At 61.3% G+C, this 56,291-nt stretch carries 53 protein-coding genes, 4 tRNA genes and 1 riboswitch (2 of these 58 cut by a window edge); of the genes, 37 read left to right on the top strand and 20 right to left on the bottom strand.

The genetic code is table 11. The annotated features are described in order from the left end of the window. On the bottom strand, positions 1–975 hold the 5' portion of the coding sequence (locus CO655_RS08565; protein WP_097606452.1) for a glycosyltransferase family 4 protein. 195 nt of this gene lie to the left of the window's left edge; only the first 975 of its 1,170 coding nucleotides appear in the window; it begins with the start codon at positions 973–975; the stop codon falls past the left edge of the window. Between the two features lie 3 nt (positions 976–978). After that, positions 979–1,554 carry a polysaccharide biosynthesis/export family protein gene (locus CO655_RS08570; protein WP_010028428.1) on the bottom strand — a complete coding sequence of 192 codons (576 nt, stop codon included), beginning with the start codon at positions 1,552–1,554 and terminating at the stop codon, positions 979–981. A gap of 188 nt (positions 1,555–1,742) precedes the next feature. On the opposite strand from CO655_RS08570, the gene CO655_RS08575 reads away from it, so the two are divergent. Next, positions 1,743–3,911 (top strand): Wzz/FepE/Etk N-terminal domain-containing protein, encoded by a 2,169-nt coding sequence (locus CO655_RS08575; RefSeq protein WP_097664360.1) that lies wholly within the window; start codon positions 1,743–1,745, stop codon positions 3,909–3,911. A gap of 62 nt (positions 3,912–3,973) precedes the next feature. Here the strand turns inward: CO655_RS08575 and CO655_RS08580 are convergent, their stop codons facing one another. Continuing rightward, complete coding sequence (locus CO655_RS08580) at positions 3,974–5,215, bottom strand: GNAT family N-acetyltransferase (protein ID WP_097606454.1); 1,242 nt, start codon at positions 5,213–5,215, stop codon at positions 3,974–3,976. A gap of 118 nt (positions 5,216–5,333) precedes the next feature. Then, positions 5,334–5,543 carry a DUF2842 domain-containing protein gene (locus tag CO655_RS08585; RefSeq protein ID WP_010016031.1) on the bottom strand — a complete coding sequence of 70 codons (210 nt, stop codon included), beginning with the start codon at positions 5,541–5,543 and terminating at the stop codon, positions 5,334–5,336. A 113-nt stretch (positions 5,544–5,656) separates the two neighbouring features. Here CO655_RS08585 and CO655_RS08590 point away from each other — a divergent pair, with 113 nt between their 5' ends. Beyond that, positions 5,657–6,760, top strand: a complete 1,104-nt coding sequence (locus tag CO655_RS08590; protein ID WP_097664361.1) for a COX15/CtaA family protein — start codon at positions 5,657–5,659, stop codon at positions 6,758–6,760. Between the two features lie 12 nt (positions 6,761–6,772). On the opposite strand, the gene CO655_RS08595 is transcribed toward CO655_RS08590, so the two are convergent. The 4 genes from CO655_RS08595 to cml all read right to left on the bottom strand — a co-directional run bounded on the left by CO655_RS08595 (position 6,773) and on the right by cml (position 10,926). Further along, positions 6,773–7,564, bottom strand: coding sequence for a sulfite exporter TauE/SafE family protein (locus CO655_RS08595; protein ID WP_097606456.1), 792 nt, complete (start codon positions 7,562–7,564; stop codon positions 6,773–6,775). Between the two features lie 4 nt (positions 7,565–7,568). Continuing rightward, on the bottom strand, positions 7,569–8,501 hold the full coding sequence (argC, locus tag CO655_RS08600) for an N-acetyl-gamma-glutamyl-phosphate reductase (protein WP_097606457.1): 933 nt from the start codon (positions 8,499–8,501) through the stop codon (positions 7,569–7,571). Between the two features lie 58 nt (positions 8,502–8,559). Then, positions 8,560–9,522 (bottom strand): agmatinase, encoded by a 963-nt coding sequence (gene speB / locus CO655_RS08605; RefSeq protein ID WP_097606458.1) that lies wholly within the window; start codon positions 9,520–9,522, stop codon positions 8,560–8,562. A gap of 219 nt (positions 9,523–9,741) precedes the next feature. After that, positions 9,742–10,926, bottom strand: a complete 1,185-nt coding sequence (gene cml / locus CO655_RS08610) for a CmlA/FloR family chloramphenicol efflux MFS transporter (RefSeq protein WP_097664362.1) — start codon at positions 10,924–10,926, stop codon at positions 9,742–9,744. Between the two features lie 381 nt (positions 10,927–11,307). Between cml and CO655_RS08615 the strand changes: the two genes are divergently transcribed. Next, the gene (locus tag CO655_RS08615) at positions 11,308–13,278 is read left to right on the top strand and encodes an acyltransferase family protein (protein ID WP_097664363.1); all 1,971 of its coding nucleotides are present in this window, start codon (positions 11,308–11,310) and stop codon (positions 13,276–13,278) included. 267 nt (positions 13,279–13,545) lie between these two features. Here CO655_RS08615 and rpsI read toward each other — a convergent pair whose 3' ends face one another. The 3 genes from rpsI to CO655_RS08630 form a co-directional block, all read right to left on the bottom strand. Further along, the gene (gene rpsI / locus CO655_RS08620; protein ID WP_010035502.1) at positions 13,546–14,013 is read right to left on the bottom strand and encodes a 30S ribosomal protein S9; all 468 of its coding nucleotides are present in this window, start codon (positions 14,011–14,013) and stop codon (positions 13,546–13,548) included. 1 nt (position 14,014) lies between these two features. Next, complete coding sequence (gene rplM, locus CO655_RS08625; RefSeq protein WP_008521951.1) at positions 14,015–14,479, bottom strand: 50S ribosomal protein L13; 465 nt, start codon at positions 14,477–14,479, stop codon at positions 14,015–14,017. Between the two features lie 302 nt (positions 14,480–14,781). Then, positions 14,782–15,660 (bottom strand): LysR family transcriptional regulator, encoded by an 879-nt coding sequence (locus CO655_RS08630; RefSeq protein WP_010035499.1) that lies wholly within the window; start codon positions 15,658–15,660, stop codon positions 14,782–14,784. 91 nt (positions 15,661–15,751) lie between these two features. Between CO655_RS08630 and CO655_RS08635 the strand changes: the two genes are divergently transcribed. Further along, entirely contained in the window at positions 15,752–15,982 is a 231-nt protein-coding gene (locus CO655_RS08635; RefSeq protein ID WP_097606460.1) for a DUF1127 domain-containing protein, read from the top strand. Positions 15,983–16,075: 93 nt separating this feature from the next. After that, positions 16,076–16,903, top strand: coding sequence for an enoyl-CoA hydratase (locus tag CO655_RS08640; protein WP_097664364.1), 828 nt, complete (start codon positions 16,076–16,078; stop codon positions 16,901–16,903). Here CO655_RS08640 and CO655_RS08645 read toward each other — a convergent pair whose 3' ends face one another. Both CO655_RS08645 and CO655_RS08650 read right to left on the bottom strand, forming a co-directional pair. Continuing rightward, complete coding sequence (locus tag CO655_RS08645; protein WP_097606462.1) at positions 16,904–17,740, bottom strand: EamA family transporter; 837 nt, start codon at positions 17,738–17,740, stop codon at positions 16,904–16,906. Between the two features lie 469 nt (positions 17,741–18,209). After that, on the bottom strand, positions 18,210–18,533 hold the full coding sequence (locus CO655_RS08650) for a hypothetical protein (RefSeq protein WP_097664365.1): 324 nt from the start codon (positions 18,531–18,533) through the stop codon (positions 18,210–18,212). Positions 18,534–18,651: 118 nt separating this feature from the next. Between CO655_RS08650 and CO655_RS08655 the strand changes: the two genes are divergently transcribed. Beyond that, the gene (locus tag CO655_RS08655; protein WP_010035491.1) at positions 18,652–19,080 is read left to right on the top strand and encodes a CoA-binding protein; all 429 of its coding nucleotides are present in this window, start codon (positions 18,652–18,654) and stop codon (positions 19,078–19,080) included. Between the two features lie 156 nt (positions 19,081–19,236). Beyond that, positions 19,237–20,520, top strand: a complete 1,284-nt coding sequence (locus tag CO655_RS08660) for an O-acetylhomoserine aminocarboxypropyltransferase (protein WP_097664366.1) — start codon at positions 19,237–19,239, stop codon at positions 20,518–20,520. 177 nt (positions 20,521–20,697) lie between these two features. Here CO655_RS08660 and CO655_RS08665 read toward each other — a convergent pair whose 3' ends face one another. Next, positions 20,698–21,309, bottom strand: a complete 612-nt coding sequence (locus CO655_RS08665) for a L,D-transpeptidase (RefSeq protein ID WP_097664368.1) — start codon at positions 21,307–21,309, stop codon at positions 20,698–20,700. 316 nt (positions 21,310–21,625) lie between these two features. Here CO655_RS08665 and CO655_RS08670 point away from each other — a divergent pair, with 316 nt between their 5' ends. The 3 genes from CO655_RS08670 to CO655_RS08680 all read left to right on the top strand — a co-directional run bounded on the left by CO655_RS08670 (position 21,626) and on the right by CO655_RS08680 (position 25,219). Continuing rightward, positions 21,626–22,201 carry a hypothetical protein gene (locus CO655_RS08670; RefSeq protein ID WP_245423767.1) on the top strand — a complete coding sequence of 192 codons (576 nt, stop codon included), beginning with the start codon at positions 21,626–21,628 and terminating at the stop codon, positions 22,199–22,201. Between the two features lie 319 nt (positions 22,202–22,520). Next, positions 22,521–22,871, top strand: coding sequence for a cupin domain-containing protein (locus CO655_RS08675; protein ID WP_039619074.1), 351 nt, complete (start codon positions 22,521–22,523; stop codon positions 22,869–22,871). Between the two features lie 218 nt (positions 22,872–23,089). Continuing rightward, complete coding sequence (locus tag CO655_RS08680; RefSeq protein ID WP_097664369.1) at positions 23,090–25,219, top strand: bifunctional diguanylate cyclase/phosphodiesterase; 2,130 nt, start codon at positions 23,090–23,092, stop codon at positions 25,217–25,219. 85 nt (positions 25,220–25,304) lie between these two features. Here CO655_RS08680 and CO655_RS08685 read toward each other — a convergent pair whose 3' ends face one another. Together CO655_RS08685 and CO655_RS08690 are read right to left on the bottom strand one after the other, a co-directional pair. Beyond that, on the bottom strand, positions 25,305–26,549 hold the full coding sequence (locus CO655_RS08685; RefSeq protein WP_097664370.1) for a cytochrome P450: 1,245 nt from the start codon (positions 26,547–26,549) through the stop codon (positions 25,305–25,307). 249 nt (positions 26,550–26,798) lie between these two features. Then, positions 26,799–28,052, bottom strand: a complete 1,254-nt coding sequence (locus CO655_RS08690; protein WP_097664371.1) for a GGDEF domain-containing protein — start codon at positions 28,050–28,052, stop codon at positions 26,799–26,801. A 462-nt stretch (positions 28,053–28,514) separates the two neighbouring features. Here CO655_RS08690 and clpP point away from each other — a divergent pair, with 462 nt between their 5' ends. From clpP to CO655_RS08720, 6 genes are all read left to right on the top strand, one after another. Further along, entirely contained in the window at positions 28,515–29,144 is a 630-nt protein-coding gene (clpP, locus tag CO655_RS08695; protein ID WP_003573944.1) for an ATP-dependent Clp endopeptidase proteolytic subunit ClpP, read from the top strand. A 302-nt stretch (positions 29,145–29,446) separates the two neighbouring features. Then, positions 29,447–30,724, top strand: a complete 1,278-nt coding sequence (clpX, locus tag CO655_RS08700) for an ATP-dependent Clp protease ATP-binding subunit ClpX (RefSeq protein WP_004680013.1) — start codon at positions 29,447–29,449, stop codon at positions 30,722–30,724. A gap of 397 nt (positions 30,725–31,121) precedes the next feature. After that, entirely contained in the window at positions 31,122–33,539 is a 2,418-nt protein-coding gene (gene lon / locus CO655_RS08705; protein WP_097606470.1) for an endopeptidase La, read from the top strand. Between the two features lie 206 nt (positions 33,540–33,745). Then, positions 33,746–34,021, top strand: coding sequence for a DNA-binding protein HupB (gene hupB, locus CO655_RS08710; RefSeq protein WP_003547346.1), 276 nt, complete (start codon positions 33,746–33,748; stop codon positions 34,019–34,021). A 123-nt stretch (positions 34,022–34,144) separates the two neighbouring features. Further along, positions 34,145–34,296: riboswitch (FMN riboswitch) on the top strand. Between the two features lie 91 nt (positions 34,297–34,387). After that, positions 34,388–35,293, top strand: coding sequence for a DMT family transporter (locus tag CO655_RS08715; RefSeq protein WP_097664372.1), 906 nt, complete (start codon positions 34,388–34,390; stop codon positions 35,291–35,293). 81 nt (positions 35,294–35,374) lie between these two features. After that, positions 35,375–37,573, top strand: a complete 2,199-nt coding sequence (locus CO655_RS08720; RefSeq protein ID WP_097664406.1) for an esterase-like activity of phytase family protein — start codon at positions 35,375–35,377, stop codon at positions 37,571–37,573. 268 nt (positions 37,574–37,841) lie between these two features. Here the strand turns inward: CO655_RS08720 and CO655_RS08725 are convergent, their stop codons facing one another. Then, on the bottom strand, positions 37,842–38,828 hold the full coding sequence (locus CO655_RS08725; protein ID WP_097664373.1) for an aldo/keto reductase: 987 nt from the start codon (positions 38,826–38,828) through the stop codon (positions 37,842–37,844). Positions 38,829–39,076: 248 nt separating this feature from the next. Here CO655_RS08725 and CO655_RS08730 point away from each other — a divergent pair, with 248 nt between their 5' ends. Continuing rightward, positions 39,077–39,487, top strand: a complete 411-nt coding sequence (locus CO655_RS08730; RefSeq protein ID WP_097664374.1) for a cupin domain-containing protein — start codon at positions 39,077–39,079, stop codon at positions 39,485–39,487. Here CO655_RS08730 and CO655_RS08735 read toward each other — a convergent pair. Continuing rightward, positions 39,484–40,089, bottom strand: a complete 606-nt coding sequence (locus CO655_RS08735) for a class I SAM-dependent methyltransferase (RefSeq protein WP_097664375.1) — start codon at positions 40,087–40,089, stop codon at positions 39,484–39,486. The genes CO655_RS08730 and CO655_RS08735 overlap by 4 nt on opposite strands. Positions 40,090–40,253: 164 nt before the next feature. On the opposite strand from CO655_RS08735, the gene CO655_RS08740 reads away from it, so the two are divergent. Together CO655_RS08740 and CO655_RS08745 are read left to right on the top strand one after the other, a co-directional pair. Beyond that, complete coding sequence (locus CO655_RS08740; protein WP_097581608.1) at positions 40,254–40,613, top strand: hypothetical protein; 360 nt, start codon at positions 40,254–40,256, stop codon at positions 40,611–40,613. Between the two features lie 136 nt (positions 40,614–40,749). Further along, the gene (locus tag CO655_RS08745) at positions 40,750–41,298 is read left to right on the top strand and encodes a glutathione peroxidase (RefSeq protein ID WP_097606474.1); all 549 of its coding nucleotides are present in this window, start codon (positions 40,750–40,752) and stop codon (positions 41,296–41,298) included. A 60-nt stretch (positions 41,299–41,358) separates the two neighbouring features. Here the strand turns inward: CO655_RS08745 and CO655_RS08750 are convergent, their stop codons facing one another. Further along, a complete protein-coding gene (locus tag CO655_RS08750; RefSeq protein ID WP_097664376.1) occupies positions 41,359–41,571 on the bottom strand; it encodes a hypothetical protein in 213 nt (70 codons plus the stop codon). Between the two features lie 295 nt (positions 41,572–41,866). Continuing rightward, positions 41,867–41,942, bottom strand: a tRNA-Val gene (locus CO655_RS08755). Positions 41,943–42,357: 415 nt separating this feature from the next. On the opposite strand from CO655_RS08755, the gene CO655_RS08760 reads away from it, so the two are divergent. The 18 genes from CO655_RS08760 to nuoL all read left to right on the top strand — a co-directional run. Then, positions 42,358–42,434 (top strand) — tRNA-Asp (locus tag CO655_RS08760). A 51-nt stretch (positions 42,435–42,485) separates the two neighbouring features. Next, positions 42,486–42,562: transfer RNA gene (locus tag CO655_RS08765), tRNA-Asp, on the top strand. Between the two features lie 51 nt (positions 42,563–42,613). After that, positions 42,614–42,690, top strand: a tRNA-Asp gene (locus tag CO655_RS08770). Between the two features lie 247 nt (positions 42,691–42,937). Next, positions 42,938–43,303 (top strand): NADH-quinone oxidoreductase subunit A, encoded by a 366-nt coding sequence (locus tag CO655_RS08775; RefSeq protein ID WP_010055493.1) that lies wholly within the window; start codon positions 42,938–42,940, stop codon positions 43,301–43,303. Next, positions 43,294–43,878 carry an NADH-quinone oxidoreductase subunit B gene (locus CO655_RS08780; protein WP_008521904.1) on the top strand — a complete coding sequence of 195 codons (585 nt, stop codon included), beginning with the start codon at positions 43,294–43,296 and terminating at the stop codon, positions 43,876–43,878. The genes CO655_RS08775 and CO655_RS08780 overlap by 10 nt, the downstream gene beginning before the upstream one ends. A gap of 18 nt (positions 43,879–43,896) precedes the next feature. Further along, positions 43,897–44,499, top strand: a complete 603-nt coding sequence (locus tag CO655_RS08785) for an NADH-quinone oxidoreductase subunit C (RefSeq protein WP_097664377.1) — start codon at positions 43,897–43,899, stop codon at positions 44,497–44,499. Positions 44,500–44,539: 40 nt separating this feature from the next. Beyond that, positions 44,540–44,923 carry a four helix bundle protein gene (locus tag CO655_RS08790; protein ID WP_097664378.1) on the top strand — a complete coding sequence of 128 codons (384 nt, stop codon included), beginning with the start codon at positions 44,540–44,542 and terminating at the stop codon, positions 44,921–44,923. 62 nt (positions 44,924–44,985) lie between these two features. Continuing rightward, the gene (locus tag CO655_RS08795; RefSeq protein WP_097581601.1) at positions 44,986–46,176 is read left to right on the top strand and encodes an NADH-quinone oxidoreductase subunit D; all 1,191 of its coding nucleotides are present in this window, start codon (positions 44,986–44,988) and stop codon (positions 46,174–46,176) included. Continuing rightward, positions 46,176–46,448 (top strand): hypothetical protein, encoded by a 273-nt coding sequence (locus CO655_RS08800; RefSeq protein WP_097664379.1) that lies wholly within the window; start codon positions 46,176–46,178, stop codon positions 46,446–46,448. The genes CO655_RS08795 and CO655_RS08800 overlap by 1 nt, the downstream gene beginning before the upstream one ends. Positions 46,449–46,464: 16 nt before the next feature. Continuing rightward, entirely contained in the window at positions 46,465–47,622 is a 1,158-nt protein-coding gene (locus CO655_RS08805) for an NADH-quinone oxidoreductase subunit E (RefSeq protein ID WP_097664381.1), read from the top strand. A 10-nt stretch (positions 47,623–47,632) separates the two neighbouring features. Further along, complete coding sequence (nuoF, locus tag CO655_RS08810; RefSeq protein WP_097581597.1) at positions 47,633–48,937, top strand: NADH-quinone oxidoreductase subunit NuoF; 1,305 nt, start codon at positions 47,633–47,635, stop codon at positions 48,935–48,937. Positions 48,938–48,939: 2 nt separating this feature from the next. Then, the gene (locus CO655_RS08815; RefSeq protein ID WP_097664382.1) at positions 48,940–49,641 is read left to right on the top strand and encodes a 5' DNA nuclease; all 702 of its coding nucleotides are present in this window, start codon (positions 48,940–48,942) and stop codon (positions 49,639–49,641) included. A gap of 223 nt (positions 49,642–49,864) precedes the next feature. Continuing rightward, positions 49,865–51,946, top strand: coding sequence for an NADH-quinone oxidoreductase subunit NuoG (gene nuoG, locus CO655_RS08820; RefSeq protein ID WP_097606480.1), 2,082 nt, complete (start codon positions 49,865–49,867; stop codon positions 51,944–51,946). Between the two features lie 12 nt (positions 51,947–51,958). Beyond that, a complete protein-coding gene (nuoH, locus tag CO655_RS08825) occupies positions 51,959–53,002 on the top strand; it encodes an NADH-quinone oxidoreductase subunit NuoH (RefSeq protein ID WP_097664383.1) in 1,044 nt (347 codons plus the stop codon). Positions 53,003–53,042: 40 nt separating this feature from the next. Then, entirely contained in the window at positions 53,043–53,534 is a 492-nt protein-coding gene (nuoI, locus tag CO655_RS08830) for an NADH-quinone oxidoreductase subunit NuoI (RefSeq protein WP_003573902.1), read from the top strand. Positions 53,535–53,675: 141 nt separating this feature from the next. After that, complete coding sequence (locus CO655_RS08835) at positions 53,676–54,290, top strand: NADH-quinone oxidoreductase subunit J (RefSeq protein WP_097664384.1); 615 nt, start codon at positions 53,676–53,678, stop codon at positions 54,288–54,290. Positions 54,291–54,313: 23 nt separating this feature from the next. After that, complete coding sequence (gene nuoK, locus CO655_RS08840) at positions 54,314–54,622, top strand: NADH-quinone oxidoreductase subunit NuoK (RefSeq protein WP_049734055.1); 309 nt, start codon at positions 54,314–54,316, stop codon at positions 54,620–54,622. Positions 54,623–54,629: 7 nt separating this feature from the next. Next, a protein-coding gene (gene nuoL, locus CO655_RS08845) for an NADH-quinone oxidoreductase subunit L (RefSeq protein WP_097664385.1) crosses the window boundary here: on the top strand, positions 54,630–56,291 show its 5' portion. The gene runs 339 nt beyond the window's last position; 1,662 of the gene's 2,001 nt are visible here — the first part of the coding sequence; the start codon lies at positions 54,630–54,632; its stop codon lies off the right edge, out of view.

Consider the following 56,291-nt stretch of genomic DNA (forward strand, 5'->3'; position numbering starts at 1 on the left):
CTCCACCAGTGCCGCGCTATCGGCGCCGAGCACCTCGGGAATGCCGCCGACGCGGCTGGCGATGACCGTCTTGCCGGCGCCGAGGCCCTCGAGGACGATATAGGGCATGGCTTCGGCGCGCGAGGGAACGACAAGGTTCTGGGCCATCGAAAAAGCTTCGTGGACGCGCATTGCCGGCAGCATGCCGATGCGCTTGCCGAGGCCGCGTTCGACCATCATCTCGCGGTAACGGTCCCGGTCGGGCCCGTCACCGATCATCAGCGCCGACAGCGGCCGGCCGAGCAGCCGCTCGGTCTTGGCAAAGGCATCGACAAACAGATCGGGACCCTTGAGGTCCCGGAGCATTCCGACATAGATGAAATGGACGGCATCCGAGCGGGTGGGGATGGGTTCGAAATCACGCTCGCCGATGCCGTTGTAGATCAGTCTCGTCTTCGTCCGTGGCCTGCCCACCTTGTGCATATAGGTGTCGCGCTCATATTCGCAGATGAAGACCAGCGCGTCGGTGAAATATTCCTGCAGCCGCTCCATCCTGAGGACGAACTGTCCGCTGAGCGAGGAGCGCGAATAATGCAGGCTTCCGCCATGCGCGGTATAGAGGCGGGCTACGCGATACCTGTTCACCCGCAGGGCTGAGCCGGCAAGTCGCGCGAGCACGCCGCCCTTGGCGCCGTGCCCGTGCAGCACATCCGGCCGCAAACTTTTGATTTTCTTGTACGTATCCCACATCGTCGCAATGTCGGACGGGCTGACCGAGCGCCGGATCGGCACGCGTGTCAGGCCGAGCGAGAGATAGGGACGAATATCGTCGAACAGGCTGTCCTCATGCTCGCCGCCGGTCGAGCTGTCGCAGAGGATGCCGATGTCATGACCGGCCTTGGCGTGCTCCTCGACGAGATCGCGGACATGGCGGAAAATTCCGCCGACCGGCGACCTGAAGCAGTGGAGGATGCGGAGCGGCTTCTGTTTTGCCATAACTCAGAAGAGCCGTTCGCGGACGTAGATCGTGTCGCCGGCGATGATCGGCCCCGATATGTTGATGCGGCCGGTCAGCACCTCTCCGTTGATCTTGCGGGTGACGTCGACCATGCTCTGGTTGGCGCGGCTGGTGAAGCCGCCGGCAACGGCGATGGCGTTCTGCACGGTCATGCCGGGAACATAGGCATATTGGCCGGGCTGGCCGACTTCGCCCATGATGAAGATCGAACGGTAGCGGTCGACGTCGATGGTGACGTCGGGATCGCGAAGATAGCCCTGCTGCAGCTTCTGGGCGATCTGCCCCGAGAGTTGCTGCAAGGTTCGGCCGCGGGCAGGGACCTGACCGATGAGGGGGAAGGCAATGTAGCCGGCCTGATCGACAGTATAGGTGTTTGTCAGGCTCTGCTGGTCGAAGACGGTGATGCGAAGCCGGTCGCCGCTATCAAGCGTATAGGGCTGGATGGTCGCCTCGTTGAAGGCTTTCGGCGCCGGCTTGTACGTCGTGCAGCCGCCCAATGCTGCCGTCATGGCTGCAAGGCTCAGGGCCAAAAGGATTTTGGGCGGGGCGACAGACATCCGCTTGTGCTCACAGAAATGAACTCGGTGAGACCGTTATCGATCTGTTAGGGTTAATGCCCGGTAAAAAGGACATGACAATTTCCTGAGTTCTTTGCCGATCGGGCACATTTCTTGGCAAAATACCATTAACCGTTGAGTTACCACGGTCGTTTACGCTTGCGGCACCTTTGTTGTGGAGTAAGAGCATGTCCGGCGTATCGCGTGATCAGGATGTGGACATCGATCTCGGCCAGCTGGTTCGCGCCGTCTGGGCGCGCCGGCTCAGGATTTTGACGATCACGCTCGTGGGGGCGGGCATCGCCTTCGCCGGTGCCAAGATCATGTCGCCGCAATATCGCAGCGAAACCCGCATCCTCATCGAACCCCGCGCGCCGGCCTTCGCCAGCACTCAGCAGGTAAACGACGCAGGCGCCGGCCCGCTGATGGACGAGCTGAATATCGCCAGCCAGGTGCAGCTGTTGCAGTCGGCCGATCTCCTGAAGAAGGTCATCAACGATCTGAAGCTCTACAATCTGCCGGAATTCGACGATGCCGCCAACGGCTCGGCGATGAGCAGCATCCTGATAAAGCTGCATCTGAAGAAGAACCCGATGGAGAACCCGCCGGAAGAGCGGGTGATCGACGCTTTCGTCGAGCGGCTGCAGGTCTATCAGGTGCCGGGTTCGCGCGTCATCGGCATCAGTTTCACCTCCAAGGACCCGAAACTCGCCGCCGCCATTCCGAACGCCATGGCGAATGTCTATCTGTCCACCCAAAGCGGCGCCAAGCTTGATTCCAACTCCGAGGCGACGCGCTGGCTGGAGCCGGAGATCGAAAGCCTGCGCCGCAAGGTCAGCGAGGCCGAGAAGAAGGTCGCCGAATATCGCACCAGCCACGGGCTCTTGCAGACGAACGGCACGACCACGTTTCCCGCCCAGCAGCTGAACGACATCTCCGCCGAGCTCACCCGCGTGCGCGGCGACAAGGCCAATGCCGAGGCGAGGGCGCAGGCGGTGCGCAATGCGCTGTCGTCGGGCGAAGCTTCCGACACGCTGCCTGACATCATGTCCTCGCAGGCGATTCAGCGGCTGAAGGGAACGGAATCGGGCATGCAGTCGCAAGTCTCAGACCTGCAGACCAGCCTTCTCAACAGCCATCCCAGGCTGAAAAGCCTGCGTGCCCAGCTTGCCGACATCCGCGGACAGATCCGCCAGGAAACGCAGAAGATTCTGGCGAGCATCGAGAACGAGGCCAAGGTCGCCGATCTCCGGGCTCGCGAGCTCGAGCGGCAGAAGGACACGGTGCAGGCCAACAGCGCCCGCGCCGGCGAGGACGAAGTCGGCCTCAATGCGCTCGAGCGCGAGGCGACCGCCCAGCGCCAGCTGCTCGAAACCTATCTGGTGCGCTACCGCGAGGCCGCCTCCCGCGCCGACAGCAATTCGAGCCCGGCCGACGCTCGTATCGTTTCGAAAGCCGTCGAGCCGGTCGATCCCTATTTCCCCAAGGTCGTGCCGATCGTCGTCGTCGCAGCCGTCGCCATACTGATCCTCAGTGCCATCGTCACCATGCTGGCCGAACTCTTCAGCGGCAGGGCGCTTCGCCCGATCGATGCGTCGGCTGAGACAATCGAGACGGAAACAGGCCTCGAAGAGAAGATTGCGCCGCAGGCAGCTCCCGTCGCCACCGTCCGGAGTCCCGCCCGGGCGAGCATGCTCGCCGTGGTCGGCGACGAGGAGGATGCGATCGACGAGGACGTGGAGACTGCCGCTGAGGTACCGGAGGACGACAATGAATTCTCCGTCGCCTCGGTTGCCGATTACCTCACCGGCAGCCGGGCGCCGCTGGCGATCGCGATATCTCCGACCGGTGACGATGGTTCCGCAACGACGGTCTTGCTGACCCGCATTCTTGCCGATGCCGGCCGCCGCGTCATCCTGATCGATATGACCGGTTCCGGCCAGCCGACGGAACTGATGGCCGAAGACCAGGCCGCTCCTGGTGTCACCGACCTGCTGTGCGGCGAGGCCGCCTTCGGTGATACCATCCACAGCGATCGGCTTTCCGATGCCCATCTGATCCCGCAGGGCCGGAGCGACGTACGCCGCGCCATGCGCGGTGTCGATCGGCTGTCGCTGCTGCTCGATGCGCTGGCCGCTGCCTACGACCTCGTGGTCGTCGAATGCGGCGCTGCCGATGTCGCCGGCGTCTCGCGCCTGACGCGCAGCCGGGATGTCGAGATCATCCTCTCGCTGCCGCAGCTCGAGGAGACCGTTTTCGTAACACTGATGACGGAATTCCAGGCTGCGGGCTACGAGCGCGTCGTGCTGATGTCGGACGGCGAAGCGGCCGAGCAGAGGTTCGGCCAGGCGGCCTAACGCATGGCGCGTAAAAGTGTGCGACGGTTTTGCGGCAACGCCATGCGTAGGACAAAGACTACTCAGCCGATCCTTGCCCGGATCGCCTGGGCGAATTTATAGAGCTTCGGGCGCGCCTTGATATGCGCCTTGCCGCGCGTGACGATCCTGTGCGCGGCGCCGGCGGCGATGCCGATAGGCGAAACCGGCAGCACCACGTCGTAATGCGCGGTCTCAACCGGTGCCCAGGATCGTTTGTAGGTCTGATCGCCGAGGCCGAAATCGAACAGCGCGACGCCTTTGCCGTGCAATCCCGAGATGGTCTGCCAATAGAGGAATTCGCCGGGGCTCGTATCCGGCACGAGGTCTTCGTCGATCGCCCCGAATTGGCAGATGACGTGATCGCCCTTGCGCGAGATGCCCGAGATCGCAGCGATCCGGTCCTCATTCCCACCCTTCAGCCGCAGCACATGCATCTGCAGGCCGAAGAACTGCCCTGTTTCATCTTGGCTGTCGATGAGGCCATGCAGGAAGGCCTGTGTTTCCCGGTCGGCAAAGACGTCGGGCAGGCCAAGGCTGGCGAAGCGGGTACTTTTCAGACGGAAGAAGATATCGAGCAGGCGATGCTGTTCTTCCGATGTTTCGGGGATGACGTATTCGGCGCCGCCGGCGGCCTCGAGACGCCTCGATTGAACGCGGAACTTCTTACGCCGGCTCTTGGCGTTGATCTGTTTCAGCGTCTCCTCGAAACCGGCAAGGAGCGGCAGTTGATAGGCGTGGTTCTGGTTTTGCACCATAGGCAGCCCGCTGAACGGCGTCTGCCGCCCGCGCCATTCCAACGGAATGTTTTGCAGCAGCAGCAGATCGGCCCGCCCCTTCAACGCTTGCTGAAGCTGACGAGCGAATTTTGCGGCGTCGATGCTGCCGCCGCTTTCGGCGAAATTCCTCGAGAATAAACCGGTATTGATATTGCTGTGATCGGCAGCGATGAATTTCGCGACGGCAAGACCACGCGACTTGACGATCTCGACCGGCAGAATGAAGGCCGTCTCCCCGGCATAGGTGCCTTTGAGGATCGCCAGCGGCCGTCGAAAGGCGCTTACCCAGGCGGCGCACCAATCGTAGCTCTGATGGAGCGACTGGAGATTGTCGACCTCCAGCGCCCGCCAATCATCTTCCAGCGGCTGCATCGCATCGAAAACGGCGATGTCGATTTTGGCCATGGCAAGTTTCATGCTCACCTGGCGTAGGCGTGAAATCGCCGTCTCGGCCAGTGCGCCATCGTCTGACGGCTGTTCGTCGACGTCGAACTTTTGCGTCTGCACGGGAACTCTCCGGTCAAAATACTGAGCGGGAAGCTAGCTATGCAGGGCGTATATTTGGTTTAATCGTCGGCTATCAGCGAGGTTTTCCGCCGATCACGGTTATCCGGCCGTTAATGGCTTACTGCTGCCGCGGTCCGGCCATCCATTTGATGATCACCATCGCCGGCAAGATCCAAAGCAGGCCGGTGAGCAGGAAATAGAGCAGGTGCCCCCACCAGGGCGCGTTGCCGAGCGTCGCCACTGCGATCGTGTTCGCCACCAGCGCGTAGACGAGCACGAGCACGATGATGAGGATCGTGCCGATGAATTTGCGGAGGCGGACGGGCATTTTGATCTCTTGTCTGGGTGGCGCGAACCGGCGCGACGGCATGCCGCAAAGGTTCGGGGCTTGTTTTGCATGAGCCGGTGGGGCAAATCAACTGCCGGATAGAAGGAGACATCATGGCCGTCGCGAACCTCACCACGGAACAGGCGATCCTGAGCGAAGTGCGCAAGCAGAACCGCAATCGCCGCGCCTTGCGGCTGTGGCTCGGCTTCGTGCTTTTAGCGCTCTTCTGTCTCGTGCTCGTCGGCGGCGCCACGCGGCTGACCAATTCCGGCCTGTCGATCACCGAATGGAAGCCGATCCATGGCGTCATTCCGCCGCTATCGGCTGCCGAATGGGAGGAGGAGTTCCGCCTCTACCAGCGCATTCCCGAATTTCAGCAATTGAACAGCTCCATGACGGTCGACGAGTTCAAGGGCATTTTCTGGTGGGAATGGGCCCACCGGCTGATCGCCCGCGGCATCGGCGTGATCTTCGCGCTGCCGCTTATCTTTTTCTGGCTGACGGGGCGCATCGAAAGGCGCCTGCGCTGGCCGCTCGTCGGCATTCTGGCGCTCGGCGGCCTGCAGGGTTTTATCGGCTGGTGGATGGTGTCCTCGGGTCTTTCTGTCCGCACCGATGTCAGCCAATACCGGCTCGCGACTCATCTCGTCATGGCCTGCCTGATCTTTGCCGGCTGTATGTGGATCATGCGCGGGTTATCGCCGCATTCCAACGATCCGGCGCCGGCGCGCAGCTCGCGCGGTTTTGCCGCCGTCATCGCCATCTTCGCGCTGTTCCAGATCTATCTCGGCGCGCTGGTGGCCGGGCTCGACGCCGGTTTCTCCTATAATACCTGGCCGCTGATGGATGGTGCCGTCATCCCTTCGGATCTCTTGATCCAGCAGCCCTTCTGGATCAACGCCTTCGAGAACCCGAAGACCGTGCAGTTCATCCACCGCGTCGGCGCCTATGCGCTCTTCGCGTTGACTTTGATCAACATGGTCATTGCCCTGCGCGCCGCAGCCTGGACCACCCATGCCCGCCGCGCCGTGGTGCTTTTCTTGCTGGTGACGCTGCAGGCGGCGATCGGCATCGCCACGCTGCTGATGCAGGTGCCGCTTCACTGGGGCCTGCTGCATCAGGCCGGCGCTCTGGTGGTCTTCGGTTTCGCCGTCGCCAACTGGCGCGGCTTTTACGGCGAATATCCGCACGCCACGGCAATTGCGGAGCGCGATTGAAGCGCAAGCCGTTTAACGCAGCACGCCGTCGAGCAGCGGCATGCCGATGATCGCAGCGGCGGCGATCAGCACGTAGCAGGCGATGCGGAAGGTCCGTTCCTCGGCCAGCCCGAACAGTTTCGAGCCGCCGTAAAGCCCCAGCGCATAACTCGGCAAAATGACGGCCGTCAGGGCAAAGACGGCGGGGACGAACAGTCCGCCGACATAATAGCTGATGGCGCTGAAGATGGTGGAAATGGAGAAATAGAGCACGACATTGGCCCGGACGCGCGTGAAATCGCTCTTGCCGCCGAGCCAATAGGCGACGACAGGCGGTCCGCCGAGCTGTGCGGCGCCGCTGAAGAGGCCGGCAATCAGGCCGACGCCGCTGCTGAGCGGCGCCGAAGGCGCGCCGTGATAACGCCATCCGGAGACGAGAAGCGCGAGCAGTGAGATGGCGATTATCGTGATGCTCCAGCGCAACAGCGTCGGGTCGAGCAGTGCCAGCATCGCCGTGCCGGCCGGGACGCCGAGTGCCGCACCCGCGGCCATGACGAAGACCTCGGGCCGGTTGGCGTTGCGCCAAGCGGGTGGAATCATCCCCAGCGTGGCAATGCCGTCGATGACGAGCAGGATCGGCGAGGCCAGCTTCGGCCCGATGATGGCGCCACCGAGCGGAATGAAGATCAGCGCTGCCCCGAAACCGGAAAAGCCCCGGGCGAGCCCGGCGATGAAGGCAAAGGCCATCAGGGCATAGATGCCGTGATCGGGCAGGGCGGCGGCAAACCAGGCCTGCCCGTCCGTGATAAGCGCATCCAGCGTCATGACGTCAGGAAGCGAGCATCAGGTCCATGTTCTGCACGGCAGCACCCGAGGCGCCCTTGCCGAGATTGTCGAGCAGCGCCACCAGATTGACCTGGGAACCGCCCGGCGTGCCGAAGACGAAGAGCTTCATCGTGTCCTTGCCTTCGAGTTCGACGGCGTTGACACGGGGGAGCGCCTTGCTGTCGGCGAGCGGCACGACGGTGACGATGTCCTGGCCGGCATAGTGAGCGACGAGAGCCGCGTGGATGGTTTCCATCGTCGTGCCCTCGGCGAGGTCGTCGAGATGCAGCGGCACCTGCACGATCATGCCCTGCGCGAACTTGCCGACCGATGGCGAGAAGATCGGTGCGCGGTCGAGCAGGCCATGCACGGTCATTTCGGGCACATGCTTGTGGGTGAGGGGAAGACCGTAGAGGAAATGCGGCGCGGTGATCGCATCCGGGTGATCCGGATTTTCCATCTGGGCAATCATCTGCTTGCCGCCACCGGTATAGCCGGAGACCGCATTGACCGTCACCGGGTAGCCGTCCGGCAGGATGCCGGCGGCACGCAGCGGCCGGATCAGGCCGATTGCACCGGTCGGATAGCAGCCGGGGTTGGCGACGAAACGCGCGGCTTTGATCTTGTCGGCCTGCGCGCCATCCATTTCGGCAAAGCCATAGGCCCAGCCGGGGTTGACGCGGAAGGCGGTCGAGGTGTCGATGACGCGCACATTGTTGTTGGCCGAGACCATCTGAACCGCTTCCTTCGATGCCTCGTCGGGCAGGCAGAGAATGGCGATATCAGCGCTGTTCAGCATGTCCTCGCGCAGGGCGGCGTTGCGCCGCTCGGCCTCGGGAATGGACAGAAGCTCGACATCGCGGCGGCCGGCCATGCGCGTGCGGATCTGCAGACCCGTTGTGCCGTGTTCGCCGTCGATGAAGATTTTCGGTGCCATGTTAACCTGCGCTTTCAATGGGTTCAGAAGGTTTCCGGATTCATTTTGGGATAATAAGTCAGCCTTGTGACACGGCGATGGCGCGTCGCTCCGCATGAAGCCCCAGCATATACATCGCCACCGTTGCCCCGGCAATGGCGGTGATATCGGCATGGTCGTAGGGCGGCGAAACCTCGACGATATCGGCGCCGCGGATATCGAGCTGGTGCAGGCGCTGCAGCACCGAGAGGATCTTGGCGCTCGACGGTCCGCCGGCGACCGGCGTGCCGGTGCCGGGCGCAAAGGCCGGATCGAGGCAATCGATATCGAAGGTGAGATAGGCCGGCGCGCCGCGCGTGTGGGAGATGATCGCCGAAGCGATGTCGCCGGCAGTCATATCCTCGACCTGATGACCATAGAGAATATTGATGCCGCAATCCTCCGGCGCATGGGTGCGGATGCCGATCTGAATCGAGCGATCGGGGTCGATGATGCCCTCGCGGGTGGCCCGTGCGACGAAGGAGCCATGGTCGATGCGCCGCTCTTCGTCGAACCAGGTGTCCTGATGCGCGTCGAACTGCACGAGCGCCAGCGGCCCATGTTTTGCCGCGTGGGCTTTCAGCAGCGGCCAGGTGACGTAATGATCGCCGCCGAGCGTCAGCAGGAAAGCGCCGCTGTCGAGGATCACATTCGCCTGACGTTCGATGGCGCCGGGCGTATCCTGGTGATTGCCGTAATCGAGCAGGCAATCGCCGTAGTCGATCACGGCCATGTCGGCGAACAATTCGCGGTTGAAGGGATATTGCGCATCATTGTCGAAGATCGCCGAGGCACGCCGGATCGCTTGCGGGCCGAAGCGCGTGCCCGGCCGGTTCGATGTGGCGGCGTCGAAAGGAATGCCCCAGACGGCGACATCGACGCCGGTGAGTTCCTTGGTGAAGCGGCGGCGCATGAAGGACAGCGCGCCGGCAAAGGTCGGGTCGCTGGCGGCGGAGGTGAGGCTGGTCGCCGTGAAGGCGTGGTCAATCGATCTGTTCGCCAAGTCATGCTCCTTTTTTCGGTCGCAGAACCGTAGTCGCGTTCAATGCGGACGCTGCCTTGCAGGATGTTCGACGTCAGAGCGTCGGCGTTGGTCCGCGCGAAGGAATTGGCCGATCCCTTCGCGAGAAAGGGGTAGGCGAGGTGCCGACAGATTTCAAGCAATCGTTCGGATGACCGCCGCTCGTCGCTATCGAGCGGCGGTCCTTTGTCCATCTGCCTATCAGGACGGTTCTGGCAGGAACCACAATCCAGAAAGCGTCGTCAGCGCGGTCACACAGATATAGCCCACGAGCGGCCAGGCGCTGTCGCCCCCGAGCAGAAACACGAACAAGGTTCCAGCAATGCTGACGATGACGCTCTGGACGCAGGAGTAGAACGCGACCGCCGTTCCCGCCATGTCGCCAAAGGCGTCAAGCGCACCGTTGGCGGTGACCGCGGTGGCAAGGACGATGCCGATCGCGATGATCCACATGGGCGCGACGAAGCTCAGAAGCGAAGGCTGCAGAAACAACTCGCCAAAGGCAAGCAGCATGGCGCCGAGAAGCAGCATTGCCATGCCTCCGGAAAGGCTGCCTGCAATGCCGCAGCGCATGACGAAGCGTTTGGCGAACCGCGCCGTCACGATCATCACCAGCGCCACCGTGGCAAAGACCAGACTGAAGCCGGTGCTGGAGAAGCCGGCTTTATCGATCAGGATACGGGGTGCCGTCGAGAAAAAGACGAAGAAGGTGCCCATCGCCGCGCTGAAGCCGGCTGTATAAACCCAGAAAGGAAAGCTGGTGAGGATGGGGCGCAGAGCGATCTTCGCGGTAGCGGCTGGGCGGGTCTCATGCCACCGCATGCCGGCGTTAAGAAGGGCTGCGACCGATAGCAGGCCGATAGTCAGGAAAATAGCGCGCCAACCGAAGCGATCGGCGATCACGGCGCCAGCGATCGGGCCCAATGCAGGCACAAAGGAAAGGATGGAGCCGAGAAGGCTATAGATCGTGCTGCTTTCGGGACGCCCGGCGTAAACGTCACGCACGGTTGCGAAAGTCGCGACCATAGCCGCGGACGCGCCAATGGCCTGCAGCAACCTCAAGGCCACGAACAGCGGTGCCGAGGAGGAGGCGGCAAGCAGCAACGACGAAGCGGCAAAGAGTGCCGTCCCTGCGATGACGACGGGCCGCCGTCCGACAAGATCGGAAATCGGGCCGAAGACGATCTGCCCGGCGCCGAGTACAAGCATGTAGAGGCTGAGGGTCAATTGAATGACCGCAGGCGAAGTGCCGAGCGCTTCCGGCATGACCGGCACGATCGGCAGATAGATATCCATGGCGAGGGAGGCCAGGATGTCGAAAGGCGCCATGAGCAGCAAGGCTGCCGGCACGGAATAGGTCCAGCGCTGGATTTTGGGATAAGACATGGGAAAGAACCCGCTCAAATGATTTCATTCGGCGGCGATCTGTCTTTTCATCAGTATCGAATTTGGCCGGACAGACGCCGCAACAACAGGGCAGAGTTGTTGCGGCCTATTTGTCTGCGGACTTGATTGTTCCCATCATGCGCCCCTGACTGCGGCTCCGCTCATTTCGAAGCCCTTTGCCCCTTGTCTAGCAGCGTAGCCGGGGCTCGGCAACAGAACGCTCTTCCTCCTGCGCCGACGATATCCATAAAAGCAGTGGTTTAGTCGATTTTTTTATAAAAGTCATACTTGCAGGAAAATTGATGATCGCCTATGCAAGGCCGGGTTGCAGATTCGGCCCTCATAATTGGGTACGAACATCATATTTCAGGTATATTTTCAGTGATTTATCGACGAGAGATTGACGGCCTGCGGGCGGCCGCGGTGATGCCCGTTATTCTGTTTCATGCGGGTTTTAGTTTCTTTAGCGGCGGCTTCATCGGCGTCGATGTTTTCTTCGTGATCAGCGGATTTCTGATCACCTCGATCATCCTTGAAGAGATGCGCGACGGCACCTTCTCGCTGGCGGCATTCTACGAGCGCCGCGCCCGCCGGATCCTGCCGGCCCTGTTTCTCGTCGTCCTGTGCTGTCTGCCCTTTGCCTGGCTCTGGGTCATGCCGGAGGAATTTCGCGCCTTCTCCGACAGCCTGATTGCCACCAGCCTCTCCGGCGCCAATTTCCTGTTCTGGTTCAAGAGCGGCTATTTTGCGCCGGAGGCCGCAGAGGTGCCGCTGCTCCACATCTGGAGCCTGGCCGTCGAAGAACAGTATTACATGTTCTTTCCGCTGCTCGCCATGTTCATGTGGAAGCGCAAGCGGAACTGGCTCTTTGCCACCCTGGTTGCGCTCGCCCTTGCCAGCCTTGCCTATAGCGAGTGGGCGTCACGGGTCTATCCTTCCGCCAATTTCTATTTCCTGCCGTCGCGGGCCTGGGAATTTCTGGCCGGATCGATCTGCAGCTTCATACCGTTGACGGGGCAAAAGCGCGGCAGCGATCCGCTGTCGTTCCTCGGTTTCGGCATGATCGCCTTCTCCATTTTCTATTTCGACGAAACCTCGCCAATTCCCTCGACGCTCGCCCTGGTGCCCGTGGTCGGCGCGATGCTCGTGCTGCTCTATGCGCGACAGGGAACCTGGGTGGCGGCACTGCTTTCAACCCGCGTCTTCATCATGGTCGGGCAGATCAGCTACAGCGCCTATCTCTGGCACCAACCGCTTTTTGCCTTTGCGCGGATCCGCAGCATCGATCCGCCCCCATTGACCGTGATGGGCGTTCTTACCTGCCTTTCGCTTGTGCTTGCCTATGTCTCGTGGCGTTTCGTCGAGCAGCCGTTCCGCAGGCGCGAGCGCCGATTGCTGCCGTCGACCCGCAGCCTGGTCGCATCGGTATCCGTGGTTCTGGCCGCCTTTATCGCCTTCGGCATTTACGGCCACGATACGCGCGGCATTCCATGGCGTCTGCCGGCGCCGATCAAGGAATTCATGGCGAACAATGGTTGGAGCAAGACCTGCCTTCTCGAGGGTTCGTCGGGCTGGGACACGATGCCGATCAAGGGCTGCGTATTCAACGGCAGCCACGAACAGACATACGCCATCCTCGGAGATTCCCTGGCGTCGTCGCTGACGCCGGCGCTGGCCAAGCGTCTGGACGGCATGAATATCGGCCTGCAGCAGATCACGCACAGCTTCTGCGCGCCGGTCGCCGACGTCTCGATGGTCCCCCACCAGGCGCGCGATTGCGGTGCCTTCAACGCTGCGGCAATCGACTATCTCGTCAAGAGCAAGGTGAAAACGGTCGTTCTCGCTGCCTCCTGGAAGATCTTTTTCGAGCAGTCACGCTACAGGTTCAGGGGCGAGGAAGTCGCGACATCAGACGTAGGGCAGCGGTTGAGGGATGCCTTCGACAAAACCGTCGCCGAGCTGACATCGGCCGGCATCCGCGTCGTCATCATCTATCCACATCCGCGCGGCGACACGGAGATCGCCGCCAAGGTTGCGAAGCTGATGCACAAAGGCACGCCGGCGCCGACGATCACGATCGCCCAGGATGAATTTCTCCAGCAATCGGCGCCTTCCTATGCCTATCTCGACGATCCCAAGCACACGCAGGTCCTGCGCGTCGATCCGGCCAGGATTTTCTGCGGGATGGAGACGGGCCGATGCGATCTGGCGCGGGAAGGCAAGACCTTCATTTCCGACAAGGTGCATTTCACCCCGGCAGGCGCGGAAGCCGTCGCCGACGAAATCATGGTCACTCTCGGGCAAGACCATATGGCGGATCCGAACGGTATGGCAGCGCTCTCTTCCGATTAATGCATGTCGCCGGGAGGTGTGCAGCGGTTCCGGGATAAACGACATGCATCAAACAAAGATGCATGTCGCCGGAGCGTGCAGCGGTTCGGGGATAACGACCTTCATAAAACCAAGGACTGAAGCGCGTCGGATATTTCGGAAGCGCTGCATGGTTTTGCGCGGCATGCTTTCAGGTCCTGAAGAGCGCGCAGCGCCGCAGCGCCGCAGCGACCACAGCAAAAAGGCCGGGTTTCCCCGGCCTTCGTAAAATCCATTTGTTCGAAACGATTAGCGCTTCGAGAACTGGAAGGAGCGGCGGGCCTTTGCCTTGCCGTACTTCTTGCGTTCGACGACGCGGCTGTCGCGGGTCAGGAAGCCGCCCTTCTTCAGCACCGAGCGCAGGCCCGGTTCGAAGTAGGTGAGCGCCTTGGACAGGCCGTGGCGAACGGCACCGGCCTGGCCGGAGAGGCCGCCGCCGGCAACGGTTGCGACGATGTCGAACTGGCCGTCACGGGCAGCCGCGACGATCGGCTGGCGCAGGATCATCTGCAGCACCGGGCGGGCGAAATATTCCGCGAATTCCTTGCCGTTGACGATGATCTTGCCGGAGCCCGGCTTGACCCAGACGCGGGCGACGGCGTTCTTGCGCTTGCCGGTCGCGTAGGAGCGGCCGAGCGAATCGACCTTGCGGACGTGCGCCGGAGCAGCAGCTTCGGAAGCCGTGCCGAGTTCCTTCAGGGAGGAGAGGTCAGCCATATCAGGCGCTCCTTACGTTCTTTTTGTTGAGCGCGGCAACGTCGAGGGCGACCGGCTGCTGGGCTTCATGGGGATGGTTGGCGCCGGCGTAGACGCGCAGGTTCTTCATCTGGCGACGGCCGAGCGGGCCGCGCGGAACCATGCGTTCGACGGCCTTTTCGAGGACGCGCTCCGGGAAGCGGCCTTCGATGATCTGGCGCGCGGTGCGTTCCTTGATGCCGCCGGCGTAACCGGTGTGCCAGTAGTAGACCTTGTCGGAATACTTCTTGCCGGTGAAAACGACCTTGTCGGCATTGATGACGATGACGTTGTCGCCGTCGTCAACGTGGGGCGTGAAGGTTGCCTTGTGCTTGCCACGCAGGCGCATAGCGATGATGGAAGCGAGACGGCCAACGACCAGCCCTTCGGCGTCGATGATCACCCACTTCTTCTCCACCTCTGCAGGCTTCTGGGAGAAGGTAGCCATAGTGAATACTCTCTTTTGGGACCCTTGCCCGAAGGCTGGAAGGGCGTTTCTTGTTGCTTGGATTGGCAGGCGCGAGACATGCCAAAAAGAAAGCAGCCGGGAAGGCTGCGTTCTGGCGCGGTGTATAAAGGGAATGTGTCATCGGGTCAATATCGACACGTCCGGCAATCTCAAAAGAAACATAAGCAAAAACAGTCGTTTAGCAATGTGGTATTGTGTTGCCTCAAATTAGTTGGAGCGGGAAGCTGCCATATTGAAGGTTTTTCCCCCGTCGCGTCCGGACTTGTGGGGCGCAAGCGATGTCAATCCTTGCACTCGCGCAGACATTTCATCATTTCGCGAAGGCCGCGTGTCAGATGTTTGTCCCGGCGCAGAACCATGCCGAGCCGGCGCATGAGCTTCGGCTTCAGCGACGACGTTGTCACAAGGCCGCCACGGTCGCGCTTGAGCGCCAGCCCCGGCAGGATCGACCAGCCGAGCCCGACGGACACCAGCTCCTTGATCGCCTCGACGCTGCCGAATTCCATCGCAGGACGGGTCCTGCCATCGGGGACGGCGAGCCACGCGTCGATTGCCCGTCTGGTATTGCCGCCCTCGTAAAGCAGCAGCGTCCTGTCGCGCATGAAGGCGGCGTCCGGTCCGCCTTCGGGCAGCAGGCTGCCTGCGGGCGCGACAGCCAGCAATTCCTCCTCGTAAAACGGTTCGATCTCGAAGTTTCGTCCCGATGCCGGCAAGGCCACGACGGCGATGTCTAGGCTGTTGGCCTCCAGATCGCGCAGAATATCGTCGGCATTGCCGATATGGACGGTGATTTCGAGGCCGGGCATGGATTTCCTCGCGGCGGCGATGGCGCGTGGCAGCAGATGGATCGAGGCCGTGCCGCCGCTGCCGATGCGCACCCGGCCGCTGGCGCCGTCCCTATGGGGCATCATTGCTTCTTCCGCCGCGGCTGCTTCCTGCAGCAGACGCCTCGCGTGCGAAAGCAGGTCGAGGCCCGCCGCCGTCGGTTGCGCCCGCCGCCCGACGCGCTCGATCAGCCTGACGCCGAGCCGCTGTTCAAGGCCTTTGATCTGCAGGCTGACGGCCGGTTGCGTCACGCCTTCCTTGTCGGCAGCGGCCGTAAAGCTTCCAAGATCGGCGACGTTGACGAAGGACGCGAGCTGATCGAGATTGAGTGGCATCCAAAGAATTCCTTATGCATATCATAATATTCATAAGCTTCTTTCGGAGTGTCTTCCAGCGCATCTTTTCTCCGTTGAGAAAGGACAAAAGATGACCCTGGAATTCGGCGAGCTATTAGCGACACCGCGCAACGCCCTTCGGTTGAAACTTCGCGAGACGGCGCGCCGGGGCCGGCTGCTGCTGGCGGCCATCGAGTGTCGGCTCGAAAAGCGACGCAGCCGCCGTAAGCTTTCGGACCTCACCGATGATGAGCTTCGCGATATCGGTCTGACCCGTGCGCAGGCGACGGCCGAGACATCGAAATCGTGGTTCTGGTTTTGACCACGCCGCAGCGGGGAGGGCGGATCCTGCTCGAAATTGCCGGCGCCTTGTGGCAGAACAGGTGTGTGGAAATTGAGCGCAGGGAGCAGCATCATGGCCGAAATCGTATCCTTCCGAAAGGACGCGGACAGGGTGGACGGATTGTTGCTCCGCTCGCTGCGCGACGGCGTGCTGCGGCTCGTGCTCAACGACCCGCCGGCCAATGCGCTTTCGATTGCGCTTCTCGAGGCGCTGATGGCCGAGCTCGAAAAGGCGGAGGCGGATTTGGATGTGCGCGTCGTCGTCATCGCCTCGACCGGCTCCGTCTTTTCCGCCGGCCATGACCTCAAGGAACTCACGGCCCATCGCGTCGACGAAGACCGGGGCGCTGCGTTCTTCGAGAAAAGCTTCCGGCTCTGCGCCGATCTGATGCTGAAGATCGCGCATCTGCCAAAACCTGTTATCGCCGAAGTCGACGGGCTTGCAACGGCTGCCGGCTGTCAGCTCGTTGCCTCCTGTGATCTGGCGATCTGCACGGACACGTCGACGTTCTGCACGCCGGGCGTCAATATCGGCCTGTTCTGTTCGACGCCGATGGTGGCGGTTACCCGTGCCGCCCATCGCAAACAGGCGATGGAAATGCTGCTGACCGGCGAGACGATCGACGCTTCGACCGCCAAGGATTTCGGCCTCGTCAACCGCATCGTGCCGAAGCAGTATCTGGCGCAGGTCGTTTCCAAATATGCGGCCGTGATCGCCGGCAAATCGCCATTGATCCTGAAAATCGGCAAGCAGGCATTTTATCGACAGCTCGAACTGCCGGCGGAGGCAGCCTATGACTATGCCGCTAAGGTCATGGTGGAGACCATGCTGACGCAGGATGCGCAGGAGGGCATCGGCGCCTTTCTCGGCAAGCGCAAGCCGGAATGGAAGGGCGAATGATCATCCCAGCTTCAGAACCAGCACGCCGGCCGCGATGACGACGCCGGCGACGTAGCGCCAGATTCCGGCTTTTTCCTTGAACACGGCGACCGAGATCACCAGTGCGAAGACGATCGCGGTTTCCCGCAACGCGGCGACGGTCGCGACCGGGGCCTTCGTCATCGCCCAGAGCGCCAGTCCGTAAGATGCAATCGAACCCGCGCCGCCGATAAGGCCGCGCCACCAGTTGCGGCGAACGTGGCGCACCACTGTCAGGCTGCCGCGCCGGGAGGCCGCCCAGGCAAACAGCAATATGGGCGGCAGCAGCGACATCCACAACGTATAGGAAACCGCGTTGCCTGAAAGGCGGGCGCCGATGCCGTCGACATAAGTGTAGCTGGCGATAACGAAGGCATTGGCAATGGAGAGGACGACGGCGCTGCCGCTGCCGCGACGTGCCTCCAGAGCGAGCGTCAGGACGCCGGCTGAGATCGTCATGATGCCGGCGAGCGCGGCGCCGGAAAGGTCTTCCCTAAGGACGACACCGCTTGTCGCGGCGATCAGCAACGGCGCGCAACCACGCATCAGCGGATAGACCAGGCCGATATCGCCGGCCCGGTAGGCGGCGGCAACCAGCTGGAAATAGGCGAACTGCAGGATGGCCGACGCGCCGATAAACGGCCAGGCAGCACTTTGCGGCAATGGCAGAAATGCCAGAAACGGCAAGGCCGATACCGCGCCGCCGGCCGAAATCAGCGCCGCATCAAGGGATTTATCGCTCCCCGCTTTGACGATCGCGTTCCATGTCGCATGCAGCAGTGCACCGAACAGAACGAGCAGGATGACGTCGAGGGGCAAGGATAAATCCTGGACTACGGGGAAAGACAAGCGCTTCGCCCCGACGGGGCAAACTTCTGGTAAGACAACCGCGATTTGCACGAAAATGCGTTGCCGCGCTCGCGGATGTCTTCCTGTCTGCAATATCACCCTTCCAATATCCCAACAATGGCGGGCTCAGCCGGCAATTTTTACGTGCGCTCGATATGCGTTCAATCCAGACGATCTTCTCAACTATGAGATGCCGCTAATGGACACCAGAACATAGGGTGATTTTAAAAGGAACAAAAGAAGAAATCGCTGGGAGGAATTCCGGCGCGGATCTTTCTATGTTGCTGAAATACAGATATTATTCTATAACTTTGACATACGCGAAAAATAAAGCTGGTGATTGCATATTCTCAGGAAAATCGCATCGCGGGATTGAGGCGGTGGACATTCCCAAACGCGAAGGGCGTAGGGCGTTGCGGCAGTCACGGCAGCAAAAACCTCAGAGCTGATAATGCGGAACGAACAGCATCCCGTCAAGGTTGTCTATGTTCTGGCAGTTCAGAACGGGACACCGGGGGTTGTCTTTCGAGGGAATGTGCGTCCACTCCGCATAGTCGGTCGCGTCGCAATAATTGCTGTTGCGGACGTAGCGATCATAGAGGGGCAGACCGCGGCGTGACTGATAGCGGAAAATGACAGCGCCCTGATTGTGGATGGCGGTGCGCACGCTGTCGCAGCTCATGGTGAGCGGATTGTAGCGCGAGATTGCCAGCGCCGGCGATGCGGCGAGCACGAGCATGAGGGCAAGAGCGATTTTTTTCATCGAATCATCCTCAGAAAGTGTCCAATTCATATATACGGGAAAGGCGCGCAACTGGTTTCACGCAAACGCAAAATTACGCGCGCCGTGGCGAAAGACTTTCGCAAGTGGAGAAGCGGACATGAATCACGACAGCTACACGGATGATTTCCTCGCCGGCATTCTGCATTCGGTGAAGACCATCGCCCTGACCGGCGCTTCGCCCAATCCGGCGCGGCCGAGCAACGGCGTCATGGGCTATCTGCTGTCGCGCGGCTATGAGGTCATTCCAGTCAACCCGGGGCAGGCGGGTAAACAGATCCACGGCCGCACCGTCTTTGCCCGGCTCGCCGACATTCCGGTGCCGATCGACATGGTCGACGTCTTTCGCGCTGCCGAATATCTGGACGGCGTCGTCGAGGAGGCCTTAGCGCTGAAACCTTTGCCGAAGATCATCTGGGCGCAGCTCGGCGTCCGCGACGATGCGGCTGCGGCAAAGGCGGAGGCCGCCGGCGTCAAGATGGTGATGAACCGCTGCCCGGCGATCGAGTACCCCCGGCTCATTGCCTGATCTCATTGCCCGATCTCATTACCAGATCTCATTGCTTGAGCTGCGCTCTGCAGAGACGGATTTTCCACCGAACGCCCGCGGGTTGAAACGGATCGCGATTAACTTTCGTCCGGGAGAGGCTATGATCCCGGCCGTCAGCAACAGCGGGAGGACGACATGGCCAAGAATGATCCGGGATTCAACACGTTGGCGATCCATGCCGGTGCGCAGCCCGACCCGGCGACCGGCGCGCGGGTGACGCCGATCTACCAGACGACCGCCTACGTCTTCAACGATTCCGATCATGCCGCCGCGCTCTTCGGCCTGCAGGCTTTTGGCAATATCTACACCCGCATCATGAACCCGACGCAGGCCGTGCTGGAGGAGCGCGTCGCAGCGCTCGAGGGCGGCACGGCGGCCCTTGCCGTCGCCTCCGGCCATGCCGCACAGATGATCGTCTTCCACACCATCATGCGCCCCGGCGAGAATTTCATCGCGGCTCGCAAGCTCTACGGCGGCTCGATCAACCAGTTCGGCCATGCCTTCGAGAATTTCGGCTGGCAGGTGCGCTGGGCCGATTGCGCCGATCCGGCAAGCTTCGAAAGCCAGATCGACGCAAAGACGCGCGGCATCTTCATCGAGAGCCTCGCCAATCCCGGCGGCACCTTCGTCGATATCGCCGCGATCGCCGACGTTGCGCATCGCCATGGCCTGCCGCTCATCGTCGACAATACGATGGCAACCCCCTATCTCATCCGTCCGATCGAACACGGCGCCGATATCGTCGTGCATTCGCTGACCAAGTTTCTCGGCGGCCACGGCAATTCCATGGGTGGCCTCATCGTCGACGGCGGCACCTTCGACTGGTCGAAATCCGGAAACTACCCGATGCTGTCGAGCCCGCGGCCGGAATATAACGGCATTGTCCTGCACGCGACCTTCGGCAATTTCGCCTTTGCGATCGCCGCCCGCGTTCTCGGCCTGCGCGACCTCGGGCCGGCGATCTCGCCCTTCAACGCTTTCCTGATCCTGACCGGAATCGAAACGCTGCCGCTGAGGATGCAGCGCCACAGCGACAATGCGATCGCGGTGGCGCGGTGGCTGAAGGCGCACAGCAAGATCGCCTGGGTGAATTATGCCGGCCTCGAAGACGATCCGAACCACGCCCTGCAGCAGCGCTATTCGCAAAAGGGTGCCGGCTCCGTCTTCACCTTCGGCGTCAAGGGCGGTTACGAGGCGGGCAAGACGCTGGTCGAGGGCCTTGAGCTCTTCTCCCATCTTGCCAATATCGGCGATACCCGCTCGCTCGTCATCCATCCCGCCTCGACGACGCACCGGCAGCTGAGCGACGAACAGAAGACCGCCGCCGGCGCCGGCCCCGACGTCGTGCGCCTTTCGATCGGCATCGAGGACGTCAAGGACATCATCGCCGATCTCGAGCAGGCGCTCTCGAGGATCTGAAACACCGTGTAATCAAAACGCCGTAGCCCCGTCGACGCGTGGCCATATTGTGCAGCAGCTTGCTGCACAATATGGGTCGTTGCCTCGGACATCCCGGATATTGGTTCTGGAAGGCTCGCTCCAAAACGCTCAACCTCGGCCGGCGAACTATCTCTCGGGCTGCGACCGCACCCCCGATTACCGCTGGACGATCACTCGGGTCCCCGGCTGGACCATTTCGTAAAGTTCCTCGACATCTTCGCGGTACATCCGAAAGCAACCGCTCGAAGCATTGGTTCCGATTGAGGAAGGGTCATTGGTTCCGTGTATGCGCAGCAGCCCGTCGGCCAGGTAAATTGCGCGGGTTCCAAGCGGATTGGCAGGGCCAGCCTTTACGACCGCCGGAAGCCTTGGGTTCTTCTGCCGCATGCTCGCCGTTGGCCGCCATTCGGGATGCATTCGCTTGGATACCACCCGGGTTGATCCGTACCATTGTTTGCCTTCGCGACCGACGGCAATGGGGTAAGCGAACTGCTCTCCGCTTGCTGTCGTGTAAATAAGAGTGTGCTCACGTGTGGCGATCACGATGTTTCCCCTAACGCTTCGCGTCGAGGGTTCCCTGCGATCATACAGGGGTTCCTGATAGCGGGGGGCGGGGTCGTAATAAGGCGGAGGTGGGTACGGGCTGTAGGGGTCATCATAGTCGTAGCTCCCGTATTCGTCGTATCCATCATACGGTTCATAAACTTGGGCATTGGCTTGAACCACCGTTAGCAAAACGGCCACAGCAAGAAGAGCCAGCAATCTCATTTTTCGCCATCCGCTTGTTTATACAAGCGGTATTGGTCCCAACTCTATGGCGTCACTATGGCGAACCTTTGATCCATACAAGGTGCCCGGGGCGGGATCGCCCCAGACACTTTGCAGATTCAGCCTTCACCGAAGAAATCCAAATAGATTCCCCCGGCTTCCGAGCCAGTGCTCGTGTGGACTGGATGATGTCCTGTATCAAGCAGACCGGCTTCGATTCTTGCTGCTAACGATCGTAGCGTTTCAGCTGTGGTGGCTGCAACTTCCCTTGGTGTCAGGCCACCCAAGATTTGCATTTCGATGTGGCAAGTCAAGCATGCAGTGGCCCACGGGTCGAATTCATCGCATCAGCGGCCCGTTCGGCCCTGAATGGGGAACGCCAATTTCAAGCGAAAAAGCTGATGATGTGAAATTGACCACGAGCGCTTGCTGGTTCTATGCGTGGTGCATGACGAACGTTCTCAGCTTCAAGTTTGAAAATACGGACGAAGACACGGTGGCCGTTCTTCCGTGCGTGGATGGCGTGGGATTAGATCGGCTTGTGGCTGCTTTCGAAGAAGCCGCTGGCTACCGTGACCCCGCTGGTGGCTATGGTGGGCTCATACCCTCATTCTACTTCTTCGGTCCCCTGGCGAGCTATTTCCTTGGTCAGGAAGCACCTGTGACGGGCGATGAGCAGGGGGAAATTTATCTCTTGTCGTGTGAATGTGGTGAGGTTGGATGTTGGCCCCTGATCGCCCACGTTCGCCTGCACCAGGACAAGGTGATATGGGATGGGTTCAGCCAGCCGCATCGGCTAAGCCGGAATTATGCGAGCTTTGGCCCGTTTGAGTTCGAGCGCAAGCAGTACGAACAGGCTGTCGAGGTTTTGGTTCGATATGACGATCTATGACTGAAACGTAAGCGCTGTTGCTCCGACAGCCTCGCAAGAGGGCAAGCCGATCCTTAGCCAACGTAGCGCTTGGCACGCCCTTTTGATTTCATTTTACGATTGCAATGATGCTAAACGTTTGCGCATCGGCATGCACCCTGACGAGGCTTCCGGCGCCGCGGATGCGCCCACGACTTTGACGTGATACTCTCCCCTCCAGCTGCGAAAGCCTTGGAGCGGAGCAAGGGTATGCTGCGAAAGCGCATGGAAAAACCAATGATTAAAAGCATGCCTCATACAAACGTATGCTGCGAAGAACGCTGAAATCGAAGAGATCAGGATGACTGTGAGCAATTTCATCACCTTCGGCATCGATGGCGTCGAGCCGGAGTTCGGCGCGCCCGAACCCGGCCGGATCATCTCCGGCGATCCGCAGTTCCGGACCTGGAATCTGGAGGAGGCCGAAGGCGGCCTCTATTGTGGCATCTGGGAGGCGACGCCCGGCAAGTGGCGGATCGTTTACGAGGAATGGGAATATTTCAGCCTGCTGTCCGGCCATTCGATCGTGACCGAGGACGGCGGCGAGCCGATCCATCTGAAGGCGGGTGACCGGATGATCTTGAGACCCGGCTTCAAGGGAACGTGGGAAGTCGTTGAAACGACTCGCAAGGATTATGTGATCAGGCTTTGATGCATGTCGCGTGGAAGCGTGCAGCGGTTCCGAGATAACGACATGCATATAGACAAGAGTGAAAGCGTGCCATTTTCCAAGATAGAACGCTTTTGATCAATCTCATTAATCGTGCCTACATCGTCAAATGCTAAACCATAGCTGCAGCGCATTGCGGACATGATGTCTCCTGCGGTCCCACAGACATGGTCTTGCAATCGATCACTCCCGGAATTTGCATGTCGTCGACTCTTGCAGGTAGGCACGTTCGCACCCAAACCTCTTCCATCATCGCGACAACGATCTGTTTCCTTGTTGTAGCGCTCCTGTTGACTGGCCTCATGGCGCATGTCGTCACCACCATGACCCGCTCGGCGAACGGGATCGACGATGCCCGCGCCACTCGCGCCGCTCGCGCCGCAATCGCCGCCTTTGTCGCCCGTCTCGGCGCGACAACGACGGATAATGCCATCTGGGATGATGCCTATCGTGCGGTCGCGGCTCCGGGCGGCGCCGATTGGGCCTATGAGAACTGGGGAAAGACCAGCGAGGATTATGCGCTCTATGACGGCGCCGTCGTGATCGGCCCGGACCGGACTTCGATCGTTTCCGCCTATGCCAAAGGCAAGCCCTTCCAGCCGGGCGTATTCTTCGGCGAAGCCTTTTATCGGCAGGCCAAAGTGGCGGCCGATCCGGCGCGCGCGCCCTTGGTAAATTTCGTCAAGACCGAAAACGGCATCGCGCTGCTCTCATCGCAGGCAATCCAACCTTTCGACGACGCCGCCGACACGACGGAATTCAGCACGCTGAGCTTTTACAAGGAATTCACCTCGGAAGTGCTGGACACGCTGTCGAACGAACATGAACTCGAGGGCCTGCGGCTCGAGGCGACACCCAAGCCGGAGCTCCTGAACACACCGATCACCGACATGAAGGGCGCGGTCATCGGCTATCTCGTCTGGCCGAGCAAAGCACCGGGAAGCACCGTGTTTCATCAGGTGGCGCCCTATATCGCGGCTGCCATCGTCATTCTTGCGCTGTTCCTTGCCGCTGTTCTGATGGTCGGCGCGTCAGAGGCGCGGCGCCTGCGTCAACTGGCGCAGGCCGCGCTTTACGAAGCCGGCCACGATAGTCTGAGCGGCCTGTTGAACAGACAGGGGCTTCTCAGCCTGCTCGAAGAGCTGGATGATACAGCCGCTTCGCCGCCCCGGCTCTATCTGGTCGACCTTGATGGCTTCAAGGCCGTCAACGATGCCTGGGGGCATGCTGTCGGGGACGATCTGATCCGGCTGGTTTCGAACGCGCTGACGGCCTGCCATCCCGAAGTCGTCGCGGCGGCCCGGCTGGGGGGCGACGAATTTGCGCTTGTGCAGGTAGGCCCTGCCACATGCGACGATATGGAAAGGGCTATTCTGGCGCTGTTTGCCGAGCCCTTTAAAATCGGCGGGCGGACAATCGAAGTCGGAGCAAGCATCGGAGCTGCCGCGCGCGACGGCGACATCGAGCCCCTGGAGCTGCTGCGCAGAGCGGACATGGCGCTTTATCGCGCCAAGGCAAATGGCAGAGGTCAGGCGATCGAATACGACCCCGAACTGGACCAGGAGCGCCAGCGGGTCGCCGAGTTGGAGGCTCTGCTGAAGAGCGCCATCGGCTCCGGCGCCATCGAAGCTGTCTTCCAGCCTCTCGTCTCTGCCTCGACCGGCACGGTGACCGGTCTTGAAGCCCTGGCGCGTTGGCGAACGGCCGCGGGTAACGTCAGTCCGGAGGTCTTCATCCCCCTTGCCGAAAGATGCGGTCTCATCGATGCGCTCGGCGCTCACATGCTCAGAACATCGATCGCGCATGCCAAGACCTGGCCCGATCTGGCATTGTCGGTGAATGTCTCGCCGGTCCAGCTGTGCAATCCGGAATTTGCCACCGAAGTGATCTCGGTCCTGCAGGAGCTCGATTTCGACCCGAAGCGCCTGACATTGGAGATCACCGAAGGCGTCCTGATGACAAATCCGGATCAGGCCCGGCGCTCGATCGACCAGCTCAAGCGCGTCGGCATCAAGTTCGCGCTCGACGACTTCGGCTGCGGTTACGCCAGCATCGGCGCATTGCGGCAATTCGGATTCGATCGCATGAAGATCGACCGCTCGCTGGTCTCGGCGCTCGACGACGGCGCAAAGGGCGCCGATGTTCTTCGGGCGACCATCTCTCTGGCGACTGCCCTGCAGATCCCCGTTACCGCCGAAGGCATCGAGAATTCGCGCCAGGCGGCGATCCTGCGGGACGCCGGCTGTGATCAGCTTCAAGGTTATCTGATGGGAAAACCCATGTCGGCCCGCGACATCACCGGCAAGCTGCAGGAAGAGGCCGCCGCCTAAACATGTCTTACAAAAGCGTTTAGCGCGTTGGATTCAGCCGGTACGCCGCACGGATCCTCCAGCCGCCGAGGGTCAAGCCGCGGGATCACCACTGCAGATCCAGCCGCTCCAGTCCGTGGAAATGGTAGACGTCCTTGACCACGGGCGTCTTCGCGAGCCTTAGGCCCGCAAGCCGCTCGAACAGGATCGGCAGCACGACGTTGAGCTCCAGCCGCGCCAGCGGCGCGCCGATGCAGAAATGGATGCCGGCGCCGAAGGAGAGGTTGGGCGCCTCGCTGCGGTCGGGCCGGAAGGCGAGGGGATCGGTGAATTTCGCCGGGTCGAGATTGGCGGCGGCGAGGATGAGGCTGACCTTGTCGCCGCGCTTGAACGAGACGCCGTCGATTTCAGCGGGTTCGAGCGCCCAGCGCTGGAAGATGTGAACGGGCGCGCAGATGCGTAGCGTCTCCTCGACCGTGCGTTCCGTCGTCGCCTCGTCGCGGAAGAGCGTCGCCGGATCCGAGCCGCTGTCGAGGATCGTGCGCACGGAATTGCCGATCTGGTGCACGGTCGCCTCATGGCCGGCGTTGAGCAGCACGATCGTCGTCGAGATCAGCTCCTCCTCAGTGAGATACTGGCCCTTGTGCTCGGTATGGATCATGTGGGTGAGCAGGTCGTCGCGCGGCTCGGCGCGGCGCTCGGCGATGACGGTCCTGACATAGTCGGAAAATTCCTTCGCCGCCCGCTCGGCCTCGTCTTCCTGGGCACGCGTGCGGCCGAACATGTACATGCGGACATAGGCGTGTGACCAGGCGAGCAGCTGCGGCCCCATCTCCTCGGGAATGCCGATCATGCGGGCGATCATCGTCACCGGGATGATATCGGCAAAGGCCGAGAGCAGTTCGACCTCGCGCTTGTCGGCGAAGCCGTCGATCAGCCGATTGGCGAGTTCGGCAAGCTCCGGCTTCATTTTCTCGACATGGCGGGAGACGAAGGCGCGGTTGACGAGGGTGCGCAGCCGCGCGTGCTCCGGCGGTTCGAGTTCGAGCAGGGAATACCGCTCGGACAGATCGAAACTTTCAAGATGCGGCATCGGCTCGGCAAGGCCGAGCTCCTCGCGGCTGGCGATATGCAGGATCTGCCGGCCGAAGCGGCGGTCGCGCAGCAGCCCGTTCACATGGTCGTAACCGGTGAAGAACCACTGTTTCTGCTCGGTCCAGTAGAAGGTCGGACAATGGGCGTGAAGCGCGGCATAGACGGCATTCGGATTGCCATAGAAGGCCGGGTCGCGGGCATCCAGCGAGACATGGCGCAGGGCAGGGTCGATCGAGAGAAAGGGCGGTATCGTCATGCCCCGAGGCTTAGCGGATTTGCCGGGCCTCGAAAAGATGCGGATGAGGAGAGCCGGCCGCAAACAAGACATGCCCGATCGGAGGCGCCGACGACTTTAAGATCTTTGGCTAAACCTGGGGGTTGATTCTATTTTCACGCTGCGGCTAATGCATGTCGCCCGGAAGTGTGAAGCGGTGCCGGGACAACGACATGCATAAAAACAAAGAGCTAAAGCGTGTCGCATGAATCAAATTTGATGCGACGCGCTTTAGCCGGCCCGCGACAGCGTGCCCATGCGTCGCAGCGCCTCGACCTGATCATCGACCGTCGGCACGAGTTCGCCGGCTGTCGGGCTCGGCGTGACCGGCGCCGGGGCCGCCGCTTCCGCTTCGCCGAAGGTGACCGTGCAGTTGCGGCCGGCGGCTTTGGCCGCATAGAGCGCCCGGTCGGCGGCCGAAATCAGCTTGTCGATATTGGCTTCGATCGACGCGGCGAGCGCAATGCCGATGCTGACGGTGACCGGAACGATCGCTTCGCCGGTGCTGACGGGAAGGCGGCAGAATTCGGTGCGGATCGCTTCGGCGATCGCCTCGGCTTCCATCTGGTCCGAGACGGCGGCAAAGGCGGCGAACTCCTCGCCGCCCATGCGGCCGAAGATGTGGTTTGGAATATACTGCCGCGCCATGCGCGCGAAGGCGGTGAGCACGGCGTCGCCGGCCTGATGGCCGAAGCGGTCGTTGACGCGCTTGAAATGATCCAGGTCGAACAGGATCACCGCGACCTGCCGCTGCTCGCTGTGGGCTCTTTCCTGGATGGCCTCGAAATAGCCGAGCAGGCCGCGGCGGTTGAGCACGCCCGTGAGTGAATCGGTCAGGGTCATTGCCCGCAGATGCCGTTCGGAGCGTTCCATGACCAGCCGGCAGGTAAGCGCAAAGGCGATCGTGAGCAGGAAGGCGCTCGCCATCGCCGAGACGCCGCCGAGATTGGTCGCGTCGATATCGCTGGGCAGCGTTACCGCCATCGTCAGCGCCGAGCCGAAGCACAGGCAGCCCTGAATGACGAACACGCCCATCAGCTTGATGCGGGTGCGCTCGCGGCGCATGTCGCCGGCGGCGACCGCCATGGCGAGGGCCGTGGCGCCGGTCGCCGAAGCGAGATTGTAGAGCACGACGCGGTTCGAATAATCGGTGTTGACCCAGGGCAGAAACACCCCGGCCAGCCAGATCGCCGGCGGCAGCAGCGCCCACCATTCGATCTTCTTGCGGTCGAGCGCGAGAAAACCCGCCACCCAGGCGCTTTGGCCGAGCAGCGCGATGGCATTGCCGATCTCGACGGACACCAGGCTGGGGACTTGGCCGCGCAGCGCGATCATCGCAAAGCCGATGCCGGTCAGAAGAAAGCCGAGGCCCCAATAGAGGTAGGCTTCGTTCTTGACGTTGTGGCGCCAGGCGACGAAAAGCACCAGAGCGAGCGTCATGGCCTCCGAACACCAGATGGCGAGACCTGTAGCGATATTGAACACGGCAGCAAACCCCTTGCCCGTCGACCTTGTCTGTTGGCCGCATCCTTGCTGAGGAAGCTCGCCACTTCCTTAATGCTGTTGCGGTGCGGCATGATTTTCGGCCGGTATCTGGCGGTAGGCTTTCCGTTGGGTAAACGTATGTGAGCGCTGCCGGATGGAGTAAGCTTTCCTTCATCCTGTCACGGAGAAAAGCCGGGGGAGACGCCGCCGGGGGCTCGCGGTCATCAGCCATTTACGAGAAAGAGGCTGCCGGCGCCGAAGCTCCATGCATGTCGCCCGGAAGTGTGCAGCGGTTCCGGGATGACGACATGCATCAAAGAGGAGCTGAAGCCGCCGTGCCCCGCCTTCTTAACGTTATCCTCATGCGTGTCTTGAAGAGGAGGGCCGGGACACTCTATGTAGGGATATGGCATTTTCTTTGATTCCCGGCGGCCGCCGGCATGACGTTGACAAAGGACGCACATGAGAAACCCAGTTGATACCGCAATGGCCCTCGTGCCGATGGTCGTGGAACAGACCAACCGCGGTGAACGCTCCTACGACATCTATTCCCGCCTGTTGAAGGAACGCATCATCTTCCTGACCGGCGCCGTCGAGGATCACATGGCGACGCTCGTCTGCGCCCAGCTGCTCTTCCTCGAGGCCGAAAACCCGAAGAAGGAAATCGCCCTCTACATCAATTCGCCCGGTGGCGTCGTCACCGCCGGCATGGCGATCTACGATACGATGCAGTTCATCAAACCGGCGGTTTCGACGCTTTGCATCGGCCAGGCCGCGTCCATGGGCTCGCTGCTGCTGGCCGCCGGCCACAAGGACATGCGCTTCGCCACGCCGAACTCCCGCATCATGGTGCACCAGCCCTCGGGCGGCTTCCAGGGCCAGGCCTCGGATATCGAGCGCCACGCCCGCGACATCCTCAAGATGAAGCGCCGCCTCAACGAAGTCTACGTCAAGCACACCGGCCGCACCTACGAGGAAGTTGAAAAGACCCTCGATCGTGACCATTTCATGGATGCGGACGAGGCCCAGGGCTGGGGCGTGATCGACAAGGTTCTGACGTCGCGCCTCGAGATGGAAGGCGAGCAGGCCTAGTAATTAATTGGGATGGTGTTTTTGCCGCCACAGTTCTATCTCATTTGTGATCGAACAAGGGCTTTCATCCGGCGGCGAAGACACTAATAGTAACTATTAATGCTATGTTGAATTTTTGTGACATAGCATTTGGCATTCGAAGGGGATTCGTTGCCGCCGGAACCTGGACATGGTTGACTGGAACCGGTTCGTAGCCCCTGAAGCCCTTCTCGGCAAAGGCTCCGGAAACGGAGTGCCGCCAGGAGCTGATAGAGTGGACCGCGATTTCGCCTTGAAATGCGGCGTGCTGGAAGGAAAATGATATGAGCAAGGTCAGCGGCAGCAACGGCGGCGACTCCAAGAACACCCTCTATTGTTCGTTCTGCGGAAAGAGCCAGCACGAAGTCCGGAAACTGATTGCCGGACCGACCGTCTTCATCTGCGATGAATGCGTCGAATTGTGCATGGACATCATCCGTGAGGAAAACAAGTCCTCGATGGTCAAGTCCCGCGACGGCGTTCCGACGCCCCAGGACATCATCAAGGTCCTCGACGAATATGTCATCGGCCAGCGGCAGGCGAAGAAGATCCTGTCGGTCGCCGTTCACAACCATTACAAGCGCCTGGCGCACGCCTCCAAGAACGGCGAAGTCGAACTGGCGAAGTCGAACATCATGCTCGTCGGCCCGACCGGTTGCGGCAAGACCTATCTTGCCCAGACGCTCGCCCGCATCATCGACGTTCCCTTCACCATGGCCGATGCGACGACGCTGACGGAAGCCGGCTATGTCGGCGAGGACGTCGAAAACATCATCCTGAAGCTCCTGCAGGCGGCCGACTACAATGTCGAGCGCGCCCAGCGCGGCATCGTCTACATCGACGAAGTCGACAAGATTTCGCGCAAGTCCGACAATCCGTCGATCACCCGTGACGTCTCGGGAGAGGGCGTGCAGCAGGCGCTCCTGAAGATCATGGAAGGCACGGTCGCTTCCGTTCCGCCGCAGGGCGGCCGCAAGCACCCGCAGCAGGAATTCCTGCAGGTCGACACGACGAACATCCTGTTCATCTGCGGCGGCGCCTTCGCCGGCCTCGACAAGATCATCTCCGCCCGCGGCGAGAAGACCTCGATCGGCTTCGGCGCGACCGTCAAGGCCCAGGACGACCGCCGCGTCGGCGAAGTCCTGCGCGAACTCGAGCCGGAAGATCTGGTCAAATTCGGCCTCATCCCCGAATTCATCGGCCGTCTGCCGGTTCTGGCGACGCTCGAGGATCTCGATGAAGACGCGCTGATCCAGATCCTGTCCGAGCCGAAGAACGCTCTGATCAAGCAGTACCAGCGCCTGTTCGAGATGGAAGACGTCGAACTGACCTTCCACGAAGACGCCCTGCGCGAAATCGCCCGCAAGGCGATCGTGCGCAAGACCGGCGCCCGCGGCCTCCGCTCGATCATGGAGAAGATCCTGCTCGACACGATGTTCGAACTGCCGACGCTGGAAGGCGTGCGCGAGGTCGTCATCTCGGAGGAAGTGGTGCGCGGTTCGGCCCGTCCGCTTTATATCTATGCCGACCGTCAGGAAGAAAAGGCCAACGCTTCGGCGTGACCTTGCGCTTTCGCACCATTATTTTGGGGGCTTGCCATCAGCAGGCCCCTTTCTATTTGAAAAATCATCCGAGGCGCTGTTAGTATTTGCCGGTGGGACCGGAATTGCCTTTGCCGATGTTGCGCAGGGGTGATGCTTGGCAATGATGGGATGATCTCGTAAGCCTGTTGCTGGCGTTGTATTTAGCCTGGCCGGAAATGGTAAGCGCCGGTCCAGCCACGCGCTTCATAGTGTTGGCGTTCCGTTGTAACAAAGCTGTCACATCCGGGGAACGCGGGCGTTAGCGTGGCTTGAAAAGCGTAGTCAGAACCTCCACTTGTAGAGCCAAGTGAGAGCCGGCCGGTCCCAAGCGGCCGTGCAGAGAGCCCGGTAACGGGACGATGGAAAGGACAAAAAAATGACGAAGAAAACGTCTGTAGCGAGCAGCACTGCCTACCCTGTTCTGCCTTTGCGCGACATCGTGGTGTTCCCGCATATGATCGTGCCGCTGTTCGTCGGACGGGAAAAGTCGATCCGTGCGCTCGAAGAGGTCATGGGGTCGGACAAGCAGATCATGCTGGTGACGCAGATCAACGCCAGCGACGATGATCCGGACCCTTCGGCAATTCACAATGTCGGCACGGTCGCCAATGTGCTGCAGCTGCTCAAGCTGCCCGACGGCACCGTCAAGGTTCTGGTCGAAGGCCGCGCCCGCGCCGAGATCGACACCTATACCAGCCGCGAAGATTTCTATGAGGCGCTCGGCCATGTGCTCGAGGAGCCGCATGACGATCCGGTCGAGCTGGAAGCATTGTCGCGCTCGGTCGTTTCCGAATTCGAAAGCTATGTGAAGCTCAACAAGAAGATTTCGCCCGAAGTGGTCGGCGCCGCCAGCCAGATCGACGACTATTCCAAGCTCGCCGATACGGTCGCCTCGCACCTGTCGATCAAGATCACCGAGAAGCAGGAGATGCTGGAGACGACCAGCGTCAAGCAGCGCCTGGAAAAGGCCCTCGGCTTCATGGAAGGCGAGATCTCGGTGCTGCAGGTCGAGAAGCGCATCCGCTCGCGCGTCAAGCGCCAGATGGAGAAGACCCAGCGCGAATACTACCTGAATGAGCAGATGAAGGCGATCCAGAAGGAACTCGGCGACGGCGAGGAAGGCCGCGACGAGATGAGCGAACTGGAAGAGCGCATCTCCAAGACCAAGCTGTCCAAGGAGGCCCGTGAAAAGGCCGATGCGGAGCTGAAGAAGCTGCGCCAGATGAGCCCGATGTCGGCCGAAGCCACCGTCGTGCGCAACTATCTGGACTGGCTGCTCGGTATCCCGTGGGGCAAGAAGTCGAAGATCAAGGCCGATCTCAACAATGCCGAAAAGATCCTCGAAGCCGATCACTTCGGTCTCGACAAGGTCAAGGAACGCATTGTCGAATATCTGGCCGTGCAGGCCCGCGCCACCAAGATCAAGGGCCCGATCCTGTGCCTCGTCGGTCCTCCCGGCGTCGGCAAGACCTCGCTCGCCCAGTCGATCGCCAAGGCGACCGGCCGTGAGTATGTCCGCATGGCGCTCGGCGGCGTTCGCGACGAAGCCGAAATCCGCGGTCACCGCCGCACCTATATCGGCTCGATGCCCGGCAAGGTCATCCAGTCGATGAAGAAGGCGAAGAAGTCCAATCCGCTCTTCCTGCTCGACGAGATCGACAAGATGGGCATGGACTTCCGCGGCGATCCGTCCTCGGCCTTGCTCGAAGTGCTCGATCCGGCGCAAAACTCGACCTTCATGGACCATTACCTGGAAGTCGAATACGACCTGTCCGACGTGATGTTCATCACCACGGCGAATACACTGAACATTCCGGCGCCGCTGATGGACCGCATGGAAATCATCCGTATCGCCGGCTACACCGAGGATGAAAAGCGCGAGATCGCCAAGCGGCACCTGCTGCCGAAGGCCATCAAGGAACATGCGCTGCAGCCCGAGGAATTCTCGGTCAGCGACGATGCCCTGATGGCGATCAGCCAGCAGTACACCCGCGAAGCCGGTGTCCGCAGCTTCGAACGCGAATTGATGAAGCTCGCCCGCAAGGCGGTCACCGAGATCATCAAGGGCAAGACGAAGTCCGTTCACGTGACGGCCGCCAACATCGCCGATTACCTGGGCGTCCCGCGCTTCCGCCACGGCGAAGCCGAGGGCGAGGATCAGGTCGGCGTCGTCACCGGTCTGGCCTGGACGGAAGTCGGCGGCGAGCTGCTGACCATCGAAGGCGTGATGATGCCGGGCAAGGGCCGCATGACTGTCACCGGCAATCTGAAGGACGTCATGAAGGAATCGATTTCGGCAGCGGCCTCCTATGTCCGCTCGCGCGCCGTCGATTTCGGCATCGAACCGCCGATGTTCGAAAAGAACGACATCCACGTGCACGTGCCGGAAGGCGCCACGCCGAAGGATGGCCCCTCGGCCGGTGTTGCCATGGCGACTGCCATCGTCTCGATCATGACCGGCATCCCGGTGAACAAGCATGTGGCCATGACCGGTGAAATCACCCTTCGCGGCCGTGTGCTGCCGATCGGCGGTCTCAAGGAAAAGCTGCTCGCAGCGCTTCGCGGCGGCATCAAGAAGGTGCTGATTCCGGAAGAAAACGCCAAGGACCTGGCGGAGATTCCTGACAACGTGAAGAACAACATGGAGATCATCCCGGTCTCCCGCATGGGCGAGGTGATCAAGCACGCGCTGATCCGCCGGCCCGAGCCGATCGAGTGGGATGGCACGGTGGAAACGCCTGTGATCACATCGGTCGAAGGCCTTGATGAGACGGGCGCAACCATAGCGCATTGAGTGGCGCTTGCCACATTTATGCCCATTTGGCGCAAAAGACGCAAAAAGGCTGGCGGAAACGCCAGCCTTTTTTGTGAAAACGTCATGTAGACGCTTGCTTTTCCTTGATTTGCAGGGCTTCTGGGTTCCCGGCGGGCCTGATGAAACCTATTCTGCGCCTAGCTTACATTTGAGTCGTTTCATACCATTTAGAAAGGGGTGGAAACATGAACAAGAATGAACTCGTGTCCGCAGTGGCCGAAAAGGCAGGACTGACGAAGTCTGACGCGGCTTCCGCTGTCGACGCGGTTTTCGACGTTGTCCAGGCTGAACTCAAGAACAAGGGCGACATCCGCCTCGCAGGGTTCGGCAGCTTCACCGTTTCTCATCGTGCAGCATCGAAGGGCCGCAACCCGTCCACCGGCGCTGAAGTCGACATTCCGGCTCGCAACGTGCCGAAGTTCACGCCCGGCAAGGGCCTGAAGGACGCCGTCAACGGCTGATTGAAGATTATCCGCCAGCCGTAAACGAGACCGGCTGTGCAGGGTTTTTGAGAGGGGTTCGGCTTTGCCGGGCCCCTTTTTGTTCTGGCCGCTTGCCGCATGCGGCACTTTGTTTTACCACGGACCTGTTCTCAGGGCGGGGTGAAACTCCCCACCGGCGGTAAGGGCTGCGGCCCGAGCCCGCGAGCGCTTTCCCAAGCTGATGCGCGGGAGGGGTCAGCAGATCCGGTGTGATTCCGGAGCCGACGGTATAGTCCGGATGAAAGAGAATGAGCATGGCCGCGTGCGGGCAGGGGACTGCCGGCGTCAGCGTGTCGTCGCCTCATGCGTCCTGATTTATGTTGGTCCCTATTCTGGATAAAAGACATGAATCAGAATTCCCTTGCAGTCTCGCAATCCCGCGCCTTTGCCGGCGCAACCTTCATGGTGCTTGGAGGCGCGGCCTTTTCGCTCCTCAACGTCGTCACCCAGTGGCTGACCATGAAGCTCGCCTTTCCCCCGGCCTCAGCGGTCTTCTGGCAATATGCCTTCGCCTTCCTTTTCTCCTTGCCCTTCCTGCGAAAGGCAGGCCTTTCGGCTATGCGCACCAGCTATCCCCGACGGCATGTCGTGCGCGTGGTCTTTGCCGCGCTCGGCGGCGCGGCCTGGGTTTCCGGTCTTGCTTCGGTGCCGATCTGGCAGGCGATTGCGCTTGTCATGACCTCGCCCTTCTTCATCATCCTCGGCGCCCGCCTGTTCCTCGGTGAACGCGTCGGTCCCGCCCGCTGGATGGCGACCGCTGTCGGCTTCGCCGGCGCGATGATCACCCTGCAGCCATGGTCCGACAGCTTCACCTGGGCAACATTGCTGCCGGTGCTCTCGGCGCTGCTCTGGGGCGCCTCGTCGCTGATCACCAAGAGCCTGACCGGCATTGAGAAGCCGGAGACGATCACCGTCTGGCTGCTGGTGCTGCTGACGCCGATCAACGGCGGGCTGGCGCTTGCGGCGGGCCTTGCCGTGCCGACGGGTGCGACGCTGGCTCTCTTCCTTCTGGCGGGCCTCCTGACGGTCGTGGCGCAATATCTGCTGACCCTTGCCTATGCCAGCGCCGACGCTGCCTATGTGCAGCCGTTCGACGGTCTGAAGCTGCCGCTCAACATTCTCGCCGGTTGGCTGTTCTTCGGTTATGCGCCGGCCGGTTATCTCTGGCTGGGAGCCGGACTCATCCTTGCCGCATCGCTCTTCATCATGCGCAATGAGATGCGCCGGGAGAGGCGAGCGGCCTCCGTGTGAAATGTCGCGGACTGTCATGTCTCTGTCATGGCAGTCCCGCAGAAAACCCATGTTTCGACTATTCGACACATGGGGGATTTCATGACGATTTCATCGCGCCAGGCAGCGCTTGCTGCCGTGCTTCTCGCATCCGTTGCCTTTCCGGCCGCCGCCGAGCCGGTCTTCAACCGCATCGCCTCTTTCTCGGTCGCGCAGAACCTGCCTGATGACAAGGACAAGCTGTCGCCGACATCGGCCGAAATCATCACCGCGACCGACGACGGCAATACGCTGATCTACAGCGACAGCCCGCTCGGCGCGATCGGCTTCATCGACATCAGCGACGCCAAGGCGCCGAAATCAGGCGGCGCGCTGATGATGGACGGCGAGCCGACATCGGTCACCTCGAGCGCCGGCAAGGCGCTGGTGGCCGTCAACACCTCCGAGAGCAAGGCGAAGCCCTCGGGCCGCCTGGCGATCGTCGACGTGGCGACGAAGAAGATCGAAAACAGCTGCGATCTCGGCGGCCAGCCGGATTCGATCGCCCTCAACAAGGACAAGACGCTCGGCACTATTGCGATCGAAAACGAGCGCGACGAAGACGTCAATGACGGCAAGATCCCGCAGATGCCGGCCGGCGACCTCGTCGTCTTCCAGGTCAAGAACGGCACTGTTGATTGCGGCAGCATCAAGCATGTGACGCTGACCGGTCTCGCCGGCGTTGCCCCCGAGGATCCGGAGCCGGAATTCGTCGCCTTCAACGGGCTGAACGAGATTGCCCTGACGCTGCAGGAAAACAACGAGATCGTCATCATCGATGCCAATACGGCTGAGGTGAAGACGCATTTCTCCGCCGGCAGCGTCGATCTCACCGGCATCGACATCAAGCGGGACGGCGCCCTGAAATTCACCGGCGAATCCAAGGGCGTGCTGCGCGAGCCCGACGCCGTGAAGTGGCTGGACGACAACCGCCTCGTTGTCGCCAATGAAGGCGATTACCAGGGTGGCTCGCGCGGTTTCACCATCTTCGACAAGACGGGCAAGCTTCTCTACGAATCGGGCGCATCCTTCGAACGCGCCGTCGCCCATATCGGCCACTATCCGGAAAGCCGTTCGGGATCGAAGGGCGTCGAGCCGGAAGGCCTCGAAGCTGCCAAGTTCGGCGACGACCAATATTTCTTCCTGCTCGCCGAGCGCGCCTCGGTCGTTGGCGTCTATAAGGATACCGGCGCCGACCCGGAGCTCATCCAACTGCTGCCGTCCGGCATTTCGCCGGAGGGTGGGGTCGCTATTCCCCAGCGCAATCTCTTTGCCACCGCCAACGAGCTCGACCTCGGCAAGGACGGCGGCACGCGCTCGCATGTGATGATCTACGAGCGCTCGGAAGGCGAGAAAGCCTATCCGAAGATCGTCTCCGCCGACAAGGACGGCAATCCGATCGGCTTCGCAGCCCTTTCGGGTCTCGCCGCCGTTCCCGGCAAGCCGGGCATGCTCTATGCCGTCAGCGACAGCGTTCTCGGCTCGCAGCCGACGATCTACACGATCGATGCCAGCAAGAAGCCAGCCGTCATCACCGATGCACTCGTCGTCAAGCGTGACGGCGCCCCGGCCCAGAAGCTCGACATCGAAGGCATCGCGGTCGCCGCCGACGGCTCCTTCTGGCTGGCCTCGGAAGGCTATAGCGAGCGTCTCGTCCCGCACGCCCTCTACAACGTCAACGCCAAGGGCGACATCAAGGCCGAGATCGCCCTGCCGAAGGAGCTCGCCGCCAATGAAATCCGCTTCGGTTTCGAAGGTGTGACCATGATCGGCAGCGGTGACGATGCCACGCTCTGGATGGCGGTCCAGCGCGAGTGGGGCGACGACGAGAAAGGCTTCGTCAAGCTCGTCTCCTACAATCCGAAGAAGAAGGAATGGGGCGCGGTGCGCTATCCGCTCGACAAGACGGAAAGCGGCTGGGTCGGCCTGTCGGAAATTTCGGCTCAGGGCGACAGCGTCTACATCATCGAGCGCGACAACCTCGTCGGCGATGCCGCCAAGCTGAAGAAGCTTTACAAGGTGGCGATCTCGGAGCTGAAGCCCGCCAAGCTCGGCGGCGAACTGCCCGTCGTCAAGAAGACCGAAGCCCACGATTTCCTCGGCGAACTCAAGAGCGCGACCAACGGCTATGTGCTCGACAAGCTCGAAGGCTTCACCTTCGATGCATCGGGCAAACCCTATGCCGTCACAGACAACGACGGCGTCAGCGACTCCTCCGGCGAGACGCTGTTCTTCCCGGTTGATCTCAGCGCCACGAACTGAGGCGTCATAGAGGGATACAGGGAGAGGCCGGGCGAAAGCCCGGCCTCTGTCGTTGAATCCAAGACCCCTCCCCAACCCCTCCCCACAAGGGGGAGGGGCTAAGATGCCGCACCGCTTCACGTAACTCTATCGTACGAATTCGTCGAACGGTAACAGCCAGCAAGACCTCTGCTTTTGGTCGTTGCCGGACAACACGGCTTAGTCCCTCCCCCTTGTGGGGAGGGGTAAAGCGGCAGCCCGCAACGTTACAATGAGCGACGCTCCAACCCTACCAACGCTGATGCACATGCGGCGCGATCAGCCGCGCGTAGATCTCGCGCGTCGCCGCCATGACATCGGCCGAAAGCGGCGCGAGATCGGCGGCCGCGGCATTGGCCTTGGCCTGTTCGCCATTGCGGGCGCCGGGGATGACGACGGTGACGGCGTCGCTCATCAGGATCCAGCGCAGCGCAAAGGCGGCCATCGTCGCGCCGGCGGGCACCAGCTTGCGCACCTCTTCCACCGCCTGCAGGCCGACCTCGAAGGGCACGCCGGCAAAGGTTTCGCCGACATCGAAGGCTTCGCCATGGCGGTTGAAATTGCGGTGGTCGTCGCTGGCAAAATGCGTCTCGCGGGTGATCTTGCCGGAGAGCAGGCCGCTTGCCAGCGGCACGCGGGCGATGATCGCCACGTTCCTGCGGCGGGCTTCGGCAAAGAACAGGTGGTCGGGGCGCTGGCGGAAGATGTTGTAGATGATCTGGATGCTGACGACGCCGGGATATTCGATCGCCTTCAGCCCGTCCTCGACCTTCTCGACGCTGACACCGTAGCCCTTGATCTTGCCGGCCCTCTGCAATGCGTCGAGACCGTCGAAGACCTCGGGCTGGTAAAACACCTCGCGCGGCGGGCAGTGCAGCTGCACGAGATCGAGGCTGTCGACGGCAAGGTTTTTCAGGCTGCGGTCGATGAAGCCTTCGAGATTGGCCTTGCTGTAGCCTTCGGCAATATGCGGATTGAGGCGGCGGCCCGCCTTGGTGGCGACCATTGGGCGCTCGCCGCCACGCGTCTTCAGCACGTCGGCAATGATTTTTTCCGAGCGGCCGTCGCCATAGACGTCGGCCGTATCGATGAAGGTCATGCCGGCATCGAGCGCGGCATTCAGCGCCGCGCGCCCGTCCGCCTCGCTGATATCGCCCCATGAGCCGCCGATCTGCCAGGCGCCGAAGCCGACATTGGTGACGGTGAAGGGCATGCGGCCGAAAGCATGATGTTTCATGAGAAATTCTCCCAATGCATGTTGCCCGGAAGTGTGCAGGTTCCGGGATAACGACATGCGTAAAAACAAAGAACTAAAGCGTGTCGCATGAACCAAGCTCAATGCGACGCGCTTTAGGTGATGAAAGATATTGGCCTATCAGCAGGGCGACTATGCGGCAATTGCCGATCCGGCCTTGATCGCTCGCCTCGATGAAATATCGTCAGGTTACAAGGCTTCAACCGCAATGGAATAGAAAAGGAACGATCATGGAGATCAAACCCGCCGGCTCTCGCCCCTCGATGAAACCGCCGGCCGACTATTTCACCGGCGCCGTTCGCCAGGATCCGCTGATCGAGCCGCCGGCGCCGGCCCGGGTGCGGGCAACCTCCGTCACCTTCGAACCCGGCGCCCGCACGGCCTGGCACACGCATCCGCTCGGCCAGACGCTGATCGTCACCTCGGGCAAGGGCCTTGCCCAGAGCTGGGGCGATGACATCCGCGAGATTCGCCCCGGCGACACCGTCTGGTTCGCGCCGGGCGAAAAACATTGGCACGGTGCTGCCCCGGACACGGCGATGACACACATCGCCATACACGAGGCGCTGGACGGCAAGCATGTCGACTGGATGGAGCATGTCAGCGACGCGCAATATTCCGGCACGGTGTCGGCCGGTTAGAGCCGCTTCAGGCAGTAGGAAAAATGCGCATGTGATTCGACGGTCAGGAACTCGAATTGCCAGCCGTAATCCTTGCAGAACTTGGTGACCGCCTCGACGACGCCATAGACGATCGGTTTGACGGTATTGCCGGTGCAGAAATCATGCCCGGCAATGCGCCCCGTCCGCTTCACCTTCTTTTCGCAGAGCAGGAGTTCCTGCCAGGTGAGCTCGAAGGAATGGTCGGTATCGATATAGGCCCAGTCGAGGAAATCGTCCTCGAATTCGGCGAGCTTTTCGAGCGACGTGCCCTGCATCAGATGCAGCCGCCCGGCCGCGATCTCGGTCGCGAACTGCGTGTGGATCGAATCGAGGCCGGAGCTGTATCGGTCCATCGACCAGGGATCGATGAGGTAGAGCTGCGCCGGGCGATTCTTCTCGAGAATCTCCGCCGTATATTCGCCGAAGGCGGCCCCAACCTCGACGCCGATGCCGCCATTCGGGATCCGGTAGAGCAGCGCGCCGCGATCCGGCAGCAGGCGGGCGTTTTCCAAATGGTGGGCGCTGAGCGGGGTGCGCGGCATGCTCGCCCTAAGCGCCTGCCTTTCTTCACGTGTCTTCATCTCTGATCTCGGATTGCGGGCGGTTGACGGCCCTGATGCGGTCTGCGTGGAACGTAGGAGCAGGGGACCTCGATGACAACCACATGACGGGAATTTGCTTCTTTCGGACAAATCGCTAAGTTTCATTCGTGGACCGACGAAAAAGCCTCGGGAGGAGCGATTTCATGAGACGCATGTGGCCGGAAGAATTCAACGCCGTCTTCAACGGAGCCGAGGAGGTGATGTTGGAATCACCCGCCGAGGCCGGCGAGGCGCCGTTGCACCGGAAGGCGCTGAGGGCGCGCATCACCATGGAGGATTACGAGCGGATCTGGCCGCTCGCCGAGATGCGCTTCCGGCTGGGCGAAGGGGATCTGGCCGGCAAGGCCGTCACGCTGATCACCACCAATCCCCACTATCACGCCTGGCACCCGAAGGACGGCGGCAGCGTCGAATCGGTCTCCGACAGCGGCCGCCACTTCAAGACGGATTATATCGTCGTGCATTTCCTGCTCGACGACGTCAAGGAAACCTCTCCCGCCTGATATGTCCAAGCCGGTGCCGGCCGCAAGCCCGCACCGGCTCCGCATTCTGTTGACGCCGATGTGATGCCGACGCTGATGACAATCGCGGCGATATCGCTAAGTTTGCGGAAATTTTCTCACCAAACTGGAGGTTCCCGTGACGGCGAACGTGCTGGATATTCCTGTCAGATCAGTGGGTGGTCGTGAAACCACGCTCAACGACTACAAGGGCAGGGTGCTCTTGATCGTCAATGTCGCCTCGAAATGCGGGCTCACGCCGCAATATGAGGGGCTGGAAAAGCTCTACGGGGAAAAGCGCGAGCGCGGCTTCGTCATTGCCGCTTTCCCCGCCAACGACTTCAAGGGCCAGGAGCCCGGCACCGACGCCGAGATCCTCGATTTCTGCACCAGCACCTACGATGTCACCTTCCCGATCTTCTCGAAGATCTCGGTCAAGGGAGAGACCCAGCACCCGCTTTACCGGCAACTGACCAAATCCGGCGTGAAGACCACCGGCGACGGCCCGATGCGCGAACGCCTGAAAGCCCACGGCATATCAGCCGGCGATGAGGACGACATTCTCTGGAACTTCGAAAAATTCCTGATCGGCCGCGACGGCAAAGTCGTCGCCCGCTTCGCGCCTGACGTGACGGCCGATGATTCGCGGCTGGTTTCGGCGGTGGACAAGGAACTGGCGAAGGCATGATTGCCCTCCGGCTGCCAGGCGCATCCGGGCTGCGATGATTTGCGAAGGCGCTCAGCGTCTTCAGATTCCAAGCACGGTCACCAGCGGCGGCGTAAAGTCCTTGAAGCCCAATCTTGGCCAGTCGCACCTTGCGTCAAATCGCGTCTTTGGCTGGTGGCGCTGGCAGTTCGGATTCGTCTTGAATGCATAGCCAGGCAGGTTGACATAGGTGGGACTTGGTGCGCCAACGGCAATCGCGATGCATAGCGTCAATGCGGAGATGAGAGTCCTCATGGCACCCCTCCAGGCGTGAGAAACCTTCAAGCGCGGAGACTTTCCGGGCGGCGAATATTCCCACGTTCGCCGGCTCCCATCCATTCGCCCAATAGGAGGTGCCTCAGCGGCGGGAGTAGTCCGTTTTGGTGGAGGTCTCAGACGGCGAGCACATCAGAATCTACCGGACGTAGCGCCTTGCTGTGCCGAAATGTTGTCCCGAATGCCGCCTCGAAGATGGGGACCGAGGGGCGCCAGGCGTCGGTCTGCGAGCCCGCGATATCACTTGGGTAGTTGACGCTGACAGGAGAAAAAATGGTGGGCGATGAGAGACTCGAACTCCCGACATCCTCGGTGTAAACGAGGCGCTCTACCAACTGAGCTAATCGCCCAATCGCTTGCGAAGCCGGATCGGCCTGCCGCGTTGGTGGCCGTGATCTATGCGGATCGCGGCAAAACCGCAAGAGTGTTTGTGAAGAATTTTTGATTTTTTTGGCCACAGTCCTGTCCTTTGCCGTGGCAGTCGGGCGCAGCCGGGCTGTGGATAAAGGGGAGGGGAAGGCGGCGGGCATCTCGGCTTCGACCGTGTCGTCGGCTTCGATCGGGCGTCGGTGCCGCGGCGGACAACGGAATTGCCGCCTTTTCATTCTCCCCGCATGGGCCTTGCTGAAACAATTCAACGACTGTCATGGTTTTGTCTCCAAACCTGCTTGACACTAAAAGACGAACCCCGTAGTTAGCCGCTCATCGAAACGGGCAGCCGTTTTGGTGAGGGTGCGAAGGCATCCGGATTGCTTGAAATGAAGTGCGGGTGTAGCTCAGTCGGTTAGAGTGCCGGCCTGTCACGCCGGAGGTCGCGGGTTCGAGCCCCGTCACTCGCGCCATTTCAAAAGAGGCGACAAATCGCCGCCGTCCGGTTCTTCCGTCCGTCATGCGCGGGTGTAGCTCAGTCGGTTAGAGTGCCGGCCTGTCACGCCGGAGGTCGCGGGTTCGAGCCCCGTCACTCGCGCCATTTCAAAAGAGGCGACAAATCGCCGCCGTCCGGTTCTTCCGTCCGTCATGCGCGGGTGTAGCTCAGTCGGTTAGAGTGCCGGCCTGTCACGCCGGAGGTCGCGGGTTCGAGCCCCGTCACTCGCGCCATTCTCTTCCGAAAGCCATGCAGTTTCCAGGGGTCAGGCATGCAGCTTGAATCAGCTTCTGCGGATTTGTCGCGACATCGTTGCATCTGCTTGATAATGTCCGCGCGCGACGCGTCGAATTGCCTCTGTAAAAGTCTTGCGCCGGGGCTTCGGCTGCGCTAACCACGGCTTGTTGCAACGCACGTTCGCTTGCCGGGCAATTGCCCAAATGCGCCGCCTGGCGCCTCCGGCAAGCAAGGATGAACATGATGACTGAACTGCTCAGTTCCTATATTCCGATCGCTATCTTCATCGCTATCGCGCTTGTCATCGGCCTGGCGCTGCTCATTGCGCCGTTCGCCGTGGCTTTCAAAGCACCCGATTCGGAGAAGCTCTCGGCTTACGAATGTGGCTTCAACGCTTTCGATGATGCCCGCATGAAGTTCGACATCCGCTTCTATCTCGTGTCGATCCTCTTCATCATCTTCGACCTCGAAGTCGCCTTCCTCTTCCCCTGGGCCGTTTCCTTCGGCGCCATCGGCTGGTTCGGCTTCTGGTCCATGATGGTCTTCCTCTTGGTGCTGACCATCGGCTTTATCTATGAATGGAAAAAGGGAGCCCTGGAATGGGAGTGACCCCTGTGAGCAATCAGCCGCTCGTTGCCCAGCAGCCGAAGGGGATCATCGATCCCTCGACCGGCAAGCCGATCGGCAGCAATGACGCCTTTTTCGGCGAGATCAACAACGAGCTCGCCGACAAGGGCTTCCTCGTCACCTCGACCGACGAGCTGATCAACTGGGCCCGCACCGGCTCGCTGATGTGGATGACCTTCGGTCTTGCCTGCTGCGCTGTCGAAATGATGCAGCTGTCGATGCCGCGTTATGACGTCGAGCGCTTCGGTTTTGCGCCGCGTGCCTCGCCGCGCCAGTCCGACGTCATGATCGTCGCCGGCACGCTGACCAACAAGATGGCGCCCGCTCTGCGCAAGGTCTACGACCAGATGCCCGAGCCGCGCTATGTCATCTCGATGGGCTCCTGCGCCAATGGCGGCGGCTACTACCACTATTCCTATTCCGTGGTGCGCGGCTGCGACCGTGTCGTGCCGATCGACATCTATGTGCCGGGCTGTCCCCCCACGGCAGAAGCGCTGCTCTACGGCGTGCTTCTGCTGCAGAAGAAGATCCGGCGCACCGGCACGATCGAACGCTAAGGGTTAAGGACAAGGCATATGAGTGAAGCCCTGACTGAGCTTGCGTCCTATCTTGGCGAAGCGCGCCGCAACCTGATCGCCGCGTCGCAGTTGAAGTATGGCGAGCTGACGCTGACGACGACGGGTGAAAACCTGATCGCGCTTTTGACCTTCCTGCGTGACGACGCCAAATGCGGTTTCGTCAACCTGATCGATATTTGCGGTGTCGACTGGCCGCAGCGCGAGCTGCGTTTCGACGTCGTCTATCATCTGCTGTCGCCGAAGCAGAATCTGCGCGTCCGCGTCAAGGTCGCAACCGACGAGGATACGCCGGTGCCGTCGGCCTGCGCCGTCTATCCGGGTGCTGACTGGTTCGAACGCGAAACCTGGGACATGTACGGCGTTCTCTTCACCGGCCATCCGGACCTGCGCCGCATCCTGACCGACTATGGCTTCGAAGGCCATCCGCTGCGCAAGGACTTTCCGACGACAGGTTTCGTCGAAGTTCGCTACGACGATGCGGCAAAGCGCGTCGTATACGAGCCGGTAGAACTGAAGCAGGAATTCCGAAATTTCGACTTTATGTCGCCTTGGGAAGGTACTGAATACGTGCTGCCGGGGGACGAAAAAGCGAAGCAGTGAGTAGTGATTAGTCGGTAGTGAGTAGTGGGCAGATATTTGGGTGGCGAACGGGAAAATCAGTTCCTATCGTGATTTGAAAGTCTGGCAATTTGCTATCGAACTGTCTGTCGTTTGTTATGAGGTGACGAGAACCTTCCCGCGGGAAGAGATTTACGGATTGACCAGCCAGATTAGACGATCTTCCGCTTCTGTAGCCGCGAATATCGCGGAGGGGTATGGGAGAGAAAATCGGGGCTCGTTTGTCCAATTTCTCAAGATCGCTCAGGGCTCGTTGAAAGAGTTGGAGACGCATTTGATCATCGCCGGACGAATTGGCTTCCTTCAAGCCTCGGCCTTGGACGAATTGCTCGACCGATGCGACGAAATTGGAAAGATGCTGGGATCGCTTATCCGGAGCGTTCAGCACAGGAAAGCTGACGAATAGTGAGTGAATGAAAACTAACCACTACTCACTATTCACTATTCACTCTAAGCGAGTTGATCGCCATGACCGAACATAACGTCCGCAACTTCAACATCAATTTCGGGCCGCAGCATCCGGCGGCGCATGGCGTTCTTCGTCTTGTCCTGGAGCTTGACGGCGAAATTGTGGAGCGGGTCGATCCGCATATCGGGCTCTTGCACCGCGGCACCGAGAAGCTGATCGAGACCAAGACCTATCTTCAGGCCGTGCCCTATTTCGATCGTCTCGATTACGTCGCGCCGATGAACCAGGAGCATGCCTATGCGCTGGCCGTCGAAAGGCTGCTTGGCATCGAGATCCCGATCCGCGGCCAGCTGATCCGCGTGCTGTATTCGGAAATCGGCCGCATCCTGTCGCATCTCTTGAACGTCACGACGCAGGCCATGGACGTCGGTGCGCTGACGCCGCCGCTCTGGGGCTTCGAAGAGCGCGAAAAGCTGATGGTGTTCTATGAGCGCGCCAGCGGTTCGCGCATGCACGCTGCTTATGTCCGCCCGGGTGGAGTCCATCAGGATCTGCCGGAAAAGCTCGTGCAGGATATCGGCGACTGGTGCGATCCCTTCCTGAAGGCGCTCGACGATATCGACAACCTGCTCACCGGCAACCGCATCTTCAAGCAGCGCAACGTCGATATCGGCGTCGTCTCGCTGGAAGATTGCTGGGCCTGGGGCTTCTCCGGCGTCATGGTGCGCGGTTCGGGCGCTGCCTGGGATCTGCGTCGCGCCCAGCCTTACGAATGTTATTCCGATCTCGAATTCGACATCCCGATCGGCAAGAACGGCGACAACTACGACCGTTACCTGATCCGCATGATCGAGATGCGCGAATCGGTCCGCATCATGAAGCAGTGCGTCAACCGCCTGCTGTCGGATGCCAAGACCGGTCCTTTCTCGTCGATCGACGGCAAGGTCGTGCCGCCGAAGCGCGGCGAGATGAAGCGCTCGATGGAAGCGCTGATCCACCACTTCAAGCTCTATACCGAGGGCTACCATGTGCCGGCCGGCGAAGTGTATGCCGCGGTCGAAGCGCCGAAGGGCGAGTTCGGGGTCTATCTCGTCTCGGACGGCTCCAACAAGCCGTACCGTTGCAAGATCCGCGCCCCCGGCTATGCCCATCTGCAGGCGATGGACTTCATGTGCCGCGGCCACCAGCTTGCCGACATCGCGGCCGTCCTCGGCTCGCTCGATATCGTCTTTGGCGAGGTGGACCGCTGATGCAGCGTCTGCCGCTTGCCGTCGCACTTCTTCTTGCGGCATCCGGGGTTTCGGCTCAGGAGGCCGACACTCTCGGCACGCCGCTGGGCCATAAGGAAGTGACGCCGCCGGCGGCGAAAACGTCCATGGGCGAGCTTTTGTCCAAGGGCTATCAGATCAAGGCTGCCATTCCGAACGGCAGCAAATTCGTCGTATTTATGCAGAAAGACCAGTCGGCCTATGCCTGCGAAATGCAGTCTTTGACCGCTTCGCGGTGTGGAACCCTAAACTGACAAGGCGTGAGGAAGAATGTCCGTTCGTCGATTAGCCGAAGATCAATTTCAGCCTGCCGCATTCGCTTTCAGCGATGAAAATGCGGTCTGGGCGGACAAGACGATCCAGAAATACCCCGCCGGCCGCCAGCAGTCGGCGGTCATTCCGCTGTTGATGCGGGCGCAGGAGCAGGACGGCTGGGTCACGCGCGCGGCGATCGAAAAGATCGCCGACATGCTCGACATGGCCTATATCAGAGTGCTCGAAGTCGCGACCTTCTATACGCAGTTCCAGCTGCATCCCGTCGGCACGCGCGCCCATGTCCAGGTCTGCGGCACCACGCCCTGCATGCTGCGCGGCTCGGAAGCGCTGATGTCGGTCTGCAAGAGCAAGATCCATGCCCATCCGTTCGAGCGCAATGCCGAAGGCACGCTGTCGTGGGAAGAGGTCGAATGTCTCGGCGCCTGCGTCAACGCCCCGATGGTGATGATCGGCAAGGACACCTATGAGGATCTGACGCCCGCCCGTCTCGAAGAGATCATCGATACCTTTGCCGCCGGCAATGGCGCGAGCATCAAGCCGGGCACCCAGATCGACCGGATATTCTCCGCACCGGAAGGCGGCCTGACGTCGCTGACGACGGAAGAGCCGAAGGCAAGGACACGCGCCAAGAAGGCCGATGCCGAAAGCGTATCGGCTCCTGTTGACGCCGCTCCGGTCCCGCCCTCCGAGGCCGCCCGCCCGAAGAGCACCGATGCCGAGACCAATGCGGCGCTGAAGACGCCGGCAACGGCGCCGAAGGCAGCGGCCAAGAACGCCAAGGCAGCCGAAGAACAGCCGGTTTCCGGCACGGCGGCTGCCGAGCCGGCCCCGGCCGTCAAGGCCGAAGCCCCGGCGGCGAAGCCTTCACTGACCGACAAGAACCGTCCGTCCGGCATCGAAAAGCCCGCCGCGCCGGATGATCTGAAGATGATCTCCGGCGTCGGTCCGAAGATCGAGGCGACGCTGAACGAAATCGGCATCTTCACCTTCGCGCAGGTCGCGAGCTGGAAGAAGGCCGAACGCGAATGGGTCGACGGCTACCTGAACTTCCGCGGCCGCATCGAGCGCGACGACTGGGTCAAGCAGGCCAAGGCGCTCGCCAAGGGCGGCGAAGCGGAATATATCAAGGTCTTCGGCAAGAAGCCGCGGTAAGAGGTGAAGCATGTTACAAGATAAAGACCGCATCTTTACCAACATCTACGGCCTCAAGGACAAGTCCCTGAAGGGTGCGATGAGCCGCGGCCACTGGGATGGCACCAAGCAGATCCTCGAAAAGGGCCGTGACTGGATCATCAACGAGATGAAGGCATCCGGTCTGCGCGGCCGCGGCGGCGCCGGCTTCCCGACGGGCCTGAAATGGTCCTTCATGCCGAAGGAAAGCGACGGCCGCCCGCATTACCTCGTCGTCAATGCCGACGAATCCGAGCCCGGCACCTGCAAGGACCGCGACATCATGCGCCACGATCCGCATACGCTGATCGAAGGCTGCGTCGTCGCGAGCTTCGCCATGGGCGCCAATGCGGCCTACATCTATGTGCGCGGCGAATATATCCGCGAGCGCGAAGCGCTGCAGGCGGCGATCGACGAATGCTATGACTATGGCCTGCTCGGCAAGAACAACAAGCTCGGCTGGGACATGGACATCTTTGTCCATCACGGCGCCGGCGCCTATATCTGCGGCGAGGAAACCGCGCTGCTCGAAAGCCTCGAAGGCAAGAAGGGCCAGCCGCGCCTGAAGCCGCCATTCCCGGCCAATATGGGCCTCTACGGCTGCCCGACGACGGTCAATAACGTCGAATCGATCGCCGTCGCGCCGACGATCCTGCGTCGCGGCGCCGGCTGGTTCTCGTCGATCGGCCGTCCGAACAATGTCGGCACCAAGCTGTTCATGCTCTCCGGCCACGTCAACAAGCCGTGCACGGTCGAAGAGGAAATGGGCATCACCTTCCGCGAACTGGTCGACCGCCACGCCGGCGGCATCCGCGGCGGCTGGGATAATCTGCTCGCCGTCATTCCCGGCGGCGCATCCTGCCCGATCGTTCCTGCCAAGGACATCATCGACTGCCCGATGGATTTCGACGGCCTGCGCGGCGTCGGCTCCTCCTTCGGCACCGCCGCCGCGATCGTCATGGACAAGTCCACCGACGTCATCAAGGCGATCGCCCGCATCTCCGCCTTCTTCAAGCATGAGAGCTGCGGCCAGTGCACGCCCTGCCGCGAAGGCACGGGCTGGATGTGGCGGGTGATGGAACGCATGGCCAAAGGCAATGCCCAGAAGCGCGAAATCGACATGCTGTTCCAGGTGACCAAGCAAATCGAAGGCCACACCATCTGTGCGCTCGGCGACGCCGCCGCATGGCCGGTGCAGGGTCTGATCCGTAACTTCCGTCCCGAGATCGAAAAGCGCATCGACCAGTACACGGCAAGCGCGCTCGACCACGGCGCGGTTCTGGAGGCGGCTGAATAATCATGACGGACAAGGCATCGAAAAGTGGGAAGAAGGAAGAGACTGCCGACATCGCGGCCGGCTTCGGCCGTCTTGCTGCCGAGATGCTGGAAAACGCGCAGGCGATGCCTGTGCATCCTCTGATGGCGCATCCCGCCGCTGCCTTTGCCGCCGCAACGGCGATCGGCTTCGGTTTCTCGACGCAGATGGCGGGCGCCTTTTTCGGGGCCTTCCAGAGCGCGCTGGAAACGACCGGCAAGCTCGCCGCCGCCCTCGACGACACGCCGCCGGACGAGCCGATGCCGGATGTCGACATCCGGCCGGAAAATATCCGCCCGGCCGTCAAGGTTTTCACCAAGCCCGTTGCGGAGAAGCCTGCGGCCGAGAAGAAGGCGGGGCCGAGACTGACGGTGGTCAAGCCGGCGAGCGCGCCGATCCCGGCAAGCGAGCCGGCGCCGACAAGCCAGCCAAAGCCGGTCGTGAAGGCGAAACCGGCGGCGCGGGCTGCAAAGGCCGATGATCTCAAGCTGATTGCCGGCATCGGCCCGAAGCTGGAGCAGGTTTTGAATGCCAAGGGCGTTCGCAGCTTTGCCGAGATTGCCGCCTTGACCGACGAGGACATTGCCCGGCTCGACGCCGAGCTTGGCTTCAACGGCCGCATCGCCCGCGACGACTGGATCGGCCAGGCGAAGGTTCTCGCCGGGCGGGGCCGCAGAAGGAAATGAACTGTCCGGCCGTGCAACCGGCCGGAAACATGGGCAAATCGGCGGACGGGCGGGGGCCTCACGCTGCAGATGCCGGTGCGGGTTCCGGGTCTGGAACGCGCGACAGAAAATTTGGGCGACATCAGCTGCCGGCAGGACGGAAGATCCGGCTCGGCAATGAAAATGTTGCAAAAACGGGTTTGTTTGCCGTCATCAGGCAAACGGGAAACAGGACTGAGCGACGATGGCAAAACTGAAGATTGACGGCAACGAGATCGAAGTTCCGGATCATTTCACGCTATTGCAGGCGTGCGAGGATGCCGGGGCCGAGGTTCCGCGCTTCTGCTTCCATGAGCGCCTGTCGGTTGCCGGCAATTGCCGCATGTGCCTTGTCGAAGTGAAGGGCGGCCCGCCGAAGCCGCAGGCTTCCTGCGCCATGAGCGTTCGCGACATCCGCGGCGGCCCGAACGGCGAACTGCCCGAGGTCTTCACCAACACGCCGATGGTCAAGAAGGCCCGCGAGGGCGTGATGGAATTCCTGCTGATCAACCATCCGCTCGATTGCCCGATCTGCGACCAGGGCGGCGAATGCGACCTGCAGGACCAGGCGATGGCCTTCGGCATCGACACATCGCGCTACCAGGAAGACAAGCGCGCCGTCGAAGACAAGTATATCGGCCCGCTGGTCAAGACGGTGATGAACCGCTGCATTCACTGCACGCGTTGCGTCCGCTTCACCACCGAGGTTGCCGGCATTTCCGAACTCGGCCTGATCGGCCGCGGCGAGGATGCCGAGATCACCACCTATCTCGAACAGGCGATGACCTCGGAACTGCAGGGCAACGTCGTCGACCTTTGCCCGGTCGGCGCGCTCACCTCCAAGCCCTTCGCCTTTACCGCGCGCCCCTGGGAACTGAACAAGACCGAATCGATCGACGTCATGGATGCCGTCGGTTCGGCGATCCGCGTCGACACTCGCGGCCGCGAAGTCATGCGCATCCTGCCGCGCGTCAACGAAGCAATCAACGAGGAGTGGATCTCCGACAAGAGCCGCTTCATCTGGGACGGCCTGAAGACCCAGCGCCTCGACCGGCCCTATGTCCGCCGCGACGGTCGCCTGCAGCCCGCCAGCTGGGCCGAGGCTTTCGGCGCCATCAAGGCCGCCGTCGGCGCCACCTCGGGCGACAAGATCGGCGCGATCGCCGGCGATCTTGCTTCCGTCGAGGAAATGTATGCGCTTTCCGAACTGGTGAAGTCGCTGGGGTCGGCCAATCTCGACTGTCGCCAGGATGGGGCGGCACTCGATCCGTCGCTCGGCCGTTCAAGCTACCTCTTCAACCCGACCATCGCAGGCATCGACCAGGCCGACGCACTGCTGATCATCGGCGCCAATCCGCGCTTCGAGGCGGCCATCCTCAACGCCCGCATCCGCAAGCGCTGGCGCCGCGGCAAGTTCCCGATCGGCGTCATCGGCGAGCCGGGCGAACTGCGCTACAGCTATGACTATCTCGGCGCCGGTCCCGACACGCTGAAGGATCTCGTCGATGGCGGCCATGCCTTTGCCGACGTCCTGAAGAACGCCGCCAAGCCGATGATCATCATCGGCCAGGGCGCGCTGTCGCGCAGCGACGGCGCCGGCGTTCTCGCCAGTGCTGCCAAGCTCGCCGGTTCGGTCGGCGCGGTTGTCGAAGGCTGGAACGGCTTTGCCGTCCTTCATACCGCCGCCTCGCGCGTCGGCGGCCTCGACCTCGGCTTCGTGCCGGGCGCCAAGGGCGTCAATGCCGCCGAGATGCTGACGTCGATGGACGTGCTCTTCCTGCTCGGCGCCGACGAACTCGACTTCACCGCCAAGAAGGCGGGGTTGACTGTCTATATCGGCTCGCATGGCGATAACGGCGCGCATCATGCCGACGTCATCCTGCCGGCCGCAGCCTATACCGAAAAGTCCGGCACCTGGGTCAACACCGAAGGCCGCGTCCAGATGGGCAGCCGCGCAGGCTTTGCGCCGGGCGATGCCCGCGAGGACTGGGCGATTATCCGTGCCCTTTCCGACGTGCTCGGCAAAAAGCTTCCCTTCGATTCGCTGAGTGAACTGCGTGGCCGGCTCTACGCCGCTTTCCCGCATTTCGCCGCCATCGACGAGATCGCCGAAACCGATAGCGCCCAAATTGCCGCAGTTGCGAAAAAAGCCGGCAAGATGAACAAGTCAGGGTTTGCGTCGCCGGTCAAAGACTTCTATTTGACGAACCCGATCGCGCGTGCCTCGGCTGTCATGGCCGAGTGCTCGGCATTGGCCCGCAACAACTTTAAAGTCGCGGCAGAGTAAGGGCAGGGGACCATGGATTCTTTCTTTTCGACCTATGTCTTGCCGGCGATCATCATGATCGGGCAGTCGCTGCTGCTTCTGGTCTGCCTGCTCGTCTTCATCGCTTACGTGCTGCTCGCCGACCGCAAGATCTGGGCGGCCGTGCAGCTGCGCCGCGGCCCGAACGTCGTCGGCCCCTTCGGCCTGTTCCAGTCCTTCGCCGACCTTCTGAAATTCGTCTTCAAGGAGCCGATCATTCCGGCCGGCGCCAACAAGGCGGTCTTCCTGCTTGCTCCGCTGGTGACGGTGCTTCTGGCACTGTCCACCTGGGCGGTGGTGCCGCTCGCCGACGGATGGGTGATCGCCAACATCAATGTCGGCATCCTCTACATCTTCGCGATCTCCTCGCTCGAGGTCTACGGCATCATCATGGGCGGCTGGGCTTCGAACTCGAAGTATCCCTTCCTCGGCGCGCTGCGCTCGGCGGCGCAGATGGTGTCCTACGAAGTCTCGATCGGCTTCGTCATCGTCACCGTGCTTCTCTGCGTCGGTTCGCTGAACCTCACCGATATCGTCAATGCACAGCATACCGGCCTCGGCACCATGCTCGGCCTGCCGGCGTCGTTCCTCGACTGGCACTGGCTGTCGCTCTTCCCGATGTTCATCATCTTCTTCATTTCGGCGCTGGCCGAGACCAACCGTCCGCCGTTCGACCTTCCGGAAGCTGAATCGGAACTGGTCGCCGGCTTCATGGTCGAATACGGCTCTTCGCCATACATGATGTTCATGCTCGGCGAATATGCGGCCGTCTGCCTGATGTGCGCGCTGACGACGATCCTCTTCCTCGGCGGCTGGCTGCCACCGGTCGATATCTGGGTCCTCAACTGGGTTCCGGGCATCATCTGGTTCACACTGAAGGCCTGTTTCGTGTTCTTCATGTTCGCGATGGTCAAGGCCTTCGTTCCACGCTACCGCTACGACCAGCTCATGCGCCTCGGCTGGAAGGTTTTCCTGCCGCTGTCGCTCGCCATGGTCATCATCGTTGCATTCGTGCTGAAACTGATGGGATGGGCTTGATGACGCCCGCTCTCGTTTCCGGCAAAATTGGAGGTTGAAGATGGGAAGCTTGTCCAGCTCCATCAACTCGCTGTTCCTCAAGGAATTCTTCGGCGCGTTCTTTCTGTCGATGCGCTATTTCTTCCGCCAGAAGGCGACGATCAACTATCCCTTCGAAAAGGGTCCGGTCTCCCCGCGTTTCCGCGGCGAACATGCGCTGCGCCGTTATCCGAACGGCGAAGAGCGCTGCATCGCCTGCAAGCTCTGCGAGGCGATCTGTCCTGCCCAGGCCATCACCATCGAGGCCGGTCCGCGCCGCAACGACGGCACGCGCCGCACCGTGCGCTACGACATCGACATGGTGAAGTGCATCTATTGCGGCTTCTGCCAGGAAGCCTGCCCTGTTGACGCGATCGTCGAGGGTCCGAATTTCGAATTCGCGACGGAAACCCGCGAAGAGCTCTATTTCGACAAGGCGCGCCTTCTCGATAACGGCGACCGGTGGGAGCGTGAAATCGCCCGCAACATCGCGATCGACTCGCCGTACCGCTGATTGGGTTTTGAAATGCCGCGATGGAGCTCTGCTGCTCCTGTCGCGGTCAATATGCACAGGAGCTTTGCCGGTCAGCCGCGCAAAGCTCTATCGGGCAGAAAAACTCCCGGCTGCCCGGGGGAAGATGAAAAAGGCACCAACATGGGTCTGCAGGCTCTATTTTTCTATCTTTTCGCCTTTGTCGCGATAGCGTCGGCGTTCATGGTCATCTGGGCGAAGAACCCGGTTCACTCGGTTCTGTTCCTGATCCTGGTGTTCTTCAACGCGGCCGGCCTCTTTCTGCTGCTCGGTGCCGAGTTCCTGGCGATGATCCTGCTTGTCGTCTATGTCGGCGCCGTCGCCGTGCTCTTCCTCTTCGTGGTGATGATGCTCGATATCGACTTCACCGAGCTCAGGGCAGGGGTTCTCGAATATGCGCCGATCGGCGGGCTGATCGGGATCATTCTCGCTGCCGAGCTGATCGTCGTCATCGGCGGCAGCGTCATCTCGCCTGAGATCGCCAAATCAGTCGCCATGCCGATCCCGGCGCTGACGGAGCGCACCAATACGGCCGCCCTCGGCGACGTGCTCTACACCAATTACGTCTACTTCTTCCAGATCGCCGGCCTGGTGCTGTTGGTCGCCATGATCGGCGCCATCGTCCTGACGCTCCGGCACCGCACCAACATCAAGCGGCAGAATATCCCCAGGCAGGTTGCTCGCACGCCCGCCACCGCCGTCGAGGTGGTTTCGGTCAAGCCCGGGCAGGGCGTCTAAAGGCAGGTCAAGGAACAAAGAACATGGTCATCGGTCTTTCCCACTACCTGACGGTCAGCGCCATCCTCTTCACGCTCGGCGTCTTCGGCATCTTCCTGAACCGGAAGAACGTCATTGTCATCCTGATGTCGGTCGAACTGATCCTGCTTTCCGTCAACATCAACATGGTCGCCTTCTCCTCCTTCCTGAACGACATCGTCGGACAGGTCTTTGCGCTGTTCATCCTGACGGTGGCGGCTGCCGAGGCGGCGATCGGTCTTGCAATTCTCGTTGTCTTCTACCGCAACCGCGGCTCGATCGCGGTCGAAGACGTCAATATGATGAAGGGCTGAGTGGCTCATGTTCCTCTATAAGGCTATCGTCTTTCTTCCCTTGATCGGTGCGATCGTCGCCGGCCTGTTCGGCCGCGCCATCGGCGCCAAGGCTTCGGAATATGTCACCAGCGGCCTGATGATCATCGCCGCCATCCTCTCCTGGTACGTCTTCTTCACCGTCGGCATGGGCCACGCCGAAGGCGGCCCGATCAAGGTCGAGGTGCTGCGCTGGATTCAGTCCGGCGGCATCGATGCCTCCTGGTCGCTGCGCGTGGATACGCTGACCTCCGTCATGCTGATCGTCGTCAACACGGTCTCGACGCTGGTGCACGTCTATTCGATCGGTTACATGCATACCGATCCGCATCGCCCGCGTTTCTTCGCCTATCTCTCGCTCTTCACCTTCGCCATGCTGATGCTGGTGACGGCCGACAACCTGGCCCAGATGTTCTTCGGCTGGGAAGGCGTCGGTCTCGCCTCCTATCTGCTGATCGGCTTCTGGTTCAAGAAGCCCTCGGCGACGGCCGCGGCGATGAAGGCCTTCATCGTCAACCGCGTCGGCGACTTCGGCTTCGTGCTCGGTATTGCCGGCGTCTTCGTGCTGTTCGGCTCGATCAACTTCGATACGATCTTCGCCAATGCTTCGAACTTTGCTCCGCATGAAGGCGGCGGCGAGGCAAGCGAGGTGATCCTCAACCTCTTCGGCATGCAGCTCGACAAGGCGCATGCGCTGACCGGCATCTGCCTGCTGCTCTTCATGGGCGCGATGGGCAAGTCGGCACAGTTCCTGCTGCACACCTGGCTGCCGGATGCCATGGAAGGCCCGACCCCGGTCTCGGCCCTCATCCATGCCGCCACCATGGTCACCGCCGGCGTCTTCCTCGTCGCCCGCATGTCGCCGCTCTTCGAACTGTCGCACGATGCGCTCGTCGTCGTCACCGTGATCGGCGCGATCACCGCCTTCTTCGCGGCGACTGTCGGCCTCGTGCAGAACGACATCAAGCGCGTCATCGCCTATTCCACCTGCTCGCAGCTCGGCTACATGTTCGTGGCGCTCGGGGTAGGGGCCTATGGCGCGGCGATCTTCCATCTCTTCACGCATGCCTTCTTCAAGGCACTGCTCTTCCTCTGCGCCGGCTCGGTCATCCACGCCGTCGATGGCGAGCAGGACATGCGCTACATGGGTGGCCTGCGGCCGCACATCAAGTGGACCTTCCGGCTGATGATCATCGGCACGCTGGCGATCACCGGCGTCGGCATTCCCTTCACGCCGATCGGCTTTGCCGGCTTCTTCTCCAAGGATGTGATCATCGAGGCGACCTATGCTTCGCATTCGCCGGTCGCAGGCTTTGCCTTCTCGCTGCTGGTCATCGCTGCGCTCTTCACGAGCTTCTATTCCTGGCGTCTGATCTTCATGACCTTCTACGGCAAGCCGCGCGCTTCGCATGAGGTCATGCACCACGTCCACGAATCGCCGCAGGTCATGCTGGTGCCGCTCTATCTTCTTGCGATCGGCGCGATATTTGCCGGCGTGATCTTCGAAGGCCGGTTCTACGGTGAGGAATATGCCGAGTTCTGGAAGGGCGCGCTCTTTACCGGCGCCGAGAATGAACTCGTCGAAGAGTTCCACCACGTGCCGGCGCTCGTGGCTCTGAGCCCCTTCATCGCCATGGTGCTCGGCTTCGTC

Source organism: Rhizobium sp. M1, assembly GCF_002531805.1.
Lineage (GTDB): Bacteria > Pseudomonadota > Alphaproteobacteria > Rhizobiales > Rhizobiaceae > Rhizobium > Rhizobium etli_C.

What these genes read in the sequence shown, in the direction of transcription:
- CO655_RS08570 (WP_010028428.1), bottom strand. Translation starts at nt 1,554, where the DNA reads ATGTCTGTCGCCCCGCCCAAAATCCTTTTGGCCCTGAGCCTTGCAGCC.
- CO655_RS08575 (WP_097664360.1), top strand. Translation starts at nt 1,743, where the DNA reads ATGTCCGGCGTATCGCGTGATCAGGATGTGGACATCGATCTCGGCCAG.
- CO655_RS08585 (WP_010016031.1), bottom strand. Translation starts at nt 5,543, where the DNA reads ATGCCCGTCCGCCTCCGCAAATTCATCGGCACGATCCTCATCATCGTG.
- CO655_RS08590 (WP_097664361.1), top strand. Translation starts at nt 5,657, where the DNA reads ATGGCCGTCGCGAACCTCACCACGGAACAGGCGATCCTGAGCGAAGTG.
- CO655_RS08595 (WP_097606456.1), bottom strand. Translation starts at nt 7,564, where the DNA reads ATGACGCTGGATGCGCTTATCACGGACGGGCAGGCCTGGTTTGCCGCC.
- argC (WP_097606457.1), bottom strand. Translation starts at nt 8,501, where the DNA reads ATGGCACCGAAAATCTTCATCGACGGCGAACACGGCACAACGGGTCTG.
- cml (WP_097664362.1), bottom strand. Translation starts at nt 10,926, where the DNA reads ATGTCTTATCCCAAAATCCAGCGCTGGACCTATTCCGTGCCGGCAGCC.
- rpsI (WP_010035502.1), bottom strand. Translation starts at nt 14,013, where the DNA reads ATGGCTGACCTCTCCTCCCTGAAGGAACTCGGCACGGCTTCCGAAGCT.
- rplM (WP_008521951.1), bottom strand. Translation starts at nt 14,479, where the DNA reads ATGGCTACCTTCTCCCAGAAGCCTGCAGAGGTGGAGAAGAAGTGGGTG.
- CO655_RS08630 (WP_010035499.1), bottom strand. Translation starts at nt 15,660, where the DNA reads ATGCCACTCAATCTCGATCAGCTCGCGTCCTTCGTCAACGTCGCCGAT.
- CO655_RS08635 (WP_097606460.1), top strand. Translation starts at nt 15,752, where the DNA reads ATGACCCTGGAATTCGGCGAGCTATTAGCGACACCGCGCAACGCCCTT.
- CO655_RS08640 (WP_097664364.1), top strand. Translation starts at nt 16,076, where the DNA reads ATGGCCGAAATCGTATCCTTCCGAAAGGACGCGGACAGGGTGGACGGA.
- CO655_RS08650 (WP_097664365.1), bottom strand. Translation starts at nt 18,533, where the DNA reads ATGAAAAAAATCGCTCTTGCCCTCATGCTCGTGCTCGCCGCATCGCCG.
- CO655_RS08655 (WP_010035491.1), top strand. Translation starts at nt 18,652, where the DNA reads ATGAATCACGACAGCTACACGGATGATTTCCTCGCCGGCATTCTGCAT.
- CO655_RS08660 (WP_097664366.1), top strand. Translation starts at nt 19,237, where the DNA reads ATGGCCAAGAATGATCCGGGATTCAACACGTTGGCGATCCATGCCGGT.
- CO655_RS08665 (WP_097664368.1), bottom strand. Translation starts at nt 21,309, where the DNA reads ATGAGATTGCTGGCTCTTCTTGCTGTGGCCGTTTTGCTAACGGTGGTT.
- CO655_RS08670 (WP_245423767.1), top strand. Translation starts at nt 21,626, where the DNA reads ATGCAGTGGCCCACGGGTCGAATTCATCGCATCAGCGGCCCGTTCGGC.
- CO655_RS08675 (WP_039619074.1), top strand. Translation starts at nt 22,521, where the DNA reads ATGACTGTGAGCAATTTCATCACCTTCGGCATCGATGGCGTCGAGCCG.
- CO655_RS08680 (WP_097664369.1), top strand. Translation starts at nt 23,090, where the DNA reads ATGTCGTCGACTCTTGCAGGTAGGCACGTTCGCACCCAAACCTCTTCC.
- CO655_RS08685 (WP_097664370.1), bottom strand. Translation starts at nt 26,549, where the DNA reads ATGACGATACCGCCCTTTCTCTCGATCGACCCTGCCCTGCGCCATGTC.
- clpP (WP_003573944.1), top strand. Translation starts at nt 28,515, where the DNA reads ATGAGAAACCCAGTTGATACCGCAATGGCCCTCGTGCCGATGGTCGTG.
- clpX (WP_004680013.1), top strand. Translation starts at nt 29,447, where the DNA reads ATGAGCAAGGTCAGCGGCAGCAACGGCGGCGACTCCAAGAACACCCTC.
- lon (WP_097606470.1), top strand. Translation starts at nt 31,122, where the DNA reads ATGACGAAGAAAACGTCTGTAGCGAGCAGCACTGCCTACCCTGTTCTG.
- hupB (WP_003547346.1), top strand. Translation starts at nt 33,746, where the DNA reads ATGAACAAGAATGAACTCGTGTCCGCAGTGGCCGAAAAGGCAGGACTG.
- CO655_RS08715 (WP_097664372.1), top strand. Translation starts at nt 34,388, where the DNA reads ATGAATCAGAATTCCCTTGCAGTCTCGCAATCCCGCGCCTTTGCCGGC.
- CO655_RS08720 (WP_097664406.1), top strand. Translation starts at nt 35,375, where the DNA reads ATGACGATTTCATCGCGCCAGGCAGCGCTTGCTGCCGTGCTTCTCGCA.
- CO655_RS08725 (WP_097664373.1), bottom strand. Translation starts at nt 38,828, where the DNA reads ATGAAACATCATGCTTTCGGCCGCATGCCCTTCACCGTCACCAATGTC.
- CO655_RS08730 (WP_097664374.1), top strand. Translation starts at nt 39,077, where the DNA reads ATGGAGATCAAACCCGCCGGCTCTCGCCCCTCGATGAAACCGCCGGCC.
- CO655_RS08735 (WP_097664375.1), bottom strand. Translation starts at nt 40,089, where the DNA reads ATGAAGACACGTGAAGAAAGGCAGGCGCTTAGGGCGAGCATGCCGCGC.
- CO655_RS08740 (WP_097581608.1), top strand. Translation starts at nt 40,254, where the DNA reads ATGAGACGCATGTGGCCGGAAGAATTCAACGCCGTCTTCAACGGAGCC.
- CO655_RS08750 (WP_097664376.1), bottom strand. Translation starts at nt 41,571, where the DNA reads ATGAGGACTCTCATCTCCGCATTGACGCTATGCATCGCGATTGCCGTT.
- CO655_RS08775 (WP_010055493.1), top strand. Translation starts at nt 42,938, where the DNA reads ATGACTGAACTGCTCAGTTCCTATATTCCGATCGCTATCTTCATCGCT.
- CO655_RS08780 (WP_008521904.1), top strand. Translation starts at nt 43,294, where the DNA reads ATGGGAGTGACCCCTGTGAGCAATCAGCCGCTCGTTGCCCAGCAGCCG.
- CO655_RS08785 (WP_097664377.1), top strand. Translation starts at nt 43,897, where the DNA reads ATGAGTGAAGCCCTGACTGAGCTTGCGTCCTATCTTGGCGAAGCGCGC.
- CO655_RS08795 (WP_097581601.1), top strand. Translation starts at nt 44,986, where the DNA reads ATGACCGAACATAACGTCCGCAACTTCAACATCAATTTCGGGCCGCAG.
- CO655_RS08800 (WP_097664379.1), top strand. Translation starts at nt 46,176, where the DNA reads ATGCAGCGTCTGCCGCTTGCCGTCGCACTTCTTCTTGCGGCATCCGGG.
- CO655_RS08805 (WP_097664381.1), top strand. Translation starts at nt 46,465, where the DNA reads ATGTCCGTTCGTCGATTAGCCGAAGATCAATTTCAGCCTGCCGCATTC.
- nuoF (WP_097581597.1), top strand. Translation starts at nt 47,633, where the DNA reads ATGTTACAAGATAAAGACCGCATCTTTACCAACATCTACGGCCTCAAG.
- CO655_RS08815 (WP_097664382.1), top strand. Translation starts at nt 48,940, where the DNA reads ATGACGGACAAGGCATCGAAAAGTGGGAAGAAGGAAGAGACTGCCGAC.
- nuoG (WP_097606480.1), top strand. Translation starts at nt 49,865, where the DNA reads ATGGCAAAACTGAAGATTGACGGCAACGAGATCGAAGTTCCGGATCAT.
- nuoH (WP_097664383.1), top strand. Translation starts at nt 51,959, where the DNA reads ATGGATTCTTTCTTTTCGACCTATGTCTTGCCGGCGATCATCATGATC.
- nuoI (WP_003573902.1), top strand. Translation starts at nt 53,043, where the DNA reads ATGGGAAGCTTGTCCAGCTCCATCAACTCGCTGTTCCTCAAGGAATTC.
- CO655_RS08835 (WP_097664384.1), top strand. Translation starts at nt 53,676, where the DNA reads ATGGGTCTGCAGGCTCTATTTTTCTATCTTTTCGCCTTTGTCGCGATA.
- nuoK (WP_049734055.1), top strand. Translation starts at nt 54,314, where the DNA reads ATGGTCATCGGTCTTTCCCACTACCTGACGGTCAGCGCCATCCTCTTC.